At 68.9% G+C, this 55,870-nt stretch carries 56 protein-coding genes and 4 pseudogenes (1 of these 60 cut by a window edge); 33 read left to right on the top strand and 27 right to left on the bottom strand.

The window, feature by feature from the left end:
• Positions 1-2,335 carry the 3' portion of a Helicase associated domain protein gene (locus ACFVT1_RS38240; RefSeq protein ID WP_389804681.1) on the top strand. Its footprint begins 77 nt before the window's first position, so the window shows 2,335 of its 2,412 coding nt (coding positions 78-2,412); its start codon lies off the left edge, out of view; it ends in the stop codon at positions 2,333-2,335.
• Complete coding sequence (locus ACFVT1_RS38235) at positions 2,335-2,472, top strand: hypothetical protein (RefSeq protein WP_389804669.1); 138 nt, start codon at positions 2,335-2,337, stop codon at positions 2,470-2,472. The genes ACFVT1_RS38240 and ACFVT1_RS38235 overlap by 1 nt, the downstream gene beginning before the upstream one ends.
• Before the next feature lie 606 nt (positions 2,473-3,078).
• Here ACFVT1_RS38235 and ACFVT1_RS38230 read toward each other — a convergent pair.
• A complete protein-coding gene (locus ACFVT1_RS38230) occupies positions 3,079-3,591 on the bottom strand; it encodes a DUF402 domain-containing protein (RefSeq protein WP_389804666.1) in 513 nt (170 codons plus the stop codon).
• A 527-nt stretch (positions 3,592-4,118) separates the two neighbouring features.
• Here ACFVT1_RS38230 and ACFVT1_RS38225 point away from each other — a divergent pair.
• Positions 4,119-4,457, top strand: coding sequence for a hypothetical protein (locus ACFVT1_RS38225; RefSeq protein WP_389804663.1), 339 nt, complete (start codon positions 4,119-4,121; stop codon positions 4,455-4,457).
• A gap of 49 nt (positions 4,458-4,506) precedes the next feature.
• Here the strand turns inward: ACFVT1_RS38225 and ACFVT1_RS38220 are convergent, their stop codons facing one another.
• The gene (locus ACFVT1_RS38220) at positions 4,507-5,763 is read right to left on the bottom strand and encodes an ATP-binding protein (RefSeq protein ID WP_389804661.1); all 1,257 of its coding nucleotides are present in this window, start codon (positions 5,761-5,763) and stop codon (positions 4,507-4,509) included.
• Complete coding sequence (locus tag ACFVT1_RS38215; protein WP_389804678.1) at positions 5,760-6,419, bottom strand: response regulator transcription factor; 660 nt, start codon at positions 6,417-6,419, stop codon at positions 5,760-5,762. Before ACFVT1_RS38215 ends, ACFVT1_RS38220 begins: the two co-directional genes overlap by 4 nt.
• 153 nt (positions 6,420-6,572) lie before the next feature.
• Here ACFVT1_RS38215 and ACFVT1_RS38210 point away from each other — a divergent pair, with 153 nt between their 5' ends.
• The 13 genes from ACFVT1_RS38210 (at position 6,573) to ACFVT1_RS38150 (ending at position 21,592) form a co-directional block, all read left to right on the top strand.
• A complete protein-coding gene (locus ACFVT1_RS38210; protein ID WP_389804658.1) occupies positions 6,573-7,127 on the top strand; it encodes a hypothetical protein in 555 nt (184 codons plus the stop codon).
• A gap of 2 nt (positions 7,128-7,129) precedes the next feature.
• A complete protein-coding gene (locus ACFVT1_RS38205) occupies positions 7,130-8,296 on the top strand; it encodes a peptidoglycan-binding protein (protein ID WP_389804675.1) in 1,167 nt (388 codons plus the stop codon).
• Entirely contained in the window at positions 8,293-8,997 is a 705-nt protein-coding gene (locus ACFVT1_RS38200) for an ABC transporter ATP-binding protein (RefSeq protein ID WP_389804656.1), read from the top strand. The genes ACFVT1_RS38205 and ACFVT1_RS38200 overlap by 4 nt, the downstream gene beginning before the upstream one ends.
• Positions 8,994-10,187, top strand: coding sequence for an ABC transporter permease (locus ACFVT1_RS38195; RefSeq protein WP_389804653.1), 1,194 nt, complete (start codon positions 8,994-8,996; stop codon positions 10,185-10,187). The genes ACFVT1_RS38200 and ACFVT1_RS38195 overlap by 4 nt, the downstream gene beginning before the upstream one ends.
• Positions 10,188-10,570: 383 nt before the next feature.
• Positions 10,571-10,891: a hypothetical protein gene (locus tag ACFVT1_RS38190; protein ID WP_389804650.1), complete on the top strand. Its 321-nt coding sequence runs from the start codon at positions 10,571-10,573 to the stop codon at positions 10,889-10,891.
• Between the two features lie 75 nt (positions 10,892-10,966).
• Positions 10,967-11,581 (top strand): RNA polymerase sigma factor, encoded by a 615-nt coding sequence (locus ACFVT1_RS38185; RefSeq protein WP_389804648.1) that lies wholly within the window; start codon positions 10,967-10,969, stop codon positions 11,579-11,581.
• On the top strand, positions 11,578-11,922 hold the full coding sequence (locus tag ACFVT1_RS38180) for a hypothetical protein (RefSeq protein ID WP_389804645.1): 345 nt from the start codon (positions 11,578-11,580) through the stop codon (positions 11,920-11,922). Before ACFVT1_RS38185 ends, ACFVT1_RS38180 begins: the two co-directional genes overlap by 4 nt.
• A gap of 606 nt (positions 11,923-12,528) precedes the next feature.
• Entirely contained in the window at positions 12,529-13,359 is an 831-nt protein-coding gene (locus ACFVT1_RS38175; RefSeq protein ID WP_389804643.1) for a helicase associated domain-containing protein, read from the top strand.
• A 335-nt stretch (positions 13,360-13,694) separates the two neighbouring features.
• Positions 13,695-14,450, top strand: coding sequence for a TnsA-like heteromeric transposase endonuclease subunit (locus tag ACFVT1_RS38170; RefSeq protein WP_389804640.1), 756 nt, complete (start codon positions 13,695-13,697; stop codon positions 14,448-14,450).
• Entirely contained in the window at positions 14,429-16,645 is a 2,217-nt protein-coding gene (locus ACFVT1_RS38165) for a Mu transposase C-terminal domain-containing protein (protein ID WP_389804638.1), read from the top strand. The genes ACFVT1_RS38170 and ACFVT1_RS38165 overlap by 22 nt, the downstream gene beginning before the upstream one ends.
• On the top strand, positions 16,639-17,658 hold the full coding sequence (locus ACFVT1_RS38160; protein WP_389804635.1) for a TniB family NTP-binding protein: 1,020 nt from the start codon (positions 16,639-16,641) through the stop codon (positions 17,656-17,658). Before ACFVT1_RS38165 ends, ACFVT1_RS38160 begins: the two co-directional genes overlap by 7 nt.
• Before the next feature lie 11 nt (positions 17,659-17,669).
• Positions 17,670-20,696, top strand: coding sequence for a Helicase associated domain protein (locus ACFVT1_RS38155; RefSeq protein WP_389804633.1), 3,027 nt, complete (start codon positions 17,670-17,672; stop codon positions 20,694-20,696).
• A 530-nt stretch (positions 20,697-21,226) separates the two neighbouring features.
• Complete coding sequence (locus ACFVT1_RS38150; protein WP_389804631.1) at positions 21,227-21,592, top strand: hypothetical protein; 366 nt, start codon at positions 21,227-21,229, stop codon at positions 21,590-21,592.
• Between the two features lie 29 nt (positions 21,593-21,621).
• Here ACFVT1_RS38150 and ACFVT1_RS38145 read toward each other — a convergent pair whose 3' ends face one another.
• The gene (locus tag ACFVT1_RS38145) at positions 21,622-21,894 is read right to left on the bottom strand and encodes a hypothetical protein (RefSeq protein ID WP_389804629.1); all 273 of its coding nucleotides are present in this window, start codon (positions 21,892-21,894) and stop codon (positions 21,622-21,624) included.
• Between the two features lie 60 nt (positions 21,895-21,954).
• Here ACFVT1_RS38145 and ACFVT1_RS38140 point away from each other — a divergent pair, with 60 nt between their 5' ends.
• Positions 21,955-23,280, top strand: a complete 1,326-nt coding sequence (locus ACFVT1_RS38140; RefSeq protein WP_389804626.1) for a hypothetical protein — start codon at positions 21,955-21,957, stop codon at positions 23,278-23,280.
• Positions 23,281-23,362: 82 nt separating this feature from the next.
• Here ACFVT1_RS38140 and ACFVT1_RS38135 read toward each other — a convergent pair.
• Positions 23,363-23,486: pseudogene (locus tag ACFVT1_RS38135) on the bottom strand (N-acetyltransferase); the annotation flags it as partial.
• A 293-nt stretch (positions 23,487-23,779) separates the two neighbouring features.
• Between ACFVT1_RS38135 and ACFVT1_RS38130 the strand changes: the two are divergent.
• Positions 23,780-24,403 carry a hypothetical protein gene (locus tag ACFVT1_RS38130; protein ID WP_389804625.1) on the top strand — a complete coding sequence of 208 codons (624 nt, stop codon included), beginning with the start codon at positions 23,780-23,782 and terminating at the stop codon, positions 24,401-24,403.
• A 301-nt stretch (positions 24,404-24,704) separates the two neighbouring features.
• On the opposite strand, the gene ACFVT1_RS38125 is transcribed toward ACFVT1_RS38130, so the two are convergent.
• Together ACFVT1_RS38125 and ACFVT1_RS38120 are read right to left on the bottom strand one after the other, a co-directional pair.
• Positions 24,705-24,917, bottom strand: a complete 213-nt coding sequence (locus tag ACFVT1_RS38125; protein ID WP_389804622.1) for a hypothetical protein — start codon at positions 24,915-24,917, stop codon at positions 24,705-24,707.
• Positions 24,918-25,556: 639 nt separating this feature from the next.
• Positions 25,557-26,120: a GNAT family N-acetyltransferase gene (locus ACFVT1_RS38120; protein WP_389804620.1), complete on the bottom strand. Its 564-nt coding sequence runs from the start codon at positions 26,118-26,120 to the stop codon at positions 25,557-25,559.
• Positions 26,121-26,333: 213 nt separating this feature from the next.
• On the opposite strand from ACFVT1_RS38120, the pseudogene ACFVT1_RS38115 reads away from it, so the two are divergent.
• Positions 26,334-27,620, top strand: a pseudogene (locus ACFVT1_RS38115) (Helicase associated domain protein); the annotation flags it as partial.
• A 129-nt stretch (positions 27,621-27,749) separates the two neighbouring features.
• On the opposite strand, the gene ACFVT1_RS38110 reads toward ACFVT1_RS38115, so the two are convergent.
• Together ACFVT1_RS38110 and ACFVT1_RS38105 are read right to left on the bottom strand one after the other, a co-directional pair.
• Positions 27,750-28,400 carry a response regulator gene (locus ACFVT1_RS38110; protein WP_389804617.1) on the bottom strand — a complete coding sequence of 217 codons (651 nt, stop codon included), beginning with the start codon at positions 28,398-28,400 and terminating at the stop codon, positions 27,750-27,752.
• Between the two features lie 2 nt (positions 28,401-28,402).
• Positions 28,403-29,599 carry a sensor histidine kinase gene (locus ACFVT1_RS38105; RefSeq protein WP_389804615.1) on the bottom strand — a complete coding sequence of 399 codons (1,197 nt, stop codon included), beginning with the start codon at positions 29,597-29,599 and terminating at the stop codon, positions 28,403-28,405.
• Positions 29,600-29,778: 179 nt separating this feature from the next.
• Between ACFVT1_RS38105 and ACFVT1_RS38100 the strand changes: the two genes are divergently transcribed.
• Together ACFVT1_RS38100 and ACFVT1_RS38095 are read left to right on the top strand one after the other, a co-directional pair.
• Positions 29,779-30,294 (top strand): YceI family protein, encoded by a 516-nt coding sequence (locus ACFVT1_RS38100; protein WP_389804613.1) that lies wholly within the window; start codon positions 29,779-29,781, stop codon positions 30,292-30,294.
• A gap of 714 nt (positions 30,295-31,008) precedes the next feature.
• Positions 31,009-31,356: a DUF1330 domain-containing protein gene (locus tag ACFVT1_RS38095; protein ID WP_389804672.1), complete on the top strand. Its 348-nt coding sequence runs from the start codon at positions 31,009-31,011 to the stop codon at positions 31,354-31,356.
• Between the two features lie 149 nt (positions 31,357-31,505).
• On the opposite strand, the gene ACFVT1_RS38090 is transcribed toward ACFVT1_RS38095, so the two are convergent.
• The 3 genes from ACFVT1_RS38090 to ACFVT1_RS38080 form a co-directional block, all read right to left on the bottom strand.
• Positions 31,506-31,739 (bottom strand): hypothetical protein, encoded by a 234-nt coding sequence (locus ACFVT1_RS38090; protein ID WP_389804610.1) that lies wholly within the window; start codon positions 31,737-31,739, stop codon positions 31,506-31,508.
• On the bottom strand, positions 31,708-32,424 hold the full coding sequence (locus ACFVT1_RS38085; RefSeq protein WP_389804607.1) for a hypothetical protein: 717 nt from the start codon (positions 32,422-32,424) through the stop codon (positions 31,708-31,710). Before ACFVT1_RS38085 ends, ACFVT1_RS38090 begins: the two co-directional genes overlap by 32 nt.
• Before the next feature lie 280 nt (positions 32,425-32,704).
• Positions 32,705-33,730, bottom strand: a complete 1,026-nt coding sequence (locus ACFVT1_RS38080; RefSeq protein ID WP_389804604.1) for an NADP-dependent oxidoreductase — start codon at positions 33,728-33,730, stop codon at positions 32,705-32,707.
• Between the two features lie 70 nt (positions 33,731-33,800).
• Here ACFVT1_RS38080 and ACFVT1_RS38075 point away from each other — a divergent pair, with 70 nt between their 5' ends.
• Both ACFVT1_RS38075 and ACFVT1_RS38070 read left to right on the top strand, forming a co-directional pair.
• Positions 33,801-34,901, top strand: coding sequence for a GlxA family transcriptional regulator (locus tag ACFVT1_RS38075; protein ID WP_389804601.1), 1,101 nt, complete (start codon positions 33,801-33,803; stop codon positions 34,899-34,901).
• A gap of 285 nt (positions 34,902-35,186) precedes the next feature.
• Positions 35,187-35,471: pseudogene (locus ACFVT1_RS38070) on the top strand (site-specific integrase); the annotation flags it as partial.
• Positions 35,472-35,873: 402 nt separating this feature from the next.
• Here the strand turns inward: ACFVT1_RS38070 and ACFVT1_RS38065 are convergent.
• Positions 35,874-36,512, bottom strand: a complete 639-nt coding sequence (locus ACFVT1_RS38065; protein WP_389804599.1) for a hypothetical protein — start codon at positions 36,510-36,512, stop codon at positions 35,874-35,876.
• 62 nt (positions 36,513-36,574) lie between these two features.
• Between ACFVT1_RS38065 and ACFVT1_RS38060 the strand changes: the two genes are divergently transcribed.
• The 3 genes from ACFVT1_RS38060 to ACFVT1_RS38050 all read left to right on the top strand — a co-directional run bounded on the left by ACFVT1_RS38060 (position 36,575) and on the right by ACFVT1_RS38050 (position 38,623).
• Positions 36,575-36,721, top strand: a complete 147-nt coding sequence (locus ACFVT1_RS38060; protein WP_389804596.1) for a hypothetical protein — start codon at positions 36,575-36,577, stop codon at positions 36,719-36,721.
• 109 nt (positions 36,722-36,830) lie between these two features.
• Entirely contained in the window at positions 36,831-38,057 is a 1,227-nt protein-coding gene (locus ACFVT1_RS38055) for an IS630 family transposase (RefSeq protein ID WP_389804593.1), read from the top strand.
• Positions 38,054-38,623 (top strand): TIGR03086 family metal-binding protein, encoded by a 570-nt coding sequence (locus ACFVT1_RS38050; protein ID WP_389804590.1) that lies wholly within the window; start codon positions 38,054-38,056, stop codon positions 38,621-38,623. Before ACFVT1_RS38055 ends, ACFVT1_RS38050 begins: the two co-directional genes overlap by 4 nt.
• Before the next feature lie 142 nt (positions 38,624-38,765).
• Here ACFVT1_RS38050 and ACFVT1_RS38045 read toward each other — a convergent pair.
• The 3 genes and pseudogenes from ACFVT1_RS38045 to ACFVT1_RS38035 all read right to left on the bottom strand — a co-directional run.
• A pseudogene (locus tag ACFVT1_RS38045) lies at positions 38,766-38,981 on the bottom strand (ATP-binding protein); the annotation flags it as partial.
• A gap of 31 nt (positions 38,982-39,012) precedes the next feature.
• Positions 39,013-39,228, bottom strand: coding sequence for a hypothetical protein (locus ACFVT1_RS38040; protein ID WP_389804587.1), 216 nt, complete (start codon positions 39,226-39,228; stop codon positions 39,013-39,015).
• A 5-nt stretch (positions 39,229-39,233) separates the two neighbouring features.
• A complete protein-coding gene (locus tag ACFVT1_RS38035) occupies positions 39,234-39,500 on the bottom strand; it encodes a hypothetical protein (protein ID WP_389804586.1) in 267 nt (88 codons plus the stop codon).
• Between the two features lie 233 nt (positions 39,501-39,733).
• Here ACFVT1_RS38035 and ACFVT1_RS38030 point away from each other — a divergent pair, with 233 nt between their 5' ends.
• The 3 genes from ACFVT1_RS38030 to ACFVT1_RS38020 are packed head-to-tail and all read left to right on the top strand — an operon-like array spanning position 39,734 to position 41,319.
• Entirely contained in the window at positions 39,734-40,336 is a 603-nt protein-coding gene (locus ACFVT1_RS38030) for a transposase family protein (protein ID WP_389804584.1), read from the top strand.
• Positions 40,337-40,354: 18 nt separating this feature from the next.
• On the top strand, positions 40,355-41,005 hold the full coding sequence (locus ACFVT1_RS38025; protein WP_389804581.1) for a transposase: 651 nt from the start codon (positions 40,355-40,357) through the stop codon (positions 41,003-41,005).
• Positions 41,002-41,319: a transposase gene (locus ACFVT1_RS38020; protein WP_389804579.1), complete on the top strand. Its 318-nt coding sequence runs from the start codon at positions 41,002-41,004 to the stop codon at positions 41,317-41,319. Before ACFVT1_RS38025 ends, ACFVT1_RS38020 begins: the two co-directional genes overlap by 4 nt.
• A gap of 124 nt (positions 41,320-41,443) precedes the next feature.
• On the opposite strand, the gene ACFVT1_RS38015 is transcribed toward ACFVT1_RS38020, so the two are convergent.
• Positions 41,444-42,235: an inositol monophosphatase family protein gene (locus ACFVT1_RS38015; RefSeq protein ID WP_389804576.1), complete on the bottom strand. Its 792-nt coding sequence runs from the start codon at positions 42,233-42,235 to the stop codon at positions 41,444-41,446.
• A 317-nt stretch (positions 42,236-42,552) separates the two neighbouring features.
• On the opposite strand from ACFVT1_RS38015, the gene ACFVT1_RS38010 reads away from it, so the two are divergent.
• The 3 genes from ACFVT1_RS38010 to ACFVT1_RS38000 all read left to right on the top strand — a co-directional run bounded on the left by ACFVT1_RS38010 (position 42,553) and on the right by ACFVT1_RS38000 (position 45,041).
• Positions 42,553-43,815 carry an ISL3 family transposase gene (locus tag ACFVT1_RS38010; protein WP_389804574.1) on the top strand — a complete coding sequence of 421 codons (1,263 nt, stop codon included), beginning with the start codon at positions 42,553-42,555 and terminating at the stop codon, positions 43,813-43,815.
• Positions 43,812-44,186, top strand: a complete 375-nt coding sequence (locus ACFVT1_RS38005) for a transposase (protein ID WP_389804571.1) — start codon at positions 43,812-43,814, stop codon at positions 44,184-44,186. The genes ACFVT1_RS38010 and ACFVT1_RS38005 overlap by 4 nt, the downstream gene beginning before the upstream one ends.
• A gap of 216 nt (positions 44,187-44,402) precedes the next feature.
• The gene (locus tag ACFVT1_RS38000) at positions 44,403-45,041 is read left to right on the top strand and encodes an HAD-IA family hydrolase (protein ID WP_389804569.1); all 639 of its coding nucleotides are present in this window, start codon (positions 44,403-44,405) and stop codon (positions 45,039-45,041) included.
• 645 nt (positions 45,042-45,686) lie between these two features.
• Here the strand turns inward: ACFVT1_RS38000 and ACFVT1_RS37995 are convergent.
• Complete coding sequence (locus ACFVT1_RS37995; protein WP_389804566.1) at positions 45,687-46,124, bottom strand: DUF6191 domain-containing protein; 438 nt, start codon at positions 46,122-46,124, stop codon at positions 45,687-45,689.
• A 245-nt stretch (positions 46,125-46,369) separates the two neighbouring features.
• Positions 46,370-47,881, bottom strand: a complete 1,512-nt coding sequence (locus ACFVT1_RS37990) for a hypothetical protein (RefSeq protein WP_389804563.1) — start codon at positions 47,879-47,881, stop codon at positions 46,370-46,372.
• 191 nt (positions 47,882-48,072) lie between these two features.
• On the opposite strand from ACFVT1_RS37990, the gene ACFVT1_RS37985 reads away from it, so the two are divergent.
• Positions 48,073-48,315, top strand: coding sequence for a hypothetical protein (locus ACFVT1_RS37985; protein WP_389804561.1), 243 nt, complete (start codon positions 48,073-48,075; stop codon positions 48,313-48,315).
• 149 nt (positions 48,316-48,464) lie between these two features.
• On the opposite strand, the gene ACFVT1_RS37980 is transcribed toward ACFVT1_RS37985, so the two are convergent.
• From ACFVT1_RS37980 to ACFVT1_RS37945, 8 genes are all read right to left on the bottom strand, one after another.
• Entirely contained in the window at positions 48,465-48,728 is a 264-nt protein-coding gene (locus ACFVT1_RS37980; protein ID WP_389804558.1) for a hypothetical protein, read from the bottom strand.
• A gap of 421 nt (positions 48,729-49,149) precedes the next feature.
• Complete coding sequence (locus ACFVT1_RS37975) at positions 49,150-49,593, bottom strand: hypothetical protein (protein ID WP_389804555.1); 444 nt, start codon at positions 49,591-49,593, stop codon at positions 49,150-49,152.
• Positions 49,594-50,360: 767 nt separating this feature from the next.
• Entirely contained in the window at positions 50,361-51,146 is a 786-nt protein-coding gene (locus tag ACFVT1_RS37970) for an ABC transporter permease (RefSeq protein WP_389804552.1), read from the bottom strand.
• Between the two features lie 3 nt (positions 51,147-51,149).
• Positions 51,150-51,911: an ABC-2 family transporter protein gene (locus ACFVT1_RS37965; RefSeq protein WP_383080861.1), complete on the bottom strand. Its 762-nt coding sequence runs from the start codon at positions 51,909-51,911 to the stop codon at positions 51,150-51,152.
• A complete protein-coding gene (locus tag ACFVT1_RS37960; RefSeq protein WP_389804549.1) occupies positions 51,908-52,885 on the bottom strand; it encodes an ATP-binding cassette domain-containing protein in 978 nt (325 codons plus the stop codon). The genes ACFVT1_RS37965 and ACFVT1_RS37960 overlap by 4 nt, the downstream gene beginning before the upstream one ends.
• Complete coding sequence (locus ACFVT1_RS37955) at positions 52,882-53,508, bottom strand: DUF1796 family putative cysteine peptidase (RefSeq protein WP_389804546.1); 627 nt, start codon at positions 53,506-53,508, stop codon at positions 52,882-52,884. The genes ACFVT1_RS37960 and ACFVT1_RS37955 overlap by 4 nt, the downstream gene beginning before the upstream one ends.
• 17 nt (positions 53,509-53,525) lie before the next feature.
• Entirely contained in the window at positions 53,526-54,401 is an 876-nt protein-coding gene (locus tag ACFVT1_RS37950; protein WP_383080870.1) for a polysaccharide deacetylase family protein, read from the bottom strand.
• Positions 54,391-55,665 (bottom strand): glycosyltransferase, encoded by a 1,275-nt coding sequence (locus ACFVT1_RS37945; protein WP_389804543.1) that lies wholly within the window; start codon positions 55,663-55,665, stop codon positions 54,391-54,393. Before ACFVT1_RS37945 ends, ACFVT1_RS37950 begins: the two co-directional genes overlap by 11 nt.
• Positions 55,666-55,870: the final 205 nt, after the last annotated feature.

Raw genomic sequence — 55,870 nt, 5'->3', positions numbered from 1 at the left:
AGGAATTCCGGTGAACGGCCTGCGTGGTCAGGTGATTTCCGCATGCGGCACCGGGAAGACCATCACTGCCGCTTTCGCTGCTCGCGAGATGCTGCCGAAGGGGCGCGTCCTGGTGCTGGTGCCGACTTTGGATCTCCTGGCGCAGACGGTCAAGGAGTGGCACCGGGTCGGGCACAAGGGGCCAGCGGTCGCGGTGTGCAGCCTCCAGGACGACCCGGAGCTGTGGAGCCTGAAGGTGCGCTCCACGACGAATCCCGTACAGCTGGCGCTGTGGCACGGCACGGGGCCGGTGACCATCTACGCAACGTACGCCAGCCTCGGCGTCCTGGCGGAGGCGTTCGATGGCGTCTACGGCCAGCAGCTGGCCCCGGTGGACCTCGCCGTGGTCGATGAGGCCCACAGGACAAGTGGCTCGATGGGCAAGGCGTGGGCGGACATCCACGACCAGACCGTCATCCCGGCGCACCGCCGCCTGTACCTGACGGCCACCCCGCGGATCTGGCAGGAGCGGCCCAACTGGGAGGTCGCCGAAGGGGTCCGCGATCCGCTGCCGAAGGAGATGGCGGCGAGCATGGACGACGAACGAGTCTTCGGGCCCGTTCTCTACAAGCTCAGCTTGGCGTCGGCTGTCTCCCGCGGCTTGCTTGCGCGCTACCAGATCATCGTGCTGGAGCTTAAGGACCCGGTCGTCACCCCTGAGCGGCTGATGGGCGAGGAGCGGCGCGGCGAGGAGGTGCGCGGACAGCGGCTCGGGGCGCTCCAGGCCGCGCTCCTGCACACGATGGCGCAGCACGGGCTGTCAACGTGCATCACCTTCCATCACCGGACCATAGAGGCACAGGCGTACGCGGAGGGCCTTCAGCGCGTGGCAGCGAAACTGCACGCCGACCAGCCCGAGAAGTACCCGAAGCACATCTGGGCGGACTGGCTGTGTGGCGAGCACGTCCCCGAGCACCGGCGGGGCGTCCTGGGCGGCTTCGGGTCCACCGCGCTGCGGGCGGTGCTCTCGAACTGCCGCGTGCTGGGCGAAGGCGTCGACATCCGGGCGGTGGACTCCGTGGCCCTGCTGGACCCCAAGGGGGCGCCGCACGACATCGTCCAGGCGATCGGCAGGGCGCTGCGGCAGAAGCCGGGACAAGGGAAGTTGGCCTCTCTCATCGTTCCGGTATTTCTCCAGCCCGGAGAAAAGCCGGAAGACATGTTCACCTCGGGATCATATCGGCCTTTGGTGAAAGTCCTTGAAGGTCTGCGCGCTCACGACGAAGAGGCAATCGAATTGCTCGCGATTCCGCAGGAGCCGCAGAAGGACGTCGCGCAGCCGTCCGAGTACATCGGCCCGCCGCCCGAGGAAGGCGAGGACGAATCCCGTCTACTGCTGCGTTTTGCCGCTCCGCGTGACCCGGTGATGGTCGCGGACTGGGTGAGCTTCAACGTGATCGACACCGAGCGGCAGGACTGGGCGCGCGGCTGGGCGAAACTGAAGGCGTACGTCGAGCGAGTCGGGAACGCGAGAGTGCCCTACGGACACCGGGAGGGCGCGACACCCCTTGGGCAGTGGGTCGCGGAGCAGCGGCGGGCATACGGGGCCGGGCAGATGACCGGCCAGCGCGCCGGGCGGCTGGAGAAGCTCGGCATGGTCTGGAGCCTCGTGGACGAACGCTTCCAGGAGAACCTGGCGGCGGCACGTGTGTACTACGAGCAGCACTGGACGCTGTGCGCGCCCCGGACCGCGACCATGCTGGACCGGCCGATCGGGCAGTGGCTGTCCAACCTCCGCCGACCGGATGCGCTGGACGAACACCCCGAGTGGGAGGCGGCGCTGCGCGAGGTTGACGAGGACTGGAACCCGTCATGGCCGCCGGAGTGGCAGCGGCACTACGCGGTGGTGCGGGAGATGCTCGCGGAGGAGAGCATCCTCGGGTACATCGAACCCGGAGTCACCGTCCACGGGATGGACATCGGGAAATGGCTGGCCAGACAACGGAAACCGGAGATCTGGGCCGCCCTGACCTCCGGGCAACGCGAGCGCCTGGAGACCATCGGCGTCGTACCGATGGCAGCAGAGCTCGAAGCGCCGGCCAAGCCGCCTGTGGCGCCCGTGAGCGCCTTCGAGAAGGGCATGGCAGCCCTGGCGCAGTACAAGGCGCGTACGGGCTCTGTAACCGTCCCCAGGGGCTACGGGGAACGGATCGTGATCGACGGACAGGAACACCTCGTGAAACTGGGTGTGTTCCTGAGTAACAGCAAGAGCCGCCGGGCCAAGCTCACCACCGACAAACTCCACCAGCTCGCCGCCCTCGGACTCGACTGGGCGGCCACGGAAGGAGCGGCGTGATGACCGCACCCGAGGAAGAGCGGCGCATGCAGGATGCTGTGCGGCGGCACGCCCGCACCAGGGCCTTCGCGGAAGCGCGGCAGGTCATCTCGTTCGTACTGTCCAACCCTGGGATGCAGGAGGCGGGGGCGGCGTGACGCCGGCGAACAGGGCCCCGGGCATGCTGGCCGGCCCGGGGCCCTGAGCTGCCCGGGGCCAGCGGCATCGCATCCCCGGCCCTGCACGCACTTGAGCGCGATGCCGCGGGTTCGGCATCGCACTGGTGTGTGTAGGCCCTGGTAGGAGCTCTCACTCCCCTGACCAGGCAATCCTCACCCAGTGACCAACCAATCCTCATTGCCAATAGATCCCAGCCGATTCATCAAGCCGGATGGTGGGGGCTGTTCCTCGTCGGCGTGGCCGCCGGTTCCGAGGGTCCGCCGCGGAGACTGGGGCGCAGCCGGGCTGGAACCGAGCACGCCTCGGGCACGCAGTTCGTCAAGGTCGGACAGGCGCTCTCCGGGGAGAGCGTCGAGCAGGTCGGCCTGGGCGGCGCGAATGCTGGGCGCGGGAGCCTGGGGGCCTGCGCCAAGGGCACGGCGGACGGTCACGCCGGTCATCGTACGGGCAGCGCATCACCGACCCCGCTGGCCGCCGGGTTCCCGTGCACCGGGCCGCAACGGGGTGTCGGCCGCTGCGAGAAGGGCATCCGCTGGGGCGGACGCTCCCTCGCTATCGCAGCCTGACCAACATCGAAGCCAATCTCAGCTGACCTGGTCCAGCCATGTGCGGTAGCGGCTTCCGAAGGGTTCTGCAGCGTCGTGCAGCGCGGCTGACAGCCACGCGGCGGCACTCTCCGCATGCGTGATGACGTCTCGTGGATAGCCGTACTGCCTCTGATGACTGGCGAACTCGTCCTCGTCGTCCACGAAGACGGATCCGTCTTGCCGTACCCGGCAGACATCCAGATCCAGGTCCACCGTGGTCACTTCTCCCTTGTGCGGCCAATCGGGAGGAGTGGTGACGTCGCAATAGACGTCCAGGTGGGCTGGAGCTGCCTGGAACCGGGCCGTCCACCAGGCGCCGCGTGGAAAGAGCATGACTCGTTGCTCTTCGATTGTGTGGACCTCCCCTTTCCCACCTTTGCTATAGGTTGTCCCGATTGGCGCACCGAGCCAGACCCCGAACTCGTCCTCTCCCAACCACACCATCGAGTGGTGCCAGTGCAGGCTGCCATCGAACTTACGGACCACGACCCGGACCTCGGCTTCTCCCATGGCGGGAGGCTACTGGCAGCCAGGCAACTGGCATTCTGTGTCAACGAACGAGGAGAGCCCCCACATCGGTGACTGATGTGGGGGACGTTCATGTCAGTGAGGACCGCTACGAGTCCTCCACGGGAGCTTTGACGCTGCCATATCGGTCGGCAGCGGCGTATAGCGCTCACTCACCTCTCGGCGCTTTTTGCGCTCGCGCAGCTCAGTCAGGTTGTAGGTCCCCGCTGGTGAGCTGAGCGGTACGAGTTCGTAACTGTCCTCAGGCTCCGCCGTCTTCTCCATCATCCCCCTACAGACCGTCGCCGTTTACGGCTGGGCTCTGGCCTGGTTCTTACCCGCCCCCGACTTGTTTCGCTGAGGAACGCCTCAATTGGAGGGGTCTTTTCAGCCCGCAGGGTGAGGGCGGGCCAGGCGGAGAGGTAGCGTCCAGCGGCGGCTGCCTCCTGCGCGGCTGGCACTTGGCCGCGCCACTCCCGTTCCCTTGCGCAACGTCGGATCCCGACTGGTGGCGTGCACCGGCAACGGGCGTGCCCGATTCGACTCCTGCCAACACAGGCCCTGACCCGCAACAAAACACCCATGCTGTACCGGCCGGCAACAAACCGACCCGCACCATCACCAAAAACGTCAGCACCAAATCGGCAACCGTGTCACCACCCGAATCCACTCACCGCAACCATCTGAACAGCACAGACACCGCAGCTACCGCACTGACATCACGATGCCGAACCACCACCGCCAAAAAATCGCAGATCATCGCCATCGCCTACAAGCTCAACCATCGTCCGCGCAAGACCCACGGCTATCGCACTTCGGCAGAGGTCTACGCTGGCCTCCTGAACAGCGGTGATGCGCTGACCGCTTGAGCTCGCCAATTTGTGAGAGTCGCCAGAGAGCGCTGGGCGCTCCTCGGGCTTATGACGCTGCGGGCAGAACCGGGAGGGTGACGCGGACGGTGATACCGCCCCCGGGGCGGGGGGTGGCGGTGACTGTCCCGGCGTGGGAGAGCGTGATCGCGCGGACCACGGCGAGCCCGATCCCGAATCCCTTGCCCGGGTGTCCGGGGCCGCGCTGGAACGGTTCGAAGAGCGCGGGGACCTGCTGGGGGTCCAGGACCGGGCCGGTGTTGGCGACTTCGAGGAACGCGCTCGCGCCTTGGGTGCCCGTGGTGATGGTCGCCGTGCCGTCGAGGTCGTTGTGCCGTACCGCGTTGGCCAGCAGGTTCACGGCGATCTGGGCCAGCAGTGCGGGGTCGCCGGCGACGGGTGCTGGGGCAAGTTCAGCGGTGACGCAAACGTGGGTGGCGCCGATCTCCTCGGCCAGGTCCTCCATTGCGTCCCGTGCCGCGTCCGCGAGGTCGACCGGGTGCGAGGCGTGGGTTGCGCTCTCGCCACGGGCCAGGGTCAGCAACGACACGATCAGGCGCTCGGTGCGGGCGTTGGCGTCCAGGGCTCGCTGGAGGGCGGGTTTCAGGTCGTCGGGGACGCGGCCCTGGGAGAGAGGGATTTCCAGTGCGGTGCGCTGGAGGGTTAGAGGGGTGCGCAGTTCGTGCGAGGCGTGGGCGGTGAACTGCCGCTGTGCATCGAAGCTGCGGTCCAGCCGGTCGAGCATGGCGTCGAAGGTGTCGCCGAGTTCGCGGACCTCATCGTGGGGGCCGGTGAGGCCGAGCCGTCCATCCAGGGTGCTGCCGGTGCTGATGCGGCGGGCTGCCGCGGTCACCTGGGTGAGGCGGTGCAGCGAGCGGCGGGCTGCCCACCACGCGAGCAGTGCGGCGAGCGCGGTGAGGACGAGCAGCAGCAGCAGTGACCGCGCCAGTACCTGGCTCAGGACCCGGTCCTGGAAGTCCTCGAAGGCCTCGGCCGGGGTGAGGGTCGCCGCTGCTGTTACGCCGGTGTCCGAGGGGGCGGGACCGACGGGGTGGGAGGGCGCGGGGGCAGCGGTGGCGCCCGGCACGGCTGGACCGACGGGTTGCAGAGGCACGGTCGGTGCGGCGGGGACGACGAGGTAGCGGTTTTCCTCGATGAGTTGCTGGGCGCTGAGCCAGTTGAGGAGGAGCAGCCCGCTTCCGAGGACCAGGAAGACCAGGGTGGTCATCAGGGTCAGGCGCCCGCGCAGGGGCAGCCGGTGCGGAAGGGCGCGGCGGGCGGTGCGTCCCTGTGTGCGCGGCGTCACAGCCGGTATCCGTAGCCGGGCGTGTGACTGACCAGCTGCGGCTCGCCGAGCTTGCGGCGCAGGGAGTGCACGGTGACGCGGATCGCCGTGGTGGCCGGGTCCAGTGCCGCGTCCCAGAGCCGGTCCTTGAGTTCCTCTCTGGTGACCGGGGCTCCGTCCGCTGCCAGAAGGAGTTCCAGTACGCCCAGTTCCCGGGGGGTCAGTTTGATTGGGCGTCCGTCACGCTCGGCGACGCGGCGAACGGTATCCAGGCTGACGCCGTGGCGGCTGAGCACGGTGGCAGTGGTCCCGGCGGTGCCGCGGCGGGCCAGCGCGCGCAGTCGGGCGACCAACTCCAGATAGGAGAAGGGTTTCGTCATGTAGTCGTCCGCGCCATGGCCGAGGCCGTCGATAAGGTCGGTGAGGGCTCCGGCGGCGGTCAGCATGAGGATGCGGGCCGGGTATCTGGCCGCGTTCAGCGCCCGGCAGACTGCATCCCCGCTCAAGTGGGGTAGGTCCCGGTCAAGCACCAGCACGTCGTACTCGGCGGAAGCCGCCGTCATCTCCAGTGCCTGCGGTCCGTCATGGGCGACGTCGCAGATCATTCCCTCGCCGCGCAGGCCCTCGGCGAGCATCGCAGCCAGTTCTTCCTCGTCCTCGACGATGAGCACGCGCATGTCGTCCATCTTTCTTCCCGTCCCGCTCTGGGTTGCGTTCCCAGGGTGACCGGAGGGGGGTTAAGCAAGGGTTAGTTGGAGGATCACGCGTGGCTCACCGGTGGCTCCGTAGAACTGTCGTGACGTTATCGGGCTTCAGCAGGGAGCGAAGGAATGCGCAGTCGTGTCAAGCAGGCGGTCGTCACGGTGGCCGCGGTATGTGCCGCACTGATGATCAGCAGCTGTTCCTCGCCTGAGTCGGCACCCAAGGTCGCCGGGGACGAGGGAGGCGGCAGCGGCAAGAAGCAGGACGATGCCGCGGTCCGCCAGTCCTGGGTGAAGTGCATGCACGGCCAGGGCCAGACCCAGATCTTCATCGACAAGGACGGCAACATCGCTATGCCCGCCTCGGGCACGGGCGCGGGTGCGGGCGCGGGTGCGGGCGCGGGTGCGGGTTCCTCCATGGATGCCTACGACAAGGCGTCCAAAGACTGTGACGCGAAGAACCCTGGCATCAACCAGGCCCGGACCAAAACCTCCGCGAAGTTCGTCGAGGAGGCACGCAAGTTCGTGGCGTGCGCGCGGAAGAACGGCTACGGGGATCTGCCCGACCCCGACGCCAAGACCGGGATCCTCAACATTCCGCGGACCTCCTTCGATGCGGCCAAGTGGGATGCGATCCAGCCGGCCTGCGGCAAGCTGGGCGTCAGCTACTCGATCGGCCAGTGACCATGACGCGAATCGCGCCTTCCCCCGCCCCCTCCCCGGACTCCGTTCCCCCGGGCAACCCCGCTGCGGGCCGTGCGCGACGCAAACGCCACAAGATCGCCGTACCGCTCGTCCTGATCGCTGCCATCACTGGTGCGGCGGTCCTGGGCGTGACCCGCCCATGGGAGCGCCCAGCGCCGGACGCGCAACAGTCAGCCGTCGAGTACGGCACCGCCGCGGTGCAGAGGGGGTCGCTGTCCAGCGGCATCCAGGTAGCCGGAGCCCTCGGCTACGACACGCCGACCCAGGTCGTCCCCTCCGGGACCGGCACGATCACAGCGCTGCCCGCTGTGGGCGACGTGATCAAGCCCGGCCGGAAGCTCTATGAGGTCGATGGCCGGGCCGTCGTCCTGATGCGGGGCGACCGTCCCCTGTGGCGCAACCTGGGACCAGAGGCCACCCCCGGAGCCGATGTCAAGCAGCTCAAGCGGAATCTGGTCGACCTCGGCTACGCCGACGGCCTCGGCCTGTCCATCGATGAGAAGTTCACCGCCGGCACCGCCACCGCCGTCAAACGATGGCAGAAGTCGCTTGGGGTGAAGCAGACCGGAACGGTCACGCTCGGCAGCATGATCATGCTGCCCCTCAAGCTGGTGCGCGTGCAGCAACTCGGCGTGCAGCTCGGCGCGGCACTGGGCACGGCGTCGGTGATGACCGTGACCGGCACCGACCTCGTCGCGAGCGTGCAGCCCGCCGACAACCAGCTCTCCCGGTTCAAGCCCGACGGAAAGGTCGAGGTCAGGCTGTCGGACGGTGCCACGGTCACCGGACACATCCGCTCCCTGATACGCGGCGTGGGAAGCGGCGGCGGCTCCGGAGAGGGCGGCGCCGACGGGCCCGGCGGCGATGCGCAGAAGACCGCCGTCACCGTCGAACTGGACAGCCAGACGCAAGCGCTCAAGGCCGGGGCCTCGTCTGTGACGGTCACCGTCGTGGGCGACAAGGTCTCCGACGCCCTCATCGTCCCCGTCACCGCGCTGCTCGCCCTGGACGGCGGCGGCTACGGCGTCAAGGTCGTCGAGGGAACCGGCAGTCGCCTGGTCAAGGTGCAGCTGGGGCTGGTCGCCAATGCCCGCGCCCAGATCTCCGGGGACGTCAAGCCCGGCGCCGAAGTGGTGGTTCCCAAGTGACCCCCGTACTGGAGCTCGACTCCGTCACCAAGGAGTACCCGGGCTCACCGCCACTGCGCGTGCTGCACGGAATCGACCTGACCGTCGAGGCGGGTGAACTGCTCGCCGTGGTGGGCCCGTCGGGTTCCGGCAAGTCGACGCTCCTCGCGCTCCTTGGATCACTCGACCGGCCCACCTCCGGGCAGCTGCGCTTCGAGGGGCGCGAGTTGTCAGGCCTGCCCGACGCCGAGCTGGCCTCCGTACGGGCCCAGCGGATCGGCTTCGTCTTCCAGCAGTTCTTCCTGCTCTCCGGACTCACCACCGTGGAGAACGTCGCCACCGGCCTCCTCTACAGCGGCGCCCCCGCGGCACGCCGCCGGGCCGCGGCCGTCGAGGCGCTGCACGCCGTGGGCCTCGGGCACCGCCTGGAGCACCGTCCCGAGCAGCTTTCTGGAGGCGAAAAGCAGCGCGTCGCCATCGCCCGCGCTGTTGTCGGCCGCCCCGCGCTGCTGCTCGCCGACGAACCCACCGGCGCGCTGGACAGCGTCTCGGGCTCGGCCGTCGTCGAGCTCCTGCGCGAGCTGAACGCGAACGGCACGACCGTCGTCGTCATCACCCACGACCGCGAGCTGGCCGCCTCCTTCCCCCGGCGGATCGGCATCCGGGACGGCCGCATCGACTTCGACGAGCGCAGCCCCCAGCATGCGGGAGCCCTCCAGTGACCGCATGCACGCGCCGCGTCCGGCTGCGCCCTGTTGACCTGCTGCGCCTGGGCATGATCGGGCCGCGTACCCGCAAGATGCGCTCCGCCCTGTCCGCCTTGGGGATCTGCCTGGGCATCGCCGCCGTGGTCGCCGTGACCGGCATCTCCGCCTCGAACCAGGCTCACCTGCTGGCCCGCCTGGACCAGCTCGGCTCGAACCTGATCACGGTCGCCGCCGGGAAGGACACGCAGCAGAAGATCGTGCCGCTGCCGCGGACGGCGGAGAAGATGCTGGGCAACATCGCCCCCGTCCAGCAGGTGACGGCGGTCGGGGCCACCAAGGCCCAGGTCTACCGCAACGACCTGGTGCCCAAGGAGCAGACCAGCAGCGTCACGGTGCTGGCGGCCCGGCTGAACCTGCTCGACGTGCTGCACGCCTCCGTGCGCACCGGCCGATGGCTCAACACAGCGAGCGAACGACTCCCCGTGACGGTGCTCGGCGACCAGAGCGCCCAGCGCCTGGGCGTGAACGCGGTGGGCGAGCGGGTCTGGCTGGGCGGGCAGTGGTACGTCGTCGCGGGCATCCTGAAGCCGAACGAGCTGGCCCCCGAACTGGACACCTCGGCCCTGGTCGGCTGGCCCCAGGCCACCAAGCACCTGGGCGCGGACGGCACGGCGGCCACGGTCTATCTGCGGGCCTACCCGGAGCGGGTCCCAGCCGTCCAGGCGGTGGCCGCGGCCACCGCGAATCCGTCGGCCCCGAGCACGGTCGAGGTCAGCCGACCCTCCGACCTGCTGACGGCGCGGAACGAGGCCCAGGGCGCGCTCACCGGTCTGGTGCTCGCCCTCGCCGCGGTCGCCCTGCTGGTGGGCGGCGTCGGCATCGCCAACACGATGGTGGTGGGCGTGATGGAGCGCCGCGGCGAGATCGGTCTGCGCCGTGCGCTGGGTGCCAGGGGCGGTCAGGTCGCCGTCCAGTTCCTGCTGGAGGCCGTGCTGATGGGCTTCATCGGCGGCGTCGGCGGCCTGGTCGTGGGCGCCGCGACCGTCTACGCGTACGCCCTGGCCCAGGGGTGGCCCGCCTCGATCCCGTACTACACGGTCGCCGGCGGCCCACTGGTCTCCGTGCTCGTCGCGGCCGTCGCCGGGATCTACCCGGCCGCCCGCGCGGCCAAGGCTTCCCCAACGGACGCTCTGCGGTCGGCCTGACCATTGGGTCCCGGACCGCTCGTCCGCTACGGCGGGCGGCCCAGCGGACGGCGGCGCGGGCCCCCGGCCTGCCGGGCTGCTCGTATCTGCGATGTTATGCAGCCGCCAGGACGGGCCCGTGGTCCCGCTGCCTGCCCCTGGAGCAGCGGGCGCGGGCTTGTTGCAGCAGGGCCCGAGCAGCTGACCGTGCTGCACCGGCCGGGGCCGGCCTGCTACCCGTGCAGCACCCGTGTGCCGCCTGGCCCATGCAAATGCTGCGCTGCACCCGCGAAGTTTCTCGGATGTGGCCGCAACCTCGGGGGGTGTCGCACGTCTGGTGGATTGAAGGCGCCCTTCAGCTGTTGTTCCAGACCGTGTTTCCGTCACTTCCTCGGGAGAATCTCATGTTGCACGCCAAGTGGAACCGCCGTCTCAGCCCCCGGGCCCTGGGTGCCGTCACCGGTGCCGCGCTGCTGCTGGGCGGCGGCTTCGCCGTGCAGGCCGTTGCCGACTCCGGCGTGAAGCCGGCCCCCGCCGCACCGAAGGCCGTCACGGCCGAAGACGCAGCCCCGCTGACCGCGTCGAAGTCCGTCGCCTCGAAGCCCGCTGGTACCCCGAAGGCCGTCGAGGCGGGCAGGTCGGCCGACGAGGGCAAGCCCGGCACCGTGCCTGTCCCGTCCGTCCCGTCCCTGGTGATCCAGCCGGGCAGCGGGGTTCAGAAGTAGAAGCAGCGGCAGCACCACGGGGCGGGCCGGCCTTTCCGTAGGCCCGCCCGCCCCTCCCGCGACGGATCGAGGCCCATGCAGTACGCCATTCCCGCAGCGCCGCCCTGGTGGTCCCGTCTGCTCTCCCGCATGCCCCGGACCGAGGACGTGCCGAAACAGGGACATCATCTGCGGTCACTCGGTACGCCGTACGACGACGAGCCGCCGCCCACGCTGACCGAGCTGTACCAGGCACGGCGACTCGACATGGTGCGGCTCGCGCTCTTCCTGGTGGACGATCTGCACACCGCCGAGGATGTCGTCCAGGACGCCTTCGCCGCTGTCTGCCGCACGTACGGCACCTCGCTGGACGGGCTCCAGGACCCCGGGGCCTACCTCTACACCGCCGTGGTCAACGCGGCCCGCTCCGTGCTGCGCAGACGTCGCACCGCCCGTGCCTACAACCCGCCCCACCAGAGTTATGGGCCGCCCGTCGACGAGGGGCTGCTGCTCGCCGAAGAGCACCGCCAAGTTCTCGGCGCACTAGCACAATTGACGAGGCGCCAGCGCGAGGTGTTGGTGCTGCGCTACTGGTCGGAGCTCACCGAGGCGCAGATCGCGCAGACGCTCGGGCTGTCCCGCGGCACGGTGAAGTCCACTGCGAGCCGCGCGCTGGACGCCCTGGAAAAGAAGCTGAAGGCGGGCCGATGAAGCCGAGTGCCGAAGACCGCCGACTTGCGACCGAGGACCGGCTGCGCGCCGCGCTGGCCGCCCGCGCCGTGCTCGTCACGCACCGCGACCTGCGCCGCGACGCACCCCCGCAGGGACACAGTTGGGGAGTGCGCCGAGTGCGCAGGGTTGCCTTCGCCGCGCTCGGCACAGCTGCTGCCCTGGCGGCCGTGTGGCTGCTGGTGCTGCTGCCCGGCAGCCCGCCGACCCCGGCCCCGGCCCCGGCGCCACCCGCCCGCGCCCCGGGCATTAGCGAACCGGTGCCGGCCATACCTGCGCGCCCGGCCGACCAGTCCGGCCCATCCGGTGCGGACTCCCGTTGATCAGCCCGCCATAGATCATGTTCCGGTCGCGGCCGGTACGGCATACTCGCTCGCCCGTCGGCGCCTTTGGCGCCGTAAACCGGTTCGTTCTGGTTCTCCAGAACAGACACCACGGGCTGGTGGCGCTGCTGCCACCGTTTCGTGGCAGCAGCGCCACCGAACAGCGCCGTAGGTCAGCAGGCTCTGACCTACAACGCTGTATGCCGTAGCCGTGCATAGATCTCGCCTGGAACATCGCAGATCTGCGATGTTATGCAGCGCGTCGTGCTGGAGACCGCGGAACGGGAGCCAGCGGCCGGGCGCAGTACAGCAGCTGGCCGCGCTGCACCGCGGGGTCGGGCTGCTACCCGTGCAACACCTGTGTGGCGCCTGGCCCATGTAAATGCTGCGCTGCATGCGATGTACCGCCTTCATGACAGTGAGCCACCCGTAAATGCACCGCTCCACGTCAGCCACCGAGACGCAAAGCACCACCTCGTGTCAGCAGCCAGCCGTCGCCATAAGCCAGAGACCTGCAAGAAGACGCCCACCTGATCAACCGTCACTGCCACCAGCCCACCGACATGAAACCGACACATCGCAGTCGCAGACTGGGTCAGCTTCAATGTGATCGACACCGAGCGGCAGGACTGGGCGCGCGGCTGGGCGAAGCTGAAGACGTACGTCGAGCGGGTCGGGAACGCGAGGGTGCCGTACGGACACCGGGAGGGCGCAACACCTCTTGGGCAGTGGGTGGCAGAGCAGCGGCGCGCCTACGGGGCTGGGGAGATGAGCGGGCAGCGCGCGCAGCGGCTGGAACGGCTCGGCATGGTGTGGTCGGTGGCCGATGAGCGCTTCCAGGAGAACCTCGAAGCTGCTAAGGCGTACTACGAGCAGCACTGGACGCTCTGCGCACCTCGCACAGCGACGGCGCTGGACCGGAAGGTGGGGCAGTGGCTGTCCAACATCCGCCGGCCGGGCGCGCTGGCCGAACATCCGGAGTGGGAAGCTGCGTTGAAGGAGATCGATCCGGACTGGAACCCGGCATGGCCGGCCGACTGGCAGCGGCACTACGCCGCCCTGCGCGAACTGGTCCGCGATGAGGAAGGGCCGGTGGAGGTTCTGCCCGGGGTCACGGTCCACGGAATGGACGTCGGACGGTTTGTCGCCAAGCAGCGTCAGCACGAGGTCTGGGCTGGGCTGATGGACGGCCAGCGCGAGCGCTTGGAGCAGCTCGGCATCGGGCCGCTGGCTCCGCCCACAGTCGTGAAGCCCGCTGGAGCGCCTGTGGGGGCGTTCGAGCGGGGTGTGGTGGCCTTGGGCCCAGTACAAAGCCCGCACGGGCTCTGTGGGGCCTGTCAGCCGATCTCACGTAGAACGGCTAGAGGACGGGGCCGAGGTCAAACTCGGCGTATTTCTCTCGAACGCAAAATCGAGGAGGGGCAAGCTGACCGCTGACAAGCTCCGGCAGCTGGCGGAGCTTGGACTGGAGTGGGCGGCATCCTGACAGCTGCCAGCCGCCTCCTTCATCATCGGCCGAGCCAAGATCGCCCAGGCCCAGTTGCCCAAAAAATCCAGGCCCCCTCTTCCGGCCGCACGTTCGAGCGTCCAGCTCGCTGGGCCTGGCTAACGGTCCGGCGCTGCCGGCACGGCTCTTGCGGCACCGTCCCGGCAGAATCGGCGGGCATCTCTGTCCGATGTGCAGCGTCAGCTGCTCGCGGTCTGCGGCCTGCTCGCCTGGATATGCCCATTACCGGATGGGGTGATTTGCCGTTCGTGTCAGTGTGCAGGGGATGGGAGCGCAGCGTGACGGGGCGAACGTGGTGCCCGTCGAGATGGGGCCGGTTGACGTGCTGTTCCTCGAGGCGGGGCAAGCAAGGTGTCTGCGGTGGCCGGAAGCCGCTGGTGAGGTGGCCTTCGAGCAATGTCCGCCGCTGAGGCCGTTCCCGGCCCGCGCAGGGAAGCGGCTGGCGCCAGGGTGGTGGTGGTCGTCGACCACCGGGCGGCTGGTGCACTACGGCTCTGCAGCGATGCGGCTGCACGTGATGCTGCTCGACCGCGACCCACGTGTCAGCGGCCTGGCCGCCCGGCCGCTTGAGCTGCGATGGCGCGAACCGGGCGGCGTGCAGGTGCATGCACCGCAGCTGATGCTCCGGCTCGCCGACGGGCAGGCGATGCTGGCGGACTGCACCACGAGGACGGAACTCTCGCAGCGGCAGCAGCACCTGGCGTCGGTGGTCGGACGGATGTGTGCCGCAGTGGGGTGGCGGTACTGGGTGCTCGGGCCGGTCGACCCGGTCTACCGGCGCAACGTCACCTGGCTGGCCGGGTACCGGCACCCGCGGTATCACGGTGGACGACAGCTGGCCGCCGCGCTGCGGGAGGCGTTCGCCGAGCCCGCGCCGTTGTGGGAGGGCGTACGCGGGATCGGGGATCCGCTGATCGTGCTTCCCGCGCTGTTCCATGCCCTGTGGGCGGGACGGCTGGCAGCGGACCTGGGGGCGGCAATGCATGAGCGGATGCTGGTGTGGGCGCAGGCGGCGGCGTGAAGGCGCACGGCGAGGTGCCGGGTGGGCCGGTGGTGGAGCTGGGATGCCGGGTGCGGTTCGAGGGACGGATCTGGACGGTGGCCGCCCTCACCGGCGGCCAGGTGCGGCTGGTCGCCGAGAACGGCGAGGTAATGGCGCTGCTGCTGTCGCTGCTGTTCGCCGATGCAGGGTTCGAGGTCCTGGATGTGCCGGGAGCGTTCAGGGTGCCGCCGCTGGGCTTGTTGGAGTCGCTTCCCGAGGCGGTGCGGGAGCGGGCGCTGGCTTGGGAGCGGCATGTGCGGGAGGTGGAGACCGGGCGGCCGGGTGGAGGTGGCTGCGCGGGAGGGCCGCGGGCGGAGTACGACCCGGGTACGCGGACGTTGGCGCAGCGGGAGGAGGCCAAGGCGGCGGAGCTGTCGGCGGCCGGCATGCCCACCAGTGTGGTGACAGTGCGGCGGATGCGGGCCCGCTACCGCCGGGAGGGCGTGTGGGGGCTGGTGGACCACCGGGCCACTCGGCCCCGGACAGCGCTGGGGCGTGCTGACGAGCGGGTGGTGGCCGCCCTGCGGGAGGTACTGGTGGCTGGGCGGGAGCGCTCCAGCGGGACGCTGGGCCGGCTTCGGGTGTACACCGAACGGCTGCTGGCCGAGCAGTACGGGGAGGGGGTGGTGCCGTTGCCCTCGAGTGCGGCGTTCAACCGGCTCGTGCATGCCCTCGCCGACGGGCGTGGGCTGCTGGGCAGTGCGCGGCAGCGCCGCTGGCGTACGGCGCGGCCGGCTCCCCCGTTCGTCCCGACGACGGTGATGGCGCCGGGTGAGCTGGTGATGATGGACAGCACCGTGCTGGATGCCTTCGTGGTGCTCGATGACGGAGTGGTGGAGCGGCCCGAGCTGACCATTGCGCTGGATGTGGCGACTCGCAGTATCTGCGCGGCCGTGCTGCGTGCGAAAGGGACCCGCAGTGTGGACGCGGCGCAGCTGCTGGCGCAGATGATGGTCCCGGCGCCGATGCGGCCCGGCTGGGCCGAGGCACTGGCGATGGAACACGCGGTGGTGCCCTATGAGCGGCTGCTGAGCGTGGATGCCCGGCTGGAGGGCGCGGCGGCGCGGCCGGTGATCATCCCGCAGACCATCGTGGTCGATCAGGGCAAGGTGTTCGTCTCGTCCTCGTTCATCGCGGCCTGTGGGTCGCTGGGCGTTTCCGTGCAGCCCGCACCGCCGGGCAATGGGCCAGCCAAGGGGCACGTGGAGCGCGCCTTCTCCTCGATCAACACGCTGTTCGTTCAGCACGTGGCCGCCTACACAGGCTCGGACACTGGCGAGCGCGGGAAGGACGCCGAAGGCGAGGCGGTATGGACGCTGGCCCAGTTAGACGACCTGCTGCAGGAATGGATCATCTGCGGGTGGCAGGAGCGTGAGCACGACGGGCTGCGGCATCCGATGATGCCCCGCCGCGCCCTGTCGCCGAACGAGATGTGGGCGGCGCTGGTCGCCGTGTGCGGGTACGTCCCGGTGCCGTTGGGGCGTGAGGACTACATCGAGCTGATGCCGGTCAAGCGGCAGAAGATCAACGACTACGGCATCCGCATCGACTACCGCACCTACGACCACAAGGTCCTCAACCCCTACCGCGGCGAGTGCTCGCCAGCGGCGGACGGCCTGTGGGAGATCCACTACAACCCGCACGCTCCCGGCCAGGTCTGGGTGCGTCTGCCGAAGCCCGGCCAGCCGCGCGGGTACGGGTGGGAGGAGGTGCCGTGGATCCACCACACCCTGGTCAGCGCCCCGTTCACCGACTTCACCTGGCAGCACGTCAAGCGCACCGTCGCCCGCCGTGCAGACCGCGCCCAGCACGAACACGATCTGGCGCTGGCCTTGCGGGAGTTGCTGGAACGGGCCGCCGCCGGACATGGAACCCGCCGGGAGAAGGTCGTCGCCGCCCGCGCCCGAACCGCCGCAACCGACGGTGCGGTGTGGGGGATCCTGTACGGCCAGCAGCCGGAGGCGGAAGCCGATGAGCCCGGGGAGGACGTCTTCGGCGACGGCGCGGACGACGAGGAGCTCTTGAGCAACGACGACGCCCTGAGTGTCTGGCCAGCTGAGCACACAGCGATGAGCGACTCCCCGGCCGGTGCGGTGCAGGAAGCCGACGTGCCTGCACCGAGGCGTTGCCAGGTCACGGTCTACGACCCCTTCGAGGAATCCCTGCGATGGTGAGCCCGATCTCCAACGATGCCGTCGGGTTCGCCCCGCTGGCGCCCCCGACCGTATGGCAGGGGTGGGATGCCTTCGTCCACCGAGCCCCGGCGCCCGCGCGCGACGCCGGCGACCCCGCCTGGTCCCAGTCGGAGCGCGAGGACTACCACTCCGAACTCGCCGTCATGCGCACCCCAGCCATGGACAGCGTGTTCACCGCCGTACGCCGGCTCCTCCTGGTCAACCGCCGCCAGCAGGCCGGCGCCCGCCGCGGGCTGATCATCTCCGGCCCGGCCACGACGGGTAAGACCACCACGATGATGGCGCTCGGGCGTTCCTTCCAGCTGGCCGACGCCCGCCAGCACCCGGAACAGGCGGAGCGCAGGCCTGTTCTCTTCATCAGCGTGCCGCCGGCCGCCACCCCGAAGATGCTCGTCAGCGAGTTCGCCCGATTCCTCGGCATGCCCATCACCGACCGCCTCAACCAGACCCAGATCACCGGCGCCGTGTGCGACCTGCTGTGCGAACTGGGCACCCAGCTGGTCCTCATTGACGACGTCCACCTCCTGGACACCCAGCGGCGTGCCGGTGCGGAAACCTCCGACCAGCTCAAGTACCTCGGCGAACGCATCCCGGCCACCTTCGTGTACTCCGCGATCGACATCGAGGCCTCCTCGCTGCTCAGCGGGGTGCGCGGGGCGCAGATCGCCGGACGTTTCAAGATCTTCCGTCACCGCCCGCTGGCGTATGCGGCCGAGCAGGACCGGGCGGTCTGGGACGGCCTCGTGCGGGCCATGGAAGACCTGCTGCGGCTGCGCGCGCACCGGCCCGGAACACTCGTCAAACACGCCGCCTACCTGCACGCCCGCACCGCGGGGCGGATCGGCAGCCTCTCCCACCTCATCCGCGAAGCAGCCCTGATCGCCATCACCGAAGGCACCGAACGGATCACCAAGCAGCTGCTGAGCGAGGTCGAACTCGACGCGGCCGCCGAAGCCCAGGCCCGGCCGGCCCGGCCGACACGGCGGCAGTAGGGGCATCCGGCATGGCACATCGGCGCAGCACTACCGCACTCAGCGGCGTGCCCGGGGAGGGGCGTGCGGCGCGCAGGGAGGCAGCGGCCGGCGCGGTCGTGCCCACCATCGGCTGCGGCGCGGCAGGACGGGTGGCCCCGCTGCGGGGAGAGCTGACGCTGTCGTTCCTGAGCAGGCTCGCCGCCCGCTACCACCTCACCATCCGTGACCTGCTCGCCGCCGTCACCGATGTCGGGGGCCTGCAGAACCTCACCGGCATGCTGTACCCGGACAGCGAGATCCACCTCAACGCCCAGGCCCGCAATCGCGTTGCCACGCTGTGCCGCGTTCCACCACGGGTGCTCGAGCGGGCCCTGCCCGCATGGAGGAGGGAAGAGCCGGGCGGCAAGTACGGGGCTGGGCCGGTTGGGCGGCTGCTGCGCGGTGAGGAGGCCGTCGCGGCCTGGGGCCCGGCATGCCCTGCCTGCACCACAGCCCGCACTGGGCGCGAACTGCCCGCGCGCCGGTACCTGGCCCCGGAGGAGCGGGTGTGCGCACGCCACCGGTACTGGCTCCTGTACGTGCCCGGCAGCAGCGGCCTGCCCGTGCCCCTCGGCCGGTGCCCGGAGGTGGTCGATGCGCAGCGACGGCATGCCCGGTTGCTGCGCCGTTCCCCTGCCGGCGCGCAGGCCTTCGACGTCGCCCGCGCCGTCACCGGGTTCTGGTGGGAGCAGCCCTGGCCGGGCGAGGAGCAGCTATGGCCTGCCCGCCTCGAGGCCACGCGCCCGGACGACGCCGATCCCGGCTGGTGGAAGGCGGCCGCCCGCGACCTCATCACCTACCCCGAGGCTGTTGCCCTCGCCCGGCTGCTGGCCGACCACCCCCTACAGCGGCGCACCGCCGCCGAATCCGGCGGCCATCTCCCCTACCGGCTGGGCGAACTGCCCCAGCTACTGGCCGACATCGCCAGTCGGCTCGGCCGGCCATGGCTCGACCGCCGCCTCGCCGACGTCACCCACGGACCGCTGTTCACCTGGGCACACTCCCTGGTACGCACCCGCAGCGCGACGCCCATAGCGCAGAAAACACTGTGGAGGGTGCACTCGGTACACCGGCCCCGTCCCCTCAGCGACTTCCTCCCGCACCCGCCAGACGCCGCCGACGACGACCCGCCGGTGCTCCGACCGAACCCGGCCAAACGGCTACGCGGCCACAGCCTCCAGGCAGAGCACGCCTTCGACAGGAGCCTCGCGCACGCCCGCGTCTACCACCAGCGGCACGGGCACCTGGCCGTCCCCAAGGAAGACGTGCACGACGACTACCCGTTGGGCACGTGGCTGTCCAACCTGCGCACCCGCCACACCCGCATGCCCACCCACCAAGCCGCCGCCCTCCACGCGCTCTACCCGTGGTGGAACGCACCCTGGAGCACACTGTGGCAGCGCACCTGGCACCAAGCCCGCGACCACACCAAAACCCACGGCCCGCTCCAGCCCGCCAGCGGCTTTCCCACCACCAGCTACAGCCTCGGCGAATGGCTGTACCTGCAGTGCACCCGCTACCCCGCCCTCCACCCCGAACAACAACGCCTCCTCACCCAGATCGGCATCGACGCCGCGGCGGCGGCCGCCGCCCACCCCAGGCGGCGCAGCTATGCAGAACGCTTCCAGGCAGGACTGGCGCATGCCAGCGCCTACGCCGCCGAACACGACGGGCTGGCGTCCGTGACCTCCGCAACCGTCCACGAGGGGTTCCGCCTGGGACAGTGGCTGGCCAACCAGCGCAATCACCGGCGCTCCCACCGCCGGCCCATGCCCGCCGACCGGGCTCAGGCACTCGCAGACATCGATCCCTGGTGGAACCCGCCCTGGCACCTGACGTGGCAGCGCCACTACTACCGCGCTCGCGGCGCTGCAGCCGACCACTTCCTCCAGGCCGAGAACGGCTTTGATGACCTTGCCGATTCTGGGGCCGCCAACTGGCTGTGGCGCCAGTGCGCCATGTACGACGAGCTCCACCCCGAACAGCGGCAACTCCTCGCCGACATCGGCATCACTGCTGAGGTAGCCCGCACAGCCCAAGACCATGCACGTACGGCCTCCAAAACATCGGCCATGGACCGGGTCCCGGACATGGAAGACACGGCAAGCCGCGCCAGAAAACTTGCAGACCCTGCGGCTCTCACCGGTCGACGTCACGCTCGGCGTGCCGCCAAGTTGCAGCGTCCCCGCGGCCGCCTCGGGCACCGCCCCGATCTGCGGCCCGGCTTCGAGACAGCCCTGGCACACGCCCGGGCCTGGCACGCCGAGCACGGCCACCTTGCAGCTCCCCGCGACACCCGGCACGACGGCTACACCCTGGGCATGTGGCTGTTCAGCCAACGCAACCGCGCCAAACAACGCGCCCGAGCCGGACTGCCACCCTCACCCCACCTGAGCGAGCTGGCCGCGATCGACCCGTGGTGGAACCCGCCGTGGGACCTGCACTGGCAGCGCAACTACTACCGCGCCCGCGACCACATCGCTGCGGGCAACCCGTTCGACCCCGTCGCCCGCATCCCTGCACCGAGCACCGTCCTGGGCAGCTGGATCACCCGGGCCTGCCTGCAGTACGACCAGCTCCACCCAGACCAGCAGCACCTGCTGAACGCGGTCGGCATCACCGCTCAGACAGCCGAGCAGTGGCCGCCCAGCCTCCGCCCCCGGCCCCACGCCGAAGCCCTCACTCACGCCCGTACCTGGGCTGGCGAACACGGCCACCTCTGCCCGCCGATCAAGACCGTCCACGACGGCTTCCCCCTCGGCGAATGGCTCAACCGACAGCGCGAACTCGCCAAGAAACGCAGCAGCCCCTCCCCCACCCAGCAAGCACTCGCCACGATCGACCCCTGGTGGAACCCTCCCTGGCCCATCCTGTGGCAACGCGCCTACCACCACGCACACATCCACCCCCGCCACCCGGAAGCCCGCAACTGGCTCCAAAACCAACGCCGCGGCTGGCTACTCCTCCACCCCGACCAACAACACCTCCTCACCACAGCCGAACTCGTCAACGTCTGAACTCCCCCTCCGGTCAGCACCGGCACCTTCCGACTTGGGTCGGTTGGCCCTCAACCAGCCTGGGTCGGCAAGAGCTTCGGACGTAATCTGTCCGAAGAGGTCTCAGACGGCGGCGTGATGACCGATACTGGTGGGAAGGTCTGGCGTGCCCGCACGAGGATGCACGAGGCCGAAGAGCAGAAGAAAAGGCGGCGCGGAAAAGGTTAATGAACCGGCTTAAGGTCTTTATCAGCATTCTTTTTGTTAAGAACGCTATATAGCCCACCCTGCCCAAAAAGCCGAAGAAAACCTCCGCTAAAACCGCCGAACAAAGCCTTTAAAACACCCTGCGGGACCAGTGAACCGGTCTCCCAAAGGGCTGACAGGTCTGCCGTAAAACACCACCGGCCCGCCCTACGGCGGCGCCGGTCCTCGGCATGCCCTGACACCACGGCACACCAGTGCCGCCTCTCCCCGTCCCAGCCGTCCACGCACGGCTCGTTCAGGCATGAGGCGGCCCAGCCGTCACGTGCTGGAAGGGCATCCACGCGATGAACTCGTCCTCTCTCGCCCCTGTCTCCGGCCTCCTGGCCGGACTCCCCGCCGTCCTCGCCGGCGCCCTGGGCGGCGCACCCTGGTGGGCCGTCGGAGTGATCGTCATCGCGGCATACCTCGCCGTCCCCCTCACCAGCCTGATCCTCGAACACTCACGACAACGAAAAGGAACACTGGTCGATGAGAAATTCGCAGCCACGCTCGATCAGATAACAGACCCCGAAAAGAGAATCCAAGCCATCATCAACTACCGCCAAGCCACAGCCCTCGCCACTACTCCCCAGCCACCACCCGACCCGCCACCAGGAGCACTACCACCCACCGACCCTGACAGCGGCAGCCAATCACCAGCACCCGCGTAGACGACAAGGAGCAGCCTTCTACGCTGGCTTCATGACCGAGGCCGATCTGTCTGCCAGTCGGTGAGACTGTCGTGGTGGCCGTCGGGACGGTCCAGCTGGATGTCGCCCTCGGGGGTCAGCAGGTAGGGCTGGTGGGCGCCCATGTCGGCGAGCAGGTCGGCGGCGAGGGCATAGGCCGTGACAACGGCCTCACGCTTGTCGGTGGCGAGGGCGGTTAGGTTCGCGGTGGTCTGTGCCGGGGTTCTCGGGATTGGTCCGACGGAGCCGTGCTGGAAGTGGCGCTCGGAGACGACAAGACGCACGGGAGTGATGCCGCGGAAAACCTGGGCGCCCGGGGCGGCCGGTCGCGTCTAATGGCGCCCATGACCCCATCACCTTCTGCCTTATGGCGCTTCATCGACAAGGACGATGCCACCGCGCTGACGCTCGTCGTCGACACTCCGGCCGGGGTCTACACCCGCCGTGTCCCGCCGGCGCTGCCTCTGGCCCCGGGTGTCGAGCACGGCCCTGCGGCGGAACAGGCGGCCCATCATGCCGCGGCGGCCTGGGGTCTGCCCGACTTCGTCTTCCGCCAGGCCGCCCACGCCCAGAAAGGATCAGGCCTCCGTGAACTCGGTGACCGCCTGCTGCTGGCCGGCCATCGAGGTGCGGTCGTGCAGGTCAAGGCCCGCACCATCGTGCCCAAGGACGACACCGCAGAAGCCGCCTGGATCAAGAAGGTGGCCACCAAGGCGATGAGCCAGGCGAAAGGGACCGTCCGGCAACTGCGGATGATGCCAGCCGACATGGTCAACGGCCGTGAGCGGATCCTGAACGTCGACGGCAACGCCTACGAGTGGATAGCCGTGTTCCTGCTCGACCACCCCGGTGTCCCCGCGGGCACGGTGGTCACCTGGCAGGAGATCGGCATGCCGGGGATCGCGCTGACCCGCCGCGACTGGGACTTCCTCTTCGACCAGCTGCGCTCCACCACTGCAGTGCTGGACTACCTCTTCCGCGCCGCGAAGGAGCCCTCTGTCCCACTCAGCGAGGAACCGGTGCGCTACTACGAGTTCGCCGCCGCGGACGCCGACGCCTCGCCGGCGCAGTTCGACACGGAGCTCGTGGGCCCCGGAGGCGTTGCCTACTCCACCCCGCTGCTGCCTCAGGCCCCGGCTGGGGACGACGGCACCCAGGCCCACCTCGTGATCCGGCTGCTGTTCGAGGACATAGCCCTCAGCCCTCTGAATCCCCCGCTGACGGAAGCCAACCGTTTCGCTCTCCTTTGCGACCTCGACCGGCTGCCCGTCGGCGCCCGCACCGAATGGGGTCACCTGCTGGCCGACATGCTCCGCGACGTACCCGAGGTTCCCGAGGAACACTGCAAATGGCGTTTTCGGCGCATGCTCCACGAGGACGACACCCGCCAGCTCATCTTCGGAGCGGCCACCCTTCTCGACTCCCGCGTCAAAGCCGCTTTTCAGGCTTACGTGCTGCTGCGGCATCACGAGGTCACCACGCGTACCGGACTGGCTGAGCAGACCGCCACGCTCGGTGTCCTGCTCACCCCCCGCCGCGGCGGGAACTCACCGTGGGACACCACCAGCATCCGCGTCGAAGGCCACCTGGACCTCCCCGACGACGAACTTCAGCTCTACCGGCAGGCATGGAACCGCACCCCCGAAGACGGCACCGCCGTCCCGGGCTGACCGGCTCACCGGCCCGCCGTACCGCGGTGAGCCCCGGACGCCACGCCGAAGGGGCCAGATGTGCCGGGAGCCGTGCTGCGCGTCAGGTGACGGTAGAGCTGCGGCGTTCCAGGAGGACGACGCGCGCCAGTGGCGTGATGGCGGCCGATGCGCTCACGATGGCCGATGACGCGGAACCCGGCGCGCTCGTGGAGGGTGAGGCCGGCGTCCTCGCCGTGCTCCTCCCGCCCGACCGGCCACCGTTCCCCGTCATCGGCAACGACAACGACAACGACAACGACAACGACACCCTGCATAGCCTTGACGCGCTCATCGGCCTCGACACGCTGCACAGCCGCCTCGGCCCACTCCTCGCCGCCCCAGCAGCAGACCCCGACAACCCCCAGAACGAACACCCGGCACGCGTCCTCCAAGCACTCCGGGAACACCGCGGCAACCCCCCAGTCCGCGGCTGACCACCCCCTGCCTCATCCCTCCGGACAAGACGGAGCAGCAAGCCGTGACAGACCAACCACTCGCGCTCGCGCCCGATCGATGGCAGCGCCTCGGCACCGCCCACCAGGCCTACACCGAGACCGTCAGCCCTTACTACGACGAGACCCTGCAGGAAGTGACACGCCGTGCGTGCACCAGCGGAAGCATCGGCAAAGCCGACATCGGAGCACTGCTGATGTGGAAACGGCTCAGGGCCGATACGCCCTGGGCCTCTGAACTCATGGCGCTCGCGGACGCTGACGTACGCCGCGCAACCGCCGCGGCCGCGACCGCCGCCCGGGACACCTCTCTCAGCCGCCGCTCGGCAGCGCAAGCCGGCCGAGCAGCCCTGGCCTCACTACCTGGCTTCCGTACTGGTGACGCCCTCGCTTCCGCCGTCCTCACAGCAGCCGCACCGGACCGCATGGCCGTCTACGACCGCCGAGCCCACAACGGACTGCGCACCCTCGGTATCCCCCTCAGCCACGCACCCGGCCGCTACAGCCGCTACATAGAAGCGATCGACCAGCTCCTGACCGCCGCTCCAGACCCCATCCGCAACTGGACCGCGCGCGACATCGACACTGCCCTGTACTGGATGACCACATACCAGCACTCAACGAATCTGATCAACACACCCGGAACATGACCACACCTGACCAGCACCCGCTCCACCTGATGAAGCAGCAGCTCAGCTCAGAGAACTGAAACCCGGTCCCCCATCACCAAGCGGTGAGAGCTCGACCCGGAACACTATCGCCACCCACACCAAACTGATCAGCCCAGGCCAGCCCACCACCCACTGATCAGAAAAACCGCCCCTGGACAAGACGCTCGTCGACCTCGGACTGGAGTGGGCGACCGTCTGAGCTGAGGTCCGCAGCGGGTCCGTTCCGAACGGTACGGACCCGCCGTGCTTTCTTACTTTCTGGCCGGGCGGGACAGCTGGTCTACGCGGCCATGTCCTGTTCGTGGCTCCCGCTGTCGCGCGTCACGATGCGGAGGGGGATCGCGGCCGCAGCCTCCTCCTCCTGCTGCTGGCTCCTCTCGACTTGAGCGAGCAGCTCCTGGTGGGCTGTGTTCCACTTGTTCTCCGCGCCGAGGTGAGCGTGGGCCCGGGCCGCCGCGGAGAGCCACGGTTCGAGGTCGACGGGGCGGACCACGTAACAGGCCTTGAGTGCGATCTCTCGATTTCGTGTCAGTACGCGACCTGCGCCTATAACAGCCCGGTGACAGTACCGACACCGCCGATCTCTCATCTCATGACAGTGGCAGCACGTCCGGCGAGCCCGACGTATGACTCACTGACCAGTACATCCAGGCAACACACGGGGAACCCGCCACTGTCACACCATTCACTGACACGAAACCGAGAGATCGCACCTACCGGGCCACCGACGCGGGATGAGCTTCCACCGTCGGTGTGACACAAGTTTTTGACGGTTGATGATCTGAAGTCATCCAGGTGAGGGCGAATCATCCTGCTTCGGCCCCGATCGCGCGAGGGTGCCCGGGGCCGGCTCAGAAACTGGGCGCAGACGCACATGGCCGAGGTCCTCGCAAACCGCGAGAACTACGACTCTCGCACGTCCTGACGCCTCACATCCAACCGTCCAACAGCACTACATTCATCGGCGCTACACCCTCAACTGCGAAGAGCCCGGTTGATCGTCAGCGAGAGGCGCCCCCGGGCCCCTTGAGGGGGCGTCGGGGGCTGTAGGGTCGCAGCTTTGATGTCAGATGCCGATGCTGTGACCTGGGGATGTTCTCGCTGTCTCAGGTCGTGTCGTTCAGCTGCAGTCTCAGGAACGTGTCATTTCCTCAGATTCAGAGATCGATGAGCATGAGGACTTCGTCGCGATCGTCGCCGGACCCGAAGCGGAGGGCTCCTGGCCAGCGCCCGATCTCCTCCAGCCGAGGCTTCCGTAGAAGGTCACCAGCCCCTCTCCAGCACGTGCAGCCAGGTGCAGTTGCTCAAGGGCCATATCCTCACGCGCGATGCGATGAGCTTCCTTCACCAAGGCGCTGCCGATCCCCTGCCCGCGTCTGCTGGTGTGGGTTTGAACGTGATGCAGCGTTCCCCAGTGGGCGATGAGGGCGTAGGCATCGCGGCGAATGTTGAGCCAGCCCACCAGTTCGTCATCGCCCAGGGCCATCAAGAGGCGGCTGGTTCTGGCGGCGAGGCTTTCGAGGATGGTCTCAAGGGCCGGGGCGACATCCCGTTCGTCGATGGGAGGGAACGGGAAGCCGGCAGCGCCGCCGACGTTGGAGACATCGATCCAGCAGTTGATGAGGGCCTGGCACCGGTCCTGGCCGATGTCCTGCGCGGTGGTCGCCTGTGCTAAGCGGAGCGAGTCGGAATGCATGCAGGGAGGGTCCCAGCAACCACTGACTTCGATGTACCGCCTTCCTGACAGTGAGCCACCTGTAAATGCACCGCTCCACGTCAGCCACCGAGACGCAAAGCACCACCTCGTGTCAGCAGCCAGCCGTCGCCATAAGCCAGAGACCTGCAAGAAGACGCCCACCTGATCAACCGTCACTGCCACCAGCTCACCGACATGAAACCGACACATCGCAACCTCCGTACGGTCATGACCTTCCACCAGAAGGTGGAGGAAGCCGCGACGTTCGCGGAGAAGCTGCCCGAGACAGCCGCGGAGCTGTACACCACCGAGATGTCGGAGCTGGCGGAGGCGGACAAGAAGGTGAAGGAACTCCCCGCGTCGTCGATCGGCGCGGAGCTGTACGAGCTCGAGGCCGGCCGCCACGTACCCCCGGACCGGGTGTGGTCGGCGTGGCTGTGCGGCGACCACCTCGTCAACGAGCGGCGCGAGGTCCTGCGCCAGTTCGCCGACGGCATCGACGCAACCGCGCGCCGTGTCCACCGCGCCTTCCTCGCCAGCGTTCGCGTGCTTGGTGAGGGCGTGGACATCACCGGTGAGCGGGGAGTCGAGGCGGTGTGCTTCGCGGACACCCGCGGCTCGCAGGTGGAGATCGTGCAGAACATCGGCCGGGCGCTCCGGCTCAACAAGGACGGCAGCACCAAGGTCGCGCGGAGCATCGTGCCGGTGTTCCTGGAGCCCGGTGAGAACCCGACCGACATGGTCGCCAGCGCCTCGTTTCGCCCCCTTGTAGCGGTCCTCCAGGGCCTGCGCTCACACGATGAGCGCCTGGTCGAGCAGCTCGCCTCCCGCGCCCTCACCAGCGGCAAGCGCAAGGTACACATCCGGCGCGACAAGGAAGGACGGATCGTCGGGACCGGAGGCGAGAGCGACGGCGAGGACCAGGAGCAGGGCGACACCGACGCCGCTGCCGAGTCGGCCCTGCTGCAATTCTCCAGCCCACGCGACGCGGCGACCATCGCGGCCTTCCTGCGGACGCGGGTGTACCGGCCGGAGTCGCTGGTGTGGCTGGAGGGCTACCAGGCCCTGCTCCGGTGGCGGGCAGAGAACCAGATCACCGGCGTCCACGCCGTGCCCTATGACGTTGAGGTCGAGGTCGGCGCCACGAAGGACTTCCCCCTCGGACGGTGGGTGCACCAGCAGCGCAAGGTCCTGCGGGCCGGGGAGCTGGAGGACCGGCGCAAGGTCCTCCTGGACGCGCCGGAGGCCGGGATGGTCTGGGAGCCGGGCGAGGAGGCGTGGGAGAACAAACTCGCCGCACTCCGGTCCTACCGGCGGGCCACCGGACCCCTCGCGCCCCGTCAGGACGCGGTCTGGGGCGAAGGCGAAGCGATGATGCCCATCGGGCAGCACATGGCCAACCTCCGCCGGAAGGGCCAGAAAAACGGCCTGGGCAAGGACTCCGAGCGGGCAGCGGAGCGCGCGGCGCAGCTCACAGCGATCGACCCGGACTGGAACTGTCTCTCACACCACTGACCCAAAACCGAAAGATCGCAGGCAAGCGCAACACCGCGCACGCGTCAGCCACTACAAACGACGAGGTCACAGCCCTTGAAATGAGCTTCCGTCACACCAAACGCGGTTGCAGTATTAGGAGTCGACGATCCCCGCGTCGTGGGCGAGAAGGCCGGCCTGGGTGCGGTTGACGCAGCCCAGTTTGTCCAGCATCCGCGACACGTAGCCCTTGATCGTTGCCTCGGAGAGGTACAGCCGCGCCGCGATCTGCCCGTTCGTCAGGCCCTTGCCGAGGCCGGCCAGGACCTGGGCCTCCCGCTCGGTCAGCGAGCCGACCAGCTCGCGTGCGCGGTCGCGGGCCGAGAGGCTGTCCGTCGACGCAGCGATGAGCCGGCGGGCCGCGGAGGGCGAAAGGACAGTATGCCCCTGTGCGGCCGTCCGTACGAGCCCGATCAGCTCCTCCGGCGGGGTGGATTTGATCAGGAAGCCGGTCGCACCGGCCCGCAGGGCGCGCAGCACGTACTGGTCGGCGTCGAAGGTCGTCAGCACCACGATGTTCGGCGGGTCCGCGAGCTCGTTGATGCGCTCGATCGCGGTCAGCCCGTCCATGCCCGGCATGCGCAGGTCCATCAGGACGACGTCCGGGCGGCTGTGCCGGACGGCCTCGACGCCGGCCGCGCCGTCGTGCGCCTCGTCGACGACCTCGATGTCGTGGGCCGAGCCGAGGATGGTGCGCAGGAACACGCACACCATGGGCTCGTCGTCGACCACTACTACTCGAGCCACGTTCACACCGCCGATTCCGCGGTCGGGACGTACGCGGGCAGGGTCGCCTCGACGCTGAACCCGCCGTCGGGACAGGGTCCGGCACGCAGGGTACCGTGCACAAGCTCGATGCGCTGCCGCAGATGGGCGATTCCCAGACCCGAGCCGGTACCGGTGAGGGCGCTGCTGGGCCTGCCGGTCGGTGGTGTGTTGTGGACCGTGAGCCGTACCCGCGCCTCGTCGTACTCCACCCGCAGGGTCACGCGCGCGCCGGGCGCGTGCTTGCGCACATTGGTCAGCGCCTCGCGCAGGACGCGGTAGGCGGTGCGCCCGACCACCGGTGAGGCGAGCGCCGGGTCGCCCTCCTCGGTCAGCTCGGTCGGTATCCCCACGGCGATCGACTCGGCGACCAGGTCGGCGAAGCCCGCCACCGAGGGCGTGTGGTCGCCCTCGGGTGCGGTGCGCAGAATGCCGACCAGGTCCCGCAGCTCGTCCAGGGCCTGGCAACCCGCGGCGCGCAGTTCCTCCGCCGCCTGCCGGGTCGACTCGTCCTGCGCCGTCACCCGCAGGGCTCCGGCCTGCAGCACCATCAGGCTCACTCGGTGCGTGACCACGTCGTGCATCTCGCCGGCGAGCCGCGCGCGTTCCTCGGCGCGGGCCTGCTCGGCCAGGAGGTGGCGCTCCCGCTCGGCGCGCTCGGCGCGTTCGACCAGTGCGAGGACCATCCGCCGACGGGCCTCGAAGCACAGCGCCAGCAGCGGCCCGACCGCGGTGCGCAGCAGCCCGAGCGTCATGATCGTGACCGACGGATCCCAGGGCCGCATGACGACGAGGGTGAAGGCGGCGAGCGCGACGAACGCCGCCCGGCGGTTCTGCTGATAGAAGAGCGGGCCGTAGGCAGCCACCAAGGTTGAAAAGGGAGCCCATGTGTTCCCGTGGTGCGCCGGCGTCAGCGCGCCGGCCGGTGAGGTCAGCAGCGTCACCGCGAGCGTGAACGCGCCGAGCACGCCGACGACGGTGAGCGGGGCGATGCGGCGGACGGCCAGCGAGGCGCAGGCGAGTGCCTGCACGCCCAGCATGACCCAGGCGAGCGTGTCCGGGCGGTCCGGCCACCAGGTGGCGCCGACCAGCGTCGTGCCGGTGTCGAGCAGTACGAAGGCGACCGCGACCGCCACGTCCACGGCGACCCAGTGCCGACAGTGCCACGGTCCGTCAGTCATGACGCTCACCGTAGAACATGTCTGTTGTTGCCTCGCCCGCGCCGGGATCAACCACGTACCTCAACCTCGGGCGGACCCTACGAAAGTCGCATGCCGCCCGCGACGACCATCCCTTCGTCGCTCCGGGAACCAACCGCTCGCCCTGCCGCGCGGCGGGCCCGCTGCCGTGGAATGAAGGTATGGATGCGACAGGCAATCCCTTCACGACGACTCCCCGGCTCGGTCGTTACACGATCGACTCGAACAGTTCGTCCATCACGTTCAGAAGCAGACACCTTTTCGGCCTCATGCCGGTGCGCGGCACCTTCGTGATCCGCGGCGGCACGATCGACCTGGCCGAGCCGCTCTCCGAGTCGCGCCTGCGCGTCGAGATCGACGCGGCGAGCTTCAGCACGGGCAACGACCACCGGGACGGCGACGTACGGTCGGCGAAGTTCCTCGACACCGACCGGCACCCCCTGATCACGTTCGTCTCCGACAGTGTGGACACCACCACCGTCTCCGGCACGCTCACGGCGTGCGGAGTCGACCGGCCCGCAAGCCTGTCGATCGTGCACTCCGAGGTGCTCGCGGACACGTTCACCGTCCGTGTCACTACCCGGGTCGACCGTACCGAGTTCGGTGTGACGGCGGCCCACGGGATGGCCGGGCGCCATCTCGAACTGACGCTGAAGGTCACGTGCGTCCATACCTGACGCCGACGCCCGCGCGCCGAGCGACGGGAGGCGGCCGTGTCCAGCGCGGTCGTGGTGGAGGACCTGCACAAGGGCTACGGCGCGGTGCGGGCCGTGAGCGGGGGTGAGCTTCACCGTCGAGCACAGGGAGATCTTCGCGCTGGCTCGGCCGCAACACCGGCAAGACCACCACCATGGAGATCCTCGAGGGGTTCCGCGCCCGGGACACCGGACGGGTCGACGTGCTCGGCCTCGACCCGGGCGGCCGGGCCACCGAGCGCACCCTGCGCAAGTGGATCGGGCTGGTGCTGCAGTACATCGCGGTCGAGCCCTGTCCCGGTCATCGCGTTCTTCGGCGGCATCGGAGAGAGCGAGTTCTACTACAGGCGATCCGCGCTGCAGTATTACGTGTCCGTGATCGCCGCAGTGTCCGGACCCCACCATCGCGCGGGCTCATCAGCACGCTGCCGGGGCGCGCAAAAGGGGGACCTGCAGCGGGACAAACCCGGCGGCCGCGGCTCGTCCTGCAACCCGTCCAGCCGCCGCTCCACGAACCGGGCCCGCCAGCGCTCGACGGTTGTCGCCGTACCAGTGAACGCACCAGGCTCGAGTCTGAGTTACTCGGCGATGGAGGCCGTCACGACGGCGGGAACCTTACCTGGCGGGTCATCGACCCGGGTGCCTCCGCATGCCATGATCGGCGTCGTACGGAGCCCGACCGACTGGAAGGACACCATGCCCGCCTATGCCATAGCGCACCTGCAAGAGGCCGCCCCGGCCCCGGAGATCGTTGAGTACATCGAGCGCATCACCGCCACCTTCGAGCCGTACGGCGGCCGATTTCTCGTGCACGCCGCGCAGCACGAGGTGAAAGAGGGCAGCTGGCCCGGGCACGTCGTGGTGATCGGCTTCCCCGGGATCGCCGAGGCACGGGCCTGGTGGGACTCACCCACATACCAGAAGATCGCACCACTGCGCTCGCGGCACATCGAGGGCGACATCATCCTGGTCGAAGGCGTCCCCGAGAGCTACGACCCAACTGCCACCGCCAAGGCGATGCGGGAGACCCTACCTACCGAGTAGCCCCCAAGTTCGGGCCCGGCTCAGCGGCGCTGGGCCCTCTGCGGAATTCGCTCCCGCGGTAGCCGGATGCAGCAGCGGTTCAGCAGGTCGAGCACCTTGTGAATGCCGCCGCTGAGCACGTCACGAATCCTCTGCAAGGCAGCACGGCACTACCCGCCATAGGTTTCAGTGAAGTCGTGGTAGCGGCGCTCGACCGCTCCCTGGCCCTTGTAGTGGACCAAGACCTGGCCCGGATCAGCTTCCTCGGCGGACAACGAGGTCAGCAGCGCGTACCAGCCGTCGGCCGCAGCCTCGGCATTGAGGACATCCTCATCGAAGTGCCAGTCCAGAGCGGGGACGCCGTGCTCGTCCTCAGTGACGCGAAAGGGCGCAGGAAGCGACACGGCGCTTCGCCGCGATCACACCGAGGCGCCCGACGATCTTCTCGGCACTCTTGTGATGCCGTCCGCCGGCCGCCCCGGCGAGCTTGCCGAGATCGTCAGCCGCCTTGGTCAGGCGCTTGCCCCGGGCGGCCTGCTGGCCAGCGGCGTTCGCGGTGGAGTGAACTAGAATCCGCCGTACGTTGAGCTCGGGATCACTCTTCCTCGCCCCTTTCACAGTGGGGGTGTCCTCCAGCACCCGGTAGCTCTCACGCTGCACGGCTGTTTTGCCCGCATCTCTGCCCGACACCCAGTCCACAGTCGTGGCCCGGGTGAGGTCGAGGGCGGCATAGACCTCGTCCTTGACCTGTGCGGCCGGGGCCGGAGCGATGAACTGAACCCCGCTCGTCAGCAGGGCGGCGATGTTGGAGTAGGACACCAGCTTGGAGTCGGCGACCATCAGGAAGTCGCGGGTGCCGGCCATCGTGCGCAGGTCCTTCATCGCGCTGACGACCTGGCTGACCTCGGCCGCCGCTCCGTCGAAGACCCGGGCATGGACCGGGATGCCGCCGTCGGCACAGACCGCGAGCCCGGCCTGGACCTGTTTCAGATCCACCCGCCGGTCCTTGGGATGCCCGTAGCCAATAACCGGGAAATCCTCGGCCTGGCCCTCGGCCGGATAGGCGCCGTGGACGGACATGCTGGTCATGTCTCAGTGCAAACGGGACACATCGATGCCGAACTCGGCGATCGCCCGAGCCCCGACCGTCCCGGCAGAGCGACCGCGACTAGCGGCCAGAGGGCGTACTGCTCGACCCGGGCGGCCGGGCCAGCAACGGAGCCGGCGCGCGGGAACGGCCGCCAGGCCGTACATGAAGCGGCCCCGTTATCTGCGCCAAAGGGGAAGCGCCTGCCGTCGTACAACTGCCCTGTCAGTTTCCGAAGTCGGCTGCACTGAAGGCCGGGAACGATCCCCGAGCCATCCCTCCTCAGCGCACGGTAATGACCAGCTTGCCCGTGGTGCGGCCCGTCTCTCCCAGAACGTGGGCCCGGGCGCCTTCGGCGAGGGGGAAGGTGCCGGAGACGTGGGCGCGGAGCCTGCCCCAGTCGACGAGCTCGGCGACGGCGCGCATCCCGGCCTGGTCGTGCTCAACGAGCAGGGTGACGGCGCGGACCTGTGCCTTCTCCGCCGCGGCCAGGGTGTCCTCGGCGCCCGGCAGCAGGGAGACGAGGACGCCGCCGGGGCGGAGCACGCTCACGGAACGGGTGGCGGTCTGGCCGCCGAGGGCGTCAAGGACGACGTCATAGCGCTCCTCGGTGTCGGTGAAGTCCTCAGAGCGGTGGTCGATACAGGCATCCGCGCCGAGCTCGCGCAGGAAGTCGTGCTTGAGGGCGCTCGCTGTCCCGGTGACGTGCGCGCCGCGCTCCTTGGCGATCTGTACGGCGAGATGACCGACACCGCCGGCCGCTGCGTGGATCAGCACCCGCTGCCCGGTCCGGAGGTCCGCGGTTTCGACGAGGGCCTGCCAGGCGGTGAGCGCAGCCAGCGGCAGAGCGGCCGCCTGGACGTGGTCGATCCCGGCTGGCTTGGCGGCGAAGGCGCGGGTGGGGCCGGTTACGTACTCGGCGTGGGAGCCGGCGCCGTATGGGTAGGGCAGCATGCCGAACACCTCGTCACCGGGCCGGAAGAGGGTGACGCCGAAGCCGGTCTCCACCACGGTGCCGGAGACGTCCCAACCGAGGGTCAGCGGCGGGGGCGGCAGGAAAATACGCAGGGCGCGGTGCTTGAAGTCCGTGGGGTTGAGTCCGGCCGCGTGCACGGCGACGAGGATCTCGCCGGGGCCGGGCGCGGGCCGCGGAAGCTCGGTCAGCTGCAGGACCTCGGGGCCGCCGAGGTCGGTCTGGTGCAGGGCGAGCATCACGGGGGCGCCGTCCGGGGCGGCGGGGTCCGGGGGGTCCGTGGTGGCCGCCGGGTCCGGGGAGTTGAGGTTCTCAGGGGTGTCCGTCGAAGTCATGCCTCGATCCTGGCTGTACGGTCCGGCCCGGGACGATGGCAAGAAGGTCAGCCTCCGATACATTCTCGCCATGCCCATCGACACTCCCACCGCCCGCCCCGCGTCCGTCGCGCCCTCCCGGGCCCGTGACCTCGCCGAGCGCGCGGCGGAACTGGACCGCCGGATGCACCCGGACCCGCGGCCTGGCGCCCACAAGGTCGTCGTCCTTGCCCTCGATGGCGTCTACCCCTTCGAACTCGGCATCCCGCACCGGGTCCTGGGTTCCGCCGATGGCCGCTACGAGGTACTGTCCGCGAGCGTGGACGGGCAGCCCGTGCGTACCGACTCGGACCTGACCGTCACCCCCCGGCACGGTCCCGAGGCGCTGGCCGAGGCGGACACCGTGGTCATCCCTCCGTACGCGATCTCCGGGGCTTCGACCACCGCCCCGGACCGGCAGGCCCTCGCCGCCCTGTCCCACGTCCGCCCCGGCACCCGTCTGGTGTCCATCTGCACCGGCGCCTTCCTGCTGGCCGCCGCCGGTCTCCTGGACGGGCGCCGGGCCACCACCCACTGGGCGCTCGCCGACCACTTCCAGGAGCTGTTCCCCCAGGTCGAGTTTGACGCCGGCGTGCTCTTCGTCGACCACGGTGATGTGCTGACCTCCGCGGGGGCGGCGAGCGGTGTCGACGTCTGCCTGCACCTGGTGCGCAAGGACCACGGCAGCGAGGTAGCCAACCACGTTGCCCGTTGCTGCGTCGTGCCGCCGTACCGGGACGGCGGGCAGGCGCAGTACATCGAGCGGCCGCTGCCGCCGACGAGCAAAACCGGCACCGGGCCGACCCGCGACTGGGCGCTGCGGCGGCTGGAACTGCCGCTGTCGCTGGACGAACTGGCCGCGCACGCGGCGATGAGCACCCGTACCTTCGCCCGGCGCTTCCGGGAGGAGACCGGTCTGAGCCCCGGCCGCTGGCTGACCCAGCAGCGGCTGCGGCGGGCGCGGCACCTGCTGGAGTCCAGCGACCTGCCGGTGGAACGGGTCGCCCACGAGGTCGGCTTCGCTACCGCCACCTCGCTGCGGCGGCACCTGGCGGCGGAGGCGGGGGTCGCCCCGTCGGCGTACCGGCGCACTTTCCGTGCCTCGGGTCCGGCCGCGGGCGGCGTCAGGGAAGCATCACGATCTGCTGGCTGAGAGGTCGTTTTCTCCTAACCCTTCACCCAAAACGCTCAAGTCAGTACCGCGTCCAGCCGTACCGCGGCATCCCACACTTCGTCCTGCGTGGTCAGCTCCACACGCTCGGCCACTACTCCATCTGCCATCCGGAAGTCCTCCGTCGCGCACACGGCTACGGTCAAATCGACCGTAGCGCAGGCGACTTCGGGCTGTCCGAAGAGTCCACACTTCCCTGCACTCGGTGATGAGAGCCCAGCTCATCCGTGCACGCGAGTACGAACATTCACACCGACCGGGAAGGCGCTGACCGTCCGGTCGGCGGCGGACGTCTTTCTCGACTCCCTCGGCAACCCGAATACCCTGCGGAACTACGGCATCGCCGTCGGGAAGACCGCCGATCGGATCGACGGCGCCCGGCCGCTGGCCTCGGTGGCGGACGACGAGATCGGCGAAGCCCTGGAACTGCTTTGGGGCACCACGGCGGTGAACACCTGGAACACCCGCCGGGCGGCGGTGCTCTCCTGGCTCGCCTGGTGCACTGAGCGCGGCTACGACGGCCCGGCGGTGCCGGCCTGGACGAAGCGACTCAAAGCCGCCCGCCCTCAGCAGTGTCGGTGTCCACCCACACCGCAGGGCAGTTCCCTCCACCCGAGTTCGGGTCAGTACCGAAGAAAAGTAACGCCGTGATCGCCTCCGGAGAAAGCCAGTTGCGTGTAGTTGCGCACCGACCGTCCCGCGCACCGACGTCCCGGGGCAAGGGCGCAGCCCAACCCGCGTATAAGCCCATAGCCCGTTCAGGTGAGGGCTTCCAGGTGGTCTTCCGCCGGCTGCGCCTCACGACCGTCCAGAAGACAGCCTGGGGCGCTGCGTTCTCTTGCGTGCCGCTCAGGCTTGCCCGGCCGCCGGCTCCCACAGGGGGCGGGCGAGCCCGCGGCGTCCCGACGGGTGGCGCGGTGACTTCGGGTTCCGTCCCGCTGTGCGGTCTGGTGGCTACCGGCGGCGGCCGAACAGGCCACGGTTCTTCTTCGCCTCCGCTTCGGCCGCCTCCCTGGCTGCGGCTTCCTGCGCCTGGAGTCGTGCGGCTTTCTCCGCCCTCACCTGTTCATGGTGTTCACGCAGGCACGGTCCGCACAGCTCGCGGTGGTCCTGCGCCGGGTATCGCCGCACCGTGTCCCAGCGGCCGTCTGTGAACTTGCTCCCGCAGCGCCCGCACACGGGCCGCTGCGCCTCGCGGGCCGCGGCTTCGCGTTCCGCCTGGCGCCTGCGGGCCTGCTCCCGCTGCACCACGTGCAGCCGGTCACCGTCAGGGTTGTCCAGGGCCTCCGTCAGCGTCTGCCACTCATCGCGCCCGAGCCTGCGCCACACCTTCCCCGCCGCCCCATCCGGGTCGGCGGTGATCCGCTCCAGCTCGGTGACGACCACGGGCACCGCCTGGTGGTAGTCGACGGCCGTGATGCCACCGCCCGGGTACTTGGTGCCGGCGAAGTAGGAACGGGCGGCCTGCTCCAGTCGCCGCATCCTGCTGGCTCGCTGCGCCTTCGTCTTACCCGTGAACACGAACGCCACCGGCACGTAGCCCTCCTGGCCGGTCTCCCGGTAGACCCGCGACCACAGCCGGAAGTCGTGCACCGCCGCACGCCGATACGGCTGGCGACCTCGGGGAGCTGAGCGAGCTGTTGGACGAGGGATCCATGCGCGCTGGGTTTCTGCTCACTCAACGCGCGGTCGCGACCGGCGACCTGCGCGAGCTGCAACGGATCGCCGACGCCGGGTACGGCGAGGCCGGGGACGAGCTGAACCGACTGCTGAAGGCACCGGCCGACGGGCATCGGGATTGAGGATCTGACCAGCCGCAGCGGCCGTCCAGGCCTCGCGGCCACCCAATCCGGGCCGCGGCCGGTGCTTGACCGTCCTGAACGACCCTCCCGAGATTGACCGTTGCCCTCCTTGCCTGCTGCCACCGCCTGCCCGATCATCCTGACCGCCTCCGACCGGCACCAGCTGAAGAAGGCGGCCTACGGCCACAAGACCGAGCACCAGGCCCGGATACGCGCGCAAATCGTGCTGCACGCGGCCCGGGGACGCTCCAACGCCCGTATCGCCGCAGAGACCCGCCTGCACGTAGATACGGTGCGGACCTGGCGGGGCCGGTTCGCCCACGGCGGCTTGCCGGCCCTGGCCGACCGTAAACGCTCCGGTCGCCCCGCCCGTTTCACCCCCGCGCAAGTTGCCGAGACCAAGGCACTGGCCTGCCAGTTACCGGCCGAGACCGGCGTGCCGCTGTCGCGCTGGTCGTGCCAGGAATTGGCAGCCGAGCTGACCGCGCGTGGCATCACAGACAGCATCTCGGCGACCACGGTGCGCCGCTGGCTGCGCGAGGACGCGCTCAAACCCTGGCAGTACCAGTCCTGGATCTTCATCACCGACCCGGACTTCCGCGCCAAGGCCCAGCAGGTGCTGGACCTGTACGCCCGCACCTGGCAGGGCAAGCCCCTGAGCGCGGACGAGTACGTCATCAGCGCCGACGAGAAGACCTCCGTCCAGGCCCGCTGCCGCTGCCACCCGACCCTGCCACCGGGGCGGGCCCGCGCGATGCGGGTGAACCACACCTACGGGCGCGGCGGCGCGGCGGCCTACCTGGCCGCCTACGACGTCCACGCCGCGCAGGTGTCCGGCCGCTGCGAGAAGACCACCGGCATCGAACCGTTCATGAACCTGGTCACCCAGGTCATGAGCCAGGCGCCCTACGCGAGCGCGAAGCGGGTGTTCTGGGTCGTCGACAACGGTTCCTCCCACCGCGGCAGGAAGGCCGCGGACCGGCTGTCGGCCGCGTTCCCGAACGCGGTCCTGGTCCACACCCCGGTGCACGCCTCCTGGTTGAACCAGGTAGAGATCTTCTTCTCCGTCGTACAGCGCAAGGTCGTCTCGCCGAACGACTTCACCGACCTGGCTCAGGTCGGGGACCGGCTCCGAGCATTCGAAGACCGCTACAACGCCAGTGCACAGCCGTTCCAGTGGAGGTTCACCACCTCCGACCTGGACGATCTACTGGCCCGGCTCGAACGACATACATCTGCCGACCGACAAGAAGAATCCTCCGTCGCCCTGGCAGCAGCGCAGCTTGATCAACCCCCGAAGGACTTCCAGCGCCGACCACTTAGTCTCCCCGGATGACTACCGTTTCCGTGGAACACCTCGCACGCACGTACGAATCTGTCGGCGACCTGATCGCCGAGATCCGCCCCGAGCAATGGAAGGAGCCGACGCCGTGCACGGAATGGAACGTGCGCGATGTGGTCCGCCATCTGGTCGGCATGGACCTGGTGTTCGCAGCCATGCTTGAGGGTGGCCCGAGGCCCGAGCGTGGAGCGGACCCCCTCGGTGACGACCCGGTCCGGGCCTACCGGGCCTCCAGTGCTTCGCTGCAGACTGCCTTCGCCCGTCCGGGGGTTCTCGAGCGGAGTTTTCGCGGGCCCTTGGGGAGTGCCACGGGCGCCGAGCGCTTGCAGATCCGCCTGTACGATCTGCTCGCCCACGGATGGGACCTCGCCCAGGCCACCGGAATCTCTGTCCGGCTGCCCGAAGACCTTGCTGAGCAGGCCCTGGCGTTCGTTCAGGTCCAAGTCTCTGCCCAGTCCCGAGCGGGGCGTTTCGCCGAGCCGCAACCCGTCGACGAGACCGCTCCGGCCATCGATCGGCTCGCCGCGTTTCTGGGCCGGCCGGTGCCACCGCAGCTGTGAGACCGATCGTGGGCAACTGACCGCTCCCTGAAGCCACGCCCGCTGATGATCTACGGACAGTGATGAAAGGCAGGCTGCGGGAGCTCGGAGGAGATCCCGCGGCAGCTCGATGCGCCGCCGGGCTGAGATTGGTGGCATGGTGTCAGCCCTGGGCGAGGGGGACGACGCCCTGCCCGCTGGTGGCCTGGGTCAGCCGCAGCGAGGAGCCTTCCGTCAGGACGATGTGCGCGTGGTGCAGGAGCCGGTCGACGGCGGCGGTGGCCAGCGTTTTCGGCATGATCGATTCGAATCCTGACGGATGGAGGTTCGAGGTCACGATCACGGATCGGCGTTCGTATGCTGCGTCGATCACGCGGTATCACGCTCTTGCTGCCGTCGGCGGGCCTCCCTCAACTGCACCGCGTACAGGCGGTCGCCGTCGGGGTTATCCAGGGCCTCGCCCAGCGTCTGCCACTCATCCCGTCTGGCCGTTTGTGCAGCCAGCCGCGGTCGGCCAGCTTCGTCAGCTTCCCGCGCAGTGGCTCCAGCTTGCCCCGCACTCCGGTATCCAGGCCCAGCGCCTCGCCGATCTGCCGGGTCATCACCGGGCCTGCGGCCTGCCGCACCGCGGTCAGGATGCGCTGGTAGTCCGCCGGCGTGCGGACTCGACCACCCCCGGCACACGGTCCGGGACCAGCCGCACTGCCCGCCCCGCCACCTGGACGACCGGCGACCCAGCCTCCGCTCGCTCGTCGGCGAGCTGCTCGCTCATCCGCTGCAGCACCCGCTCGGCCACGGCGAGCTCGTCCCGCTCGGCCCGCACCTCCACCAACTGCTTGGCCAGCTGCTCTTCCAGTCCGTCCAGCTCCGCACGTCGCGCGGCGATCCGCTCCAGCACCTCAGCTTGAGATTTAACTTCGCCATTCGAACACGTGGCTTTATCGAGCGGTAGTGGGTTCTAGCACAGATCTTGGGGAGTGGTCGCGGAGGGTCACCGCGGTGTTCCGATTACAAGAGTCCGGGTTCGCGTGAGACCGCGTACGCCCTGCCGTCTGACAAGCGGCAATGACGCTCCGTCAGGTCGGCGACTGTCTCTGTCGTGGTCGGCTGTGGCCGGTGAGGGTGCTGGTCATGCAGGCCGACGGATCGTTCTGGGACTCGCTGGTGTTCGACGGGATCGACGACGTGGACGTCGAGGCGGTGACCGCCGCCTTCGGCACGGTCGACGTGACGGCGAGAGGCCGGGCGGCCGGGGCGGCATGTCCGGACTGCGGCCGCTTCTCGGGCCGGGTGCACGACTCCTACCAGCGCAAACTGCAGGATCTTCCACTCGGCGGGCAGAGCGTCGTGATCCGGCTGGCGGTCCGGCGCTTCCTCTGCAGTGCGGGAGACTGCCCGCGCCGCACCTTCGCCGAGCCGTTCGCCCAGCTGACCGCCCCGTACGCGCGCTTCACCACGCGGCTCAACCACATCCTGGAACGCGTCGGGCTCGCACTCGCCGGACGGGCCGGCGCCCGGCTGGCTGCCCAACTGGGCGTCAACGCGGGACGGATGACCTTGCTGCGCAGGGTCATGGCACTGCCGGACCCGCAGTTCAATACGCCGCGCGTGCTGGGCGTGGACGACTTCGCGATCCGCCGGGGCCAGACCTACTCCACCGTCTTGGCCTGCCAAGAAACCCATCGCGTGATCGACGTGCTCCCGACACGCCAAGCAGGGCCGCTGGCCGCTTAGCTGACCGCCCACCCGGGCGTGGAGATCATCTGCCGGGACCGGGCGGGCGCCTACGCCCAGGGTGCCCGACTCGGCGCCCCAGACGCTGTTCAGGTCGCTGACCGGTTCCACCTGTGGCAGGGGATCGGCCGGGCCGTGGAGACCTGCGTCGCCGCCCACCGCGAGTGCCTGCGCACCCCGGCGCCGGACAGGCCGCCGAACACCGGCATGCCGCAAAAGGACCCGGGGCTTCCCGGTCAAGATCCTGCCGGCCGACGGGCTCAGCGCAAGAAGGCCGCGCACGCCCTGGTCCACGAGCTGCTCGCGCAGGGCCACTCGCGCCGGGCGATAGCCCGCCACCTGGGCTGGGGCCTCAACACCGTGCTGCGGTATGCGCGCGCCACGCACTGGCAGGACACCCTCCGCGAAAACCGGCCCCGGCCCAGCAGACTGGACCCCTACAAGCCCCACCTGGAGCGGCGGTTCGCCGCGGGATGCACGAGCGTCACCCGCCTGCACCGCGAACTCCTCGCCGAGAACGCCCCCGTCACCTACCAGATGGTCCGCGCCTACATCGCTACTCTGCGCGCCGCCGCACCGCAGGCGCCGCCCCCGCCGCCGACGGTGCGGCAGGTGACCGGCTGGCTCACCCGCCATCCCACGGCAGCGAGGAAGGGCGCGCCGCCTTGAAGGACGTCCTGGCCCGCTGCCCCGAACTGGACACCGCCGCCCGGCATGTCCGCGACTTCGGCGAGATACTCACCGACCGCCTCGGCGCCACGCTCCCCGCCTGGATCGACGCCGTCGACGCCAGCCAACTGCCCGGCCTCACCAACTTCGCCCTCCACCTCCTCCGCGACCTCGACGCCGTGACCGCCGGACTCACTCTGCACTGGAGTTCCGGCGGCACCGAAGGCGCCGTGAACCGCATCAAGAAGATCAAAAGACAACTCTACGGACGGGCCGGATTCGAACTGCTCCGCAAGATGATCTTGCTTCAGTGACCCTTCGCGACCGCACCGGGACCTGCGCCGAGCGCTGACCGTGCGCGGGCTGCGGATGATGACGCTTCACTCCCTGTCCGCCGCTCAGGAGTGCGGCCACATCTGTTCTGGCCGTTGCGTAGCTTCAGCTACGGATGATCGACATCAGCAGCCGGTGAGTTTCACCGTCGGCGGCCACCACAAGTCCGCGGCCCGCCTGTCCGATCGGGTCACCGTCGATCCCGGTGACCACGCACCCAGCGGCCTGGCACAGAGCGATGCCGGCAGCGAAATGCACGCTCCCGGACAGGTCGCCGCCATCTGTGACGTATGCGGCGCGCTTGCCGGCGGCGACCCAGGCCAACGCCAGAGTCGTGGACACGACCCGGGGCCGGAAGCGTTCCACGAATCGGTGCCGGGCCAGCAAGTCCACAGCCCGGAAGCCGGGCGCGCTGGGAAACGGCGGATCCAGATTGACATCCACGAGGTGGGTGGCGGACGTGGGTGCCAGCTGGGCATCGGCACCCTCGTGCCGCACCCAGGCGGTCTCACCATCGGTGAAGAAGACCTCGCCGCTGAACGGGTCGGCCACTGCAGCTGCACCGCCGCGCAGCGCAACATTGACAGCCACGAGCATGTTGCCGATGGCGTAGTTCAGCGTGCCGCATAGGGGATCCACCAGCCACTGGCGCGCGGCCTCCGCGGCGCCCTGTTGCCCGCCCTCCTCGCCGAGCACAGCGTCATCGGGCCGGGCGGCATGGATGACGCCGAGGATCGACTTCTCGGCCTCCACATCGGCGGCGGTCGCGAAGTCCCCGGCGCCCTTGTCGATACGGGTGAGCCGCTGACCGTACATGGTGCGCACCACGTCGGCGCCGGCGCGTGCCGCAGTTATCGCGACCCCGGCATCGTCAAGGCCCGCATATGAGTTGGTCATGTCACGCAGGATATCGGCGGCAGTGGCTCAGGTCTTCGCCTGCCGGGCCAATCCTGAACCCTCGCAATCGAACGCTGCCGTTACGTTCTGCGACCGCTCCCCAAGATCTGTGCCAGAACCCATTTCTCGCGGACATCGACTTCGCCTCGGGCGCACCGCCTCCCGGACTCGTGAACAAGTGCTGTCGGAACTCGGTTCTGGCACAGATCTTGGGGAGCGGTCGCGGTGCGTTACCTCGATGTTCGATTGCGAGGGACTGGCTCATGTGAGACGGCGTACGCCTTGTCGCCTCGCAGCCGCAATTGACGCTCCCTCAGGTGCTTGTCAGTCGATGCCGTGGCCGGCTGTGGACGGTGATGGTGCTGTTCATGCAGGCCGATACATCGTTCTGGGACTCGCTGGTGTTCGACGGGATCGACGAGGTGGATGTCGAGGCGGTCACGGCCGCGTTCGGCACGGTCGACGTGATGGCGAGAGGCCGCGCGGCCGGGGCTGCATGTCCGGACTGCGGCCGCTTCTCAGACCGAGTCCACGACCGATACCAGCGCAGGCTGAAGGACCTTCCGCTCGTTGATCAGGGCTTTGTGATCCGGCTGACGGTCCGGCGCTTCATCTGCGAGTCGGCGGACTGCCGGCGCCGGACGTTCGCCGAGCCGTTCTCCCGGCTGGCCGCCCCGCACGCACGATTCACCACTCGGCTCAACCACGCCCTGGAGCAAGTAGGGCTCGCCCTGGCCGGGCGGGCCGGCGCCCGGCTTGCTGCCCAGCTGGGCTTCGGCGCGGGAAGGATGACCTTGCTACGCAGGGTCATGGCATTGCCCGATCCACGGTTCAGCGCGCCGCGCGTGCTGGGTGTGGACGACTTCGCGATCCGTCGCGGCCAGACCTACTCCACCGTCTTGACCAGCGTCGAAGACCATCGCGTGGTCGATGTACTCCCGACGCGTGAAGCCGGGCCGCTGGCCGCGTGGCTGATCCGCCACCCCGGCGTGGAGATTATCTGCCGGGACCGGGCGGGCGCCTACGCCGAGGGGTCCCGGCGCGGTGCCCCCGACGCCTTGCAGGTCGCAGACCGGTTCCATCTGTGGCAGGGCCTGGGCCGGGCCGTGGAGACCTGCGTCGCCGCCCACCGCGACTGTTTGCGCGACTCCTTGCCCAACCCGCGATCGACCCGTCGGAACCTCGAAGGGCCGCGGGACACCCCGGACCCCGTCGGGCGACGGGCCGACCGCAAGAAGGCCGCACACGCCCTGGTCCACGAGTTGCTCGCCCAAGGACGCTCACGACGGGCGATCGCCCGGCATCTGGGCTGGGGCCTGAACACCGTGCTCCGATACGCGAACGCCGCACACTGGCAGGACACCTTCCGCGAGAACCGGCCCCGGTCCAGCAGGCTGGACCCCTACAAGCCTTACTGGAGCGGCGATTCACCGAGGGATGCACAAGTGTCACCCGACTGCACAGCGAGCTGGTTGCCGAGCACGCTCCCGTCACCTACGCCATGGTCCGCGCCCACATCGCCACCTTGCGCGGGGCTCCGTCAGCCGCACCGCCCCGGCCACCGACGGTGCGGCAGGTGACCGGCTGGCTCACCAGGCACCCCGCGACCCTGACCGAGGAAGACCGGGCCGGCCTGAAGGAGATCCTGGCCAGCTGCCCCGAACTGGACAAGGCGGCCGGACACGTCCGCGACTTCGGCGAGATACTCACCGACCGCCTCGGTTCCACACTCCCCACCTGGATCGACGCCGTCGAAGCCAGCCAGCTACCCGGCCTCAGCGGCTTCGCGCACCACCTGCTCCGGGACTTCGACGCCGTGACAGCAGGCCTCACCCTCAACTGGAGCTCCGGCAGCATCGAGGGCGCTGTGAACCGCATCAAGAAGATCAAGAGGCAGCTCTATGGCCGAGCCGGATTCGAACTACTCCGCAAGATGATCCTGCTCCAGTGACACTCAGGGACGGCTCCCCAGGATCTGTGACAGACCGAGTCTTTTGAAGGCACCTGCTTATTCAGGCGAGTCGGGTCGGCGGCTTGCGACAGGGCTGTCACAGCTTCGAAGATCGCTTGACCTTGCCCCAGAGGGAGAGCCGACAGTGTCCGAGTCGATTACATGAGCGGGCTGTCTGTGCTCGCTGGTCAGACCAGGACGAAGAGGGGAGTTCGCGTGACCGCGACCTGCGTCATTCTCGACATCGGCGGCGTACTGGAGATCACGCCGGAAACGGGATGGGTGCAACGGTGGGAAAAGCGGCTGAAGCTGCCTCCGGGCACTGTCCATGAACGGACGCACGACGTGTGGCGGGCTGGGAGCGTTGGGAGCATCAGCGAGCGAGAGGTGCACGAGCAGGTGGCGGCCCGTTTGGGTCTCAACGCCCCCCAGGTTGAAGCCTTCATGGCTGATCTCTGGGCGGAGTATCTAGGGACGCCGAACGAGGAGTTCATCGACTATGTGAAAGGGCTGCGCGGAAGCTGCAGGCTGGGCATCCTGAGCAACAGCTTCGTCGGCGCCCGGGAGCGGGAGACGACGCTGTACCACTTCGACGAACTGGTGGAGCAGATCGTCTACTCGCACGAGATCGGCATCGAGAAGCCCGACCTGCGGGCCTTCGAGGCCGCATGCGCCAGTCTGGACGTGCGGCCGGAAAACTGCCTGTTCATCGACGATGTCGCAATCAACGTTGCGGCCGCTCAGGCGGCGGGCATGCAGGCGCATCTGTTCGAGGACAACACCCGGACTGTCACGCGCATCGCAGCTCATCTGAATGCCGGGCCCTTGGCCCCAGAGCGGGTCCCGATCGGATGACGTCGGCCTGGCCGGTCTTCAGCGTTTGCCGGCCAGGCGTTGAAGTAGTTGATCAGCACGCTTGTGCGTGTTGGCTCGGGTGCTGGCGAGGCGGTAGGCGTCAGCACCCGTTTCGATGATGGTGCCGTCGAAGGTGAGGCGGTCGACGATGGCCGAGCAGAGACGGGGACCAGTGAAGGCCTTCGTCCAACCAAATGGGGCTGGCGGGGTTCGTGATCATCTCTTGCAAATCGAACGGCACCGTCACCCTCCGCGACGGCTCCCCAAGATCTGTGCCAGAAACGAGTTTCGACAGCAGTCGTTGATCAATGGGCTGGCTGATGTTCACGAGAAGTGGTTCTGGCACACATTCCGTGAGCGATCTTGAGTCCGGCCTCACCGGACCCCGGTGACGTGTGGTCCGCACAGCTCACACTGCGCGCGCCTCCTGCTGGCGAGAGCCAGCAAGATCTTTCACGGAATGTGTGCCAGAACCCGAGAAGTGACGGCGGTGGCCTCGCCGGGCAGGTCGCCTGACTGCTCATAGGGCAGTGTGGTGAGAGGAGATCACGGCCTTGGGACCATCGGTACAGCCATTAATGATCTTCCTGGAAGCGGACCGTCGGCCGGCGGCGAATCGGCTGCCGGTGCCCGGTCGGTCCGTGCTCAGGGCTTCGGCTTCCGCCGGACCACCGCCGTACCGGCTTCCAGGTCCACTCCCATGCGGGGCGGCGCGCCGTCCAGCGCGTCGTCCTTCAGGACCTGTTCCTCCACCCGGTGCTCGATCTCCACGCGCTTTGCCGAGTTGAGGAACGCATGCAGCTCGTCGGCGACCGAGGCCCCCACACCCAGCCCATGACGCGGTGTGCGGGCCGCTAGGGCATGGCGCAACCAATCGGGCCGGCCGGTACGGACGACTATGTAGCGGGCCGAAGCCAGCAGGAACGGCACCATTACCAGCACGGCCATGACTAAAAGGCTCGACATCATCACCATGGAGGCCCAACGTCCGGCGCCGTGCAACCGTTCCCGGGATGAGCCGGTGGAGATCCGCGTGATCGTATGCCGCTGTTTGCGCGGCGCGTCGAGGTCAGTCCGCAGCATCTCGTCGATTGCGATGAACCGCCTTCATGACAGTGAGCCACCTGCGGATGTACCGCTCCACGTCGGTCGCCTGGGCACAAGGCACCACCTGGTGTCAGTGGCCAGCCATCGCCATTAGCCACAGACCTGCAAGAACACGTAGTACCTGATCAACCGTCACTGCCACCAGCTCACTGACATGAAGGCCAGCACATCGCAGTCAGCCGGTCTCTGACGCGTAGGAGCCCCGCAGTGAACGGTCGGGGCTAGCTGGCGTGGTGATAGTTGTATGCGGGGCCGGTGCCCACTGCCACAGTGTGGTCGATGCCGCTCGGGTCGGCGATGTCGAAGTGCGATGGGTCGAGCGGCGAGCAGAAACTTGGGGAACGGGGTTTGTCGACCAGGGCGGAGCCGATGTTGATCCGCCTGCCGTGGTCTGCCACGGATACCAGCTTGGCCACCAGCTCGCAGTGTTGACCGGGATAGCCTTCGAGGATGAACCGAACGGCGTGCTCGTCGGTCGCGGCGCGGGAGATGATCACCGTCTTCGGTTGCGTGGACGAGTAGTCGTTGGTGATGGTCCAGGTGTTGATGAAGTACGAGGGGACCTCGTTGCTGTCTCCGGATGAGCCGCTGGTGGCGGCCCCGGGGGAGCCACCGGATGTACCGCGGGTGGCCCCGGATGTACCGGCGGTGGCAGCCCCGGATGTACCGCCGGCGCTGTCGCCTCCTGACGCATCCCCGGACGCACTCCCGGATGAGCCGCCGGTGGTGTCGCTGCTGGATGAGCCTCCGCCACCGCTCGACGAGCTGCCGCCATGCACGGGTCCGTCCCCGGCTACGGGGGGCGTTGCGGAGGTTCCGGCCGAAGTGGTGTCGCTGGGGGGACGGCTCGGCGCGGCAGAGCCGTCCGTTGAGGCCGCAGGAGTCGGGCCCGGGCCGCTGCTGGTGGTGCCCTTGTGGTCGTTGCGATCGCCAGACAGCTGGGTGCCGGCGTAGACAGCGAGGGAGACGGCCAAGACACCGACCGCGATCAGGGCCAGGACGAGTCCCCGCCGCTTGGTGCCACGGCCGGGGGGCGGGGGGAGCGGCACAACGGGTTCGTGGGGGTGGTGCGTATGCGAACCGCCCTGCTCAGCGCCCGGTTTCCACTTCTCCAGTTGCTGGTCGCGCTCGTACGCCGTGAGGTCGGCACGGATCTGGTCCCGCTGGGCAAGGGCTGTTTTCTTCTCCGCGGCCCGGTCCTGGTTCTGGCTCCTGAGCGAATCGACCTGCTGCTGCAGAGTGATCCGGCGCCGGCGTTCCCCGTCCCGGTCCTCGCGCAGCGTCTGCAGTTCCTCGGTGAGCCCGGCCATTTTCTCCAGGGCCGCGTTCGTCGCACCGTTCAGCTCGCGGATCAAGAGGGTGTTCTGGTAGTCGATGAGCATCTGGCGGTGGACGTTGTGCGGGTTCGCCCGCGCGCAGTACAGCTGCAGCAGCTCGCCGTACTGGCGCAGGAACACGTCTGCGGCCATTTCCTGCAGATTCGCGCGTTCCCGCGCCTCGTTGATCAGCACCTCGACGAACCGCAGGGGCGGGATATTGGGCTGTTCACGCTTTGCGTTCTGCCAGGTGCTGACCTTCCCCTTCCCGAAGCCGTGCCTGTCCGCCAGCTCATTCGTCGACAGTCCGGTCTTCTCGACGAGGCCGTGAACCACCTTCTTGAAGCTGCTGAGCGCCTCCCACAGCCGCTCTTCCTCGTCCTCGCCGTCGAAAACGTCTAACTGCTGGTCAGCCACTGGTTCTCACATCCGAAGAGGGGACGGCATTCTGCCGCGCGTGCGTACCAGGATCCTCCTGGTCTCTAGTACTCCCCGTGACCACATTCCGCTGGTCGCCCCCGCACCGTGTGCGGGGACAAGACGGGGGACGTCTCTCCTGGTGCTCGGCCGACTCCAGGAGGACGGACCAGACTGTGAAAGGTCCTCACATGCACGGCCACGACCCACTGCTCATCGTCCTGCTCCTCGCCCTGGTCGGTCTGGGCATCGGCTGCGTCCAGCACCGCTGGCCCGCGATCGGGGAAGCGATCGACATCGCCACCAAGGTCCTCATCACGCTCATCGGCCTGCTCATCTTCGCCAGCAGCGGCACAACCGAACAGAACCCGCCCACCAGCCCCGTACCCGCACCATCCACGTCAGCAACCCCAGCAGACCAGGACCGGGGATAGTCAGGAATCCGCAACCGGCTCCAATAACTGCGGACCCGCGGAACCCCTTTGGTGTTGCTCGCTCAGGCGCGGGCTCGCAGGTGACTACTGGGTTGTTCACGCCGTACTACTCGTTGGCAACCACCGTGGCGACCTGCAACATGCGAGGGTCAGCGGGCCTTGTCACGCCAGCGTCTCCACGAACTTGCCGGTTCCTGTTTCTGTTCTGGCACCTCAACGCGGTGCTCACGCTCCTCGTCGGGAACCGGGTCGAGGAGCGCGACGGCGAGGGCGGCTACATCCCCGACCGCGAGCTCCTTGACGGCTGTCTCGACGAGGGGCCCGGCCAGGACCGTCTGCCCATTGCCCTTCAGGTCCGTCGCGAGCGCCGCGGTCTCGGCCGGAGACCGGGTGATGGCAGCCTCGATCAGCACTTCGGACGGGGAGGCGACGGCCTGCTCCCTGGCGGCCTTGGCGGGAGGCCATCGCGTCGGCCGTGGGCTTCCCGTGGGACAAGCCTGAGCGGAAGGCCCCCTACGACGCGTTGGTGACCGAGCTGACACGTCTGGGGCACCTGCCCGCGCCCAGGGTCTCCCGGTGAGCGCCGGCGCGGTGGGCCGCCGTGACCGGGCCCGCGCGTTCGTTCCCGAGCTGATCCCCGATGGGTGCAGATCCTTTGAGGGGCCGCTCCATGTCGCTGGCCTACTACGCTGAAGAAACGGCCCGCTTGTGGGCCTTGGGGCCGTGATTGGATCTGCACCCAACGACAAATGGCCTCGCATCCCGGGGGGGCGGGGTGCGAGGCCGTTGCGTGCGCTCAGGAGCGTTTAGCTCTAATTGCTGCCTGGCGCTGGTTCACACGGCGATCGGGTTGGGTTCGGTGACGCAGCCTGATCCGATGACGGCCAGTCCTTTAGTGATGATGTCGGTGCCAGGGAGGGTGGCTGTCGCACCGGGTTCGCTGACCGAGTCGGTGCAGTACTCCTGCAACCGGGCTGATCCGGTGTTGCGCAGGATGATCGGGCCATGGCCGGGGTAATTGACCTCGCCGTGCTCGGCGTCGGTCTGCTGGGGCGTTGTACATGCGGCCCCGACGCGGTTCGGGGCTCCGGGCAGGCCCAGCGCCGCCGCGATGCGTTTGATTGCGTCGATGTCGGTACCCACCGGCGGCTTGTCGAGGTTGAGCACCTGGACGCAGCCCAGGGCGGGCGTGTCCGCGGGGGCGGCGCTGGCGGTCGGGGCGAAGGCGAGGCTCGCGGCGAGGGCGAGCAGAGCGGCCACTAAGGCAGATTTCTTCATACGACCCATGATCCCCTTCATGTTCGCGTTATGTCAGGACTTCGAGTGTCGTCCACGAGAGCGTTTCAATTCCTCCTTCGTTTCCGACTGTCCGGCATGGCCGTTGGTGGCTCGTGTGAGGTTGCCCTCCGGTCTCAGTAGGACTCCGTTAGGCCGCTTCTTCAGCGCAGCAGACCAGCGACGTGGAGCGACCCCTCAAAGGATCTGCACCCATCCCCGATCCGGTCGACCTGGACCGCACCGGGCCGCTTGACGCGCGTGAGGACCGCGCCCCGGACAGCCCGCTATTCCCCCTCATCACCGCCCAGAACGGCGAACAACTCCGCCTCACCGCAACAGGAATCCGCTACCACCTGAAGCCCACACCATAGAAAGCGACACCAGCCGCACCCAGCCCCTGCCACCACAGCCCCGACCAGCGACAACACACCCCGTGCCATACCGACCGGCAACCAACTGACCCGCACCATCACCAAAAACGACAGCACCAAATCGGCATTCCTGACAGCAGCCAAGTCACCCACAACAACCCACTGAACAGCACAGACACCGCAGCTACCGCACTGACATCACGATGCCGAACCACCACCGCCAAAAAGTCGCAGATCATCACCCTGCCGGTTCAGCTCACTGGCTGCAAGATCCCCTTGATCCCCTGCTCCCGCAGGCCGTCGCACCAGGCGCCAGCCACCTCCCGGTCGTCTTCCGAACGGATCCGCCTTCCCAACGGATCCGGATCGGCAAGATTGATCACGACATCACAGGCGCTAGCTGCTGGCCCCCGTGTAGCGGCGCAAGCCAGCCCGCCACACGGCGTTCGCCACCAGCACGGTGGTGGCCATCATCGCCAGGGCGCCGAGCAGGAGGGCCGGGTCGCCCGGCCGTGCGAGTGTGCGCGCCGGCGCGCTGGCGATGACGGCGAGCGGCAAGACGTAGGTGAACAGCCGCCGCAGGGGCCGCGCGTAGAGGTCGGCCGGGTAGCGGGCGAGTTGCCAGACGTTGCCGAACAGGCTGTGCAGGTCCAGTTTCGGCGCCCAGAACGCGAGGCTCGCGGAGATCATCCCCACCGCCCACGTCGTCACCGTCGCGGCCAGCACGAGCACCGTCCACGCGCCAAACGCGCCCGCGCCCGGGTAGTGCGCCAGCGTGTCTGCGCCAGCGAGGACGACGGCGAGCCCGAGCAGGATCTGCACGCCGGCCAGGGGCGCCGCGGTGGCGAAGCTGACAAGGAACATGCTGGGTGCGGGCTGCAGCAAGTGGTGGTCGAGCTGTCCCTCCCGCACGCCGCGGGTCGGGAAGCCGGCGAGGTTCGGATCCACGAACGTCGTCTTCACGCCGCTGAGCAGCTCGAACGTGCCGATGAGCACCAGCACCTCGGGTTGCGTCCAGCCGGCGAGGCGGCCGGTGCGAGAGAAGATGACCAGCACCGTGGCGATCGTCGAGGCCAGAGCGACCACCGACAGGACCGCGTCGAACACGAGGTTCGCCCGGAACGCCAGGGCTTGGCGCAGGGACAGGGAAAAACTCGTGGCGAACAGCTTCAGTAGCTTCACGCGTCACACCCCTACCGCAGCGTACCGGCGCACACCGGACCGCCAGACGACCACGGCGGCGGCTGTGAAGGCCACGCACCACCCGGCTTGCAGCGCGACCGCGGTCCCGGAACCGGACAGCGTCCCGGCCGCGATCCCCGCGGGGAGGCCGAGCATCGCGTGGAACGGCAGGAGGGCGGCGATCGTCCGCCAACTGCCGGGCAACTCCCCCAGAGGCGCGGCGATGCCGCCGAGCAGGAACACCAGGATGTTGCCGAACCCGACGATCGCGTGCACGCGTTCGGTCCAGAACGCCGCGAGCGCGAGCAGCCACGTCCACAGGAACCGCAGCACCGCGGCCAGCACGAGCGACGGCAGCGCAAGCAGCACAGCCTGCCACCGGTAGGACGCTTCGGTGACCAGCGCGACCACCACTGTGAGCGGCAGCCCGAACAAGCCCAGCCACAGCCGGATCGCGAGGTTCTGCCCCGCCGGCTCGAGCACCACGGGCTGCGGTTTCAGCAGCTGGTGGCCGATCTTCCCGTCGTAGACCGACTCGGCGAAGGTGTAGTCCTCGAACGACGCTGTCAGCAGGTGCACCGCCACCAGCGCCACGAAGTACCGCACGATCCCGGCGTCGCCAGGTAGCACCGCCGACCACACGACGAGCCCGATGAGCGGTCCGATCGCGTAATTCACGACCAGCGAAGCCGTGAACCACCAGGTGCCGGCCCACTCCAGGAACTGATTGCGCACCGCCAGCGCGAGCAGCCGCGAGGTCCTCACACGCCCTCCCGGTACGCGCGGTCCAGCACAGTCTCCAGCGACGGCTCTTCCACCGCTAGGTCGATCACGTCGAGCGAGGTGAGCAGGTGGGCCGTGACCCGGGCGACGTCGTCGCGGGGCACCCGCAGCTCCCACGACACCCCGCTGGTGGCCACGGCCTCCGCGACGCCCTCGAAATCCTCCTTCGCTGCCGCGGGGGCGCTGATGCGCAGCAGTTTGTACGGCGACAGCTGCGCCGAGAGTCGCTCCAGCGGGCCGTCGTACTGCACCCGGCCGTGGTCGACGAGGATCAGCCGCCGGCACAACGCCTCGACGTCCGCCATGTAGTGGCTGGTGAGCACGACAGTGGCGCCGGACTGATCGGCGTAGGCGGCGAGGAACCGGCGGATGGCGACGGCCGCGGACACGTCCAGGCCGAGCGTCGGCTCGTCGAGGAACAGCACTTTCGGTCGGTACAACAAGGAAAGCGCGAGCCCCGCCCGCATCTTCTCGCCGAGGCTGAGGGCGCGCAGCTGCCGGTGCAGCAACGGCCCCAGACCCAGCAGCTCGGCCAGCTCATCGAGCCCGGCGTGGTACTCAGCGTCGGGGATTTCGTAGAGAACCCGTTGGTACTGCAGGGAATCCAGCACGGTCAGTTCCTGCGCGCCGCCCGTCGGCTGGCTGCCGCGAACCAGGGCGATCTGCTTGAGGAACGGAGTCCGGCGCTGCCACGGCGTGAACCCCAGCACGTCGACCGACCCGGCCGTGGGGTGCAGCAGGCCGGACATCAGCTTCATCGCGGTGGTCTTGCCCGCGCCGTTGGGCCCGAGCAGGCCGACCACCTCACCGTGCGGGATCTCGAACGACAGGTCCCGCACGGCCTGGACTTCCCGAAACCGCCGGTGTACCAGCGAGCGGAACGCGGCCTTGAGCCCCGCTTCCCGCACCGGGACCCGGTAGATCATCGACAGGCCGTCGACGACCACCGCGTTCACGGCCACAGTTCGTCGACCGGCAGGGCGGCGAACATCTCGTCCCAGGCCCGGTCGTCGCCCTGCCAGCGGCCTTCGAGCAACGGAAGCTCGCGGCACGCGACGCCCGGCGGCAGCTTGTCCAGCTCCTCGGGGGCCGTCCGGCGCAGCCAGAGGATCGCGAAGTCGTGGCCGGGGTAGCGCTCGCGCAGGGTGGTCTGCAGCCGTTCGAGATCGGCGGCGGTCTCGACGCCGTTCGCGTCCTGCCGGACGTAGAGCACGCGCGCGGGTGAGGCGACCAGTTCACGCCAGCGGCCTGCGAGGAACTCCAGCTTCTCGCGCACGGCGGGCAGCTGCTCCTCGACATCGGCCAGCGTGAGCTCGGCGCCGGGCTGAGCGTGGAACTCGTGGTAGAGCTCGATGCTGGCGTCGAGGTCGATCGCACCCTGACCGTCGGTGGTCAACGCCATGCGGCCGGGTTTGAGCAGGCCCCGGAAATCGGTGTCGAGGGCCTGCCGCACGAATACGAGGTCGATTTCGAGCCAGTCGAAGAACTGCGCGGTCTCCTGGCCGGTGATGCGCCGGATCTGGTAGGTGGACTCGCAGTGCTGACCGAGTCCCACACACAGGTCGAACGGTGCTGCCATGGTTCTCCTTTCGCGTGCTACCGGGCCGCCACGCGGCGTTCGAACGAGCGGAGCATCACGGGCGTTTCGAGGGCTTCGAGGTCGAGGCCGCCCGGGTGGATCTTCTTGCTGTCCAAGGCCAGCGCGCTGACGCGACCGGAGCCGCACCAGCCCTCGGGCTCGATCGAGGCGATCGGGTCCTGGTATGCCTCGTCGATCGGCACGATGTCCCAGCCGGCTTCCCGGAACGCGCGGGCGGCGTCGGCGACGAACAGCGTGTTGAGGTCGTTTTCGTGGAGCAGCACCACGTGGACGGGTGAGCGGCCGATCGCGGCCACGGCGAGCCGGTCGTAGAACTCGGCGGGCTCCAGGAGGGATTCCACGTAGAAGTCGCGAAGAGCGGTGCGGTCGTAGGGGCGGCCTTCGCGGACGGTCTGCGCGACCAGGGCGTCGAGGTACCAGTCCAGGGTCAAGACGGTGACGTACGCATTGTGCAAACCCCGCTCGGTCAAGGCTTTCCGGACCGCCGTTCTCTTATGCGGGTCGGCGTCGCCTTCGTCGAGGAACGGGAACCGGAACCACGGCCGGGCGCCTTCGCGGTCCACGAACCAGTCGGCGGCCCGGTCGACGTCCGCGAGGAAGTCCTCGACCGACGTCTCCTCCAGGCGGGGGTGGCGGTAGCTGTGGCTGCCCAGCACGTGCCCGGCCGCCGTGTACGCCTTGATCCGGTCCTCACCGCCGACGCCGCGGGGCTGCTGGAAATCGCCGACCACAACGAAGAAACCCGCCTGCTCGACACCCGCGTCGGCCAGCTGCTCGACCAGCGCGGCCGTGCGTTCGTCGGGGGTGAAAAAGACACCGGGGTCGTGCGGGGTGTCGTCGAAGGTGAAGGCCACGCGCTTGTCAGTCGGCATCAAGGGCTCCCTTCGCCGAGAACGCCTGCACTCGCACGTCACCGCTGCGGTCGAGCTTGTCCCAGCCACCGGGCCGCCCGGTGAGGATCCGGGCCCACGCGACCCACGTCGCCAGTGAGCTCACGAGCGGGATGACCACCGTGGACCGGAAGCCGGTGCGCACCTCGACCAGCCCAGCCGCCGCTCTGCCGGCGGCGTCGATCGAGCGCGCGTACCGGCGTGACGCGACGAAGTAGCCGTAGTTCACCGCGAGGGTGAGCACGCACACCGCCGCCACCCACGTCACGGTTTCCGGACCTCGCGTCAGGAGTGCCACGGCCGAAAACGGCAGCAGTACCGCACTCGGCAGCCAGACCAGCGGCAGGATCGAGTTGTTCCACATCAAGTACAGCCACAACGCGGCCGCGAGACCCCCGCGGCGCAGGGCCGGGTTCGCGACGCGCAGCAGTACCTGCGTCTTGCCGGTGGCCCAGCGGACGCGCTGGCGGCGCAAACCCGCCATCGTGTCCGGTGCCTCCGTCAGCACGGTCGACGACGCCTCGTGGGTCGTGCGGTGACCGTTGAGGAGCAACGCCAGCGTGAGGTGCGCGTCTTCGGCCAACGTACCCTCGGGGTAACCCCCGGCTTCGGCCACGGCGCTGCGGCGGAAGGCACCGATCGCCCCGGGGATCACGGTGATCCGCCGCCCGTGCGCGAACGCCCGGCGCTCGATGTTGTTCGCGGACTCGTACTCGCGCACCTGCGCGGCGTAGACGAAATCCTGCGCCGGGTGGCGGTTGCCGACGATCATCTGCCCAGACACGGCGGCCACGCGCGGGTCGGTGAAGTGTTCGAGCAGCCGGGCGAGGGTGTCAGGCAGCAGCTGGGTGTCGGCGTCCACGGAGGCGAAGAACTCCGTACCGACGGCCGTGAGGGCGTGGTTGAGGGCGGCCGCTTTGCCGCGATTGCGCTGCCTGAGCACGAGCAGCACCTCGCCGTGCCGCCGCTGCGCCTCGTGCATCACCTCGAGCGTGCCGTCGATCGAACCGTCGTCGACGCAGATCACGCGGCCGAACTCGACCCCCCGGGAGGCGAGGATAGAGTCGATGGTCTCGCGCAGTACTTTCTCCTCGTTGAAACAAGGCACGAGCACTGACACGCGCCGCCGTAGCTCCTCCCGCGGGCCGCGCACGGGTTTGCGCGCGACGGCCAGCAGGACGAACCCCTGGACGGACGAGAAGACGGACAACGCCGAGAGCACCACGAAGAGGATGGAAACGTACACGGTGGTCACTCCGCGCCAAGGTCGTCCGGCATGAGCTCGACGCCGGAGAAGGCCCGCAGGTAGGCGGTGATGGAGGTGCCGGCCTCGTCGGTGGGCCGCGAGCCGTTGTCTAAGACCGTGTCCTATGTGGTGAGTCGGAGGAGTCGTTTGTAGCAGCAGAGTGCGGCGGCGAGTCCGAGGAAGGCCAGGTAGTTGCGGGGATGGC

Source organism: Streptomyces sp. NPDC057963 (assembly GCF_042887155.1).
Classification (GTDB): domain Bacteria; phylum Actinomycetota; class Actinomycetes; order Streptomycetales; family Streptomycetaceae; genus Streptomyces.
The sequence above is the reverse complement of the archived record's forward strand: the minus strand, read 5'-3'. Positions and strand labels throughout refer to the sequence as shown.

What these genes read in the sequence shown, in the direction of transcription:
- ACFVT1_RS38030 (WP_389804584.1), top strand. Translation starts at nt 39,734, where the DNA reads ATGCAGGCCGACGGATCGTTCTGGGACTCGCTGGTGTTCGACGGGATC.
- ACFVT1_RS38100 (WP_389804613.1), top strand. Translation starts at nt 29,779, where the DNA reads ATGGATGCGACAGGCAATCCCTTCACGACGACTCCCCGGCTCGGTCGT.
- ACFVT1_RS38190 (WP_389804650.1), top strand. Translation starts at nt 10,571, where the DNA reads ATGTTGCACGCCAAGTGGAACCGCCGTCTCAGCCCCCGGGCCCTGGGT.
- ACFVT1_RS38050 (WP_389804590.1), top strand. Translation starts at nt 38,054, where the DNA reads ATGACTACCGTTTCCGTGGAACACCTCGCACGCACGTACGAATCTGTC.
- ACFVT1_RS38180 (WP_389804645.1), top strand. Translation starts at nt 11,578, where the DNA reads ATGAAGCCGAGTGCCGAAGACCGCCGACTTGCGACCGAGGACCGGCTG.
- ACFVT1_RS37975 (WP_389804555.1), bottom strand. Translation starts at nt 49,593, where the DNA reads ATGAAGAAATCTGCCTTAGTGGCCGCTCTGCTCGCCCTCGCCGCGAGC.
- ACFVT1_RS38235 (WP_389804669.1), top strand. Translation starts at nt 2,335, where the DNA reads ATGACCGCACCCGAGGAAGAGCGGCGCATGCAGGATGCTGTGCGGCGG.
- ACFVT1_RS38075 (WP_389804601.1), top strand. Translation starts at nt 33,801, where the DNA reads ATGCCCATCGACACTCCCACCGCCCGCCCCGCGTCCGTCGCGCCCTCC.
- ACFVT1_RS38060 (WP_389804596.1), top strand. Translation starts at nt 36,575, where the DNA reads ATGCGCGCTGGGTTTCTGCTCACTCAACGCGCGGTCGCGACCGGCGAC.
- ACFVT1_RS38170 (WP_389804640.1), top strand. Translation starts at nt 13,695, where the DNA reads ATGGGAGCGCAGCGTGACGGGGCGAACGTGGTGCCCGTCGAGATGGGG.
- ACFVT1_RS38230 (WP_389804666.1), bottom strand. Translation starts at nt 3,591, where the DNA reads ATGGGAGAAGCCGAGGTCCGGGTCGTGGTCCGTAAGTTCGATGGCAGC.
- ACFVT1_RS38105 (WP_389804615.1), bottom strand. Translation starts at nt 29,599, where the DNA reads ATGACTGACGGACCGTGGCACTGTCGGCACTGGGTCGCCGTGGACGTG.
- ACFVT1_RS38155 (WP_389804633.1), top strand. Translation starts at nt 17,670, where the DNA reads ATGGCACATCGGCGCAGCACTACCGCACTCAGCGGCGTGCCCGGGGAG.
- ACFVT1_RS38185 (WP_389804648.1), top strand. Translation starts at nt 10,967, where the DNA reads ATGCAGTACGCCATTCCCGCAGCGCCGCCCTGGTGGTCCCGTCTGCTC.
- ACFVT1_RS38095 (WP_389804672.1), top strand. Translation starts at nt 31,009, where the DNA reads ATGCCCGCCTATGCCATAGCGCACCTGCAAGAGGCCGCCCCGGCCCCG.
- ACFVT1_RS38080 (WP_389804604.1), bottom strand. Translation starts at nt 33,730, where the DNA reads ATGACTTCGACGGACACCCCTGAGAACCTCAACTCCCCGGACCCGGCG.
- ACFVT1_RS38210 (WP_389804658.1), top strand. Translation starts at nt 6,573, where the DNA reads ATGCGCAGTCGTGTCAAGCAGGCGGTCGTCACGGTGGCCGCGGTATGT.
- ACFVT1_RS37955 (WP_389804546.1), bottom strand. Translation starts at nt 53,508, where the DNA reads ATGGCAGCACCGTTCGACCTGTGTGTGGGACTCGGTCAGCACTGCGAG.
- ACFVT1_RS38215 (WP_389804678.1), bottom strand. Translation starts at nt 6,419, where the DNA reads ATGCGCGTGCTCATCGTCGAGGACGAGGAAGAACTGGCTGCGATGCTC.
- ACFVT1_RS38140 (WP_389804626.1), top strand. Translation starts at nt 21,955, where the DNA reads ATGACCCCATCACCTTCTGCCTTATGGCGCTTCATCGACAAGGACGAT.
- ACFVT1_RS38205 (WP_389804675.1), top strand. Translation starts at nt 7,130, where the DNA reads ATGACGCGAATCGCGCCTTCCCCCGCCCCCTCCCCGGACTCCGTTCCC.
- ACFVT1_RS37950 (WP_383080870.1), bottom strand. Translation starts at nt 54,401, where the DNA reads ATGCCGACTGACAAGCGCGTGGCCTTCACCTTCGACGACACCCCGCAC.
- ACFVT1_RS38120 (WP_389804620.1), bottom strand. Translation starts at nt 26,120, where the DNA reads ATGCATTCCGACTCGCTCCGCTTAGCACAGGCGACCACCGCGCAGGAC.
- ACFVT1_RS38015 (WP_389804576.1), bottom strand. Translation starts at nt 42,235, where the DNA reads ATGACCAACTCATATGCGGGCCTTGACGATGCCGGGGTCGCGATAACT.
- ACFVT1_RS37985 (WP_389804561.1), top strand. Translation starts at nt 48,073, where the DNA reads ATGCACGGCCACGACCCACTGCTCATCGTCCTGCTCCTCGCCCTGGTC.
- ACFVT1_RS38160 (WP_389804635.1), top strand. Translation starts at nt 16,639, where the DNA reads ATGGTGAGCCCGATCTCCAACGATGCCGTCGGGTTCGCCCCGCTGGCG.
- ACFVT1_RS37995 (WP_389804566.1), bottom strand. Translation starts at nt 46,124, where the DNA reads ATGCTGCGGACTGACCTCGACGCGCCGCGCAAACAGCGGCATACGATC.
- ACFVT1_RS38150 (WP_389804631.1), top strand. Translation starts at nt 21,227, where the DNA reads ATGAACTCGTCCTCTCTCGCCCCTGTCTCCGGCCTCCTGGCCGGACTC.
- ACFVT1_RS38085 (WP_389804607.1), bottom strand. Translation starts at nt 32,424, where the DNA reads ATGACCAGCATGTCCGTCCACGGCGCCTATCCGGCCGAGGGCCAGGCC.